The organism is Herminiimonas arsenitoxidans, assembly GCF_900130075.1.
GTDB classification, from domain to species: Bacteria; Pseudomonadota; Gammaproteobacteria; order Burkholderiales; family Burkholderiaceae_D; genus Oxalicibacterium; species Oxalicibacterium arsenitoxidans.
On record NZ_LT671418.1, the window covers coordinates 115,344 to 173,014 of the forward strand.

The 57,671-nt window shown below is 48.3% G+C and carries 53 protein-coding genes and 2 tRNA genes (2 of these 55 cut by a window edge); 44 read left to right on the forward strand and 11 right to left on the reverse strand.

Annotated features, from left to right (window positions below; all coding sequences use genetic code 11):
* The 22 genes from BQ6873_RS00535 to rfbD all read left to right on the forward strand — a co-directional run.
* On the forward strand, nt 1-597 hold the 3' portion of the coding sequence (locus tag BQ6873_RS00535) for a GDP-mannose 4,6-dehydratase (RefSeq protein WP_076590902.1). 381 nt of this gene lie to the left of the window's left edge; the window shows 597 of its 978 coding nt (coding positions 382-978); its start codon lies beyond the left edge, outside the window; the stop codon is at nt 595-597.
* Nucleotides 594-1,814: a glycosyltransferase family 4 protein gene (locus tag BQ6873_RS00540; RefSeq protein WP_076590903.1), complete on the forward strand. Its 1,221-nt coding sequence runs from the start codon at nt 594-596 to the stop codon at nt 1,812-1,814. The genes BQ6873_RS00535 and BQ6873_RS00540 overlap by 4 nt, the downstream gene beginning before the upstream one ends.
* Entirely contained in the window at nt 1,807-2,244 is a 438-nt protein-coding gene (locus tag BQ6873_RS18190; RefSeq protein ID WP_076590904.1) for a cupin domain-containing protein, read from the forward strand. The genes BQ6873_RS00540 and BQ6873_RS18190 overlap by 8 nt, the downstream gene beginning before the upstream one ends.
* On the forward strand, nt 2,245-3,354 hold the full coding sequence (locus BQ6873_RS00550) for a DegT/DnrJ/EryC1/StrS family aminotransferase (protein ID WP_076590905.1): 1,110 nt from the start codon (nt 2,245-2,247) through the stop codon (nt 3,352-3,354).
* A complete protein-coding gene (locus BQ6873_RS00555) occupies nt 3,351-4,121 on the forward strand; it encodes a class I SAM-dependent DNA methyltransferase (protein ID WP_076590906.1) in 771 nt (256 codons plus the stop codon). The genes BQ6873_RS00550 and BQ6873_RS00555 overlap by 4 nt, the downstream gene beginning before the upstream one ends.
* Nucleotide 4,122: 1 nt before the next feature.
* Nucleotides 4,123-5,313, forward strand: coding sequence for a glycosyltransferase family 4 protein (locus BQ6873_RS00560; protein WP_076590907.1), 1,191 nt, complete (start codon nt 4,123-4,125; stop codon nt 5,311-5,313).
* Nucleotides 5,314-5,576: 263 nt separating this feature from the next.
* Nucleotides 5,577-6,539: a glycosyltransferase family 2 protein gene (locus BQ6873_RS00565; protein WP_083664347.1), complete on the forward strand. Its 963-nt coding sequence runs from the start codon at nt 5,577-5,579 to the stop codon at nt 6,537-6,539.
* Nucleotides 6,540-6,591: 52 nt separating this feature from the next.
* The gene (locus BQ6873_RS00570; RefSeq protein ID WP_076590908.1) at nt 6,592-7,863 is read left to right on the forward strand and encodes a hypothetical protein; all 1,272 of its coding nucleotides are present in this window, start codon (nt 6,592-6,594) and stop codon (nt 7,861-7,863) included.
* Entirely contained in the window at nt 7,860-8,813 is a 954-nt protein-coding gene (locus BQ6873_RS00575; protein WP_076590909.1) for an NAD-dependent epimerase/dehydratase family protein, read from the forward strand. The genes BQ6873_RS00570 and BQ6873_RS00575 overlap by 4 nt, the downstream gene beginning before the upstream one ends.
* A 14-nt stretch (nt 8,814-8,827) precedes the next feature.
* Complete coding sequence (locus BQ6873_RS00580) at nt 8,828-9,967, forward strand: glycosyltransferase (RefSeq protein ID WP_076590910.1); 1,140 nt, start codon at nt 8,828-8,830, stop codon at nt 9,965-9,967.
* Nucleotides 9,964-11,190: a glycosyltransferase family 4 protein gene (locus BQ6873_RS00585; RefSeq protein WP_076590911.1), complete on the forward strand. Its 1,227-nt coding sequence runs from the start codon at nt 9,964-9,966 to the stop codon at nt 11,188-11,190. Before BQ6873_RS00580 ends, BQ6873_RS00585 begins: the two co-directional genes overlap by 4 nt.
* A gap of 2 nt (nt 11,191-11,192) precedes the next feature.
* Nucleotides 11,193-12,047 carry a dTDP-4-dehydrorhamnose reductase family protein gene (locus BQ6873_RS00590; protein WP_076590912.1) on the forward strand — a complete coding sequence of 285 codons (855 nt, stop codon included), beginning with the start codon at nt 11,193-11,195 and terminating at the stop codon, nt 12,045-12,047.
* A 47-nt stretch (nt 12,048-12,094) separates the two neighbouring features.
* Nucleotides 12,095-12,901 carry a 2OG-Fe(II) oxygenase gene (locus tag BQ6873_RS00595; RefSeq protein ID WP_083664348.1) on the forward strand — a complete coding sequence of 269 codons (807 nt, stop codon included), beginning with the start codon at nt 12,095-12,097 and terminating at the stop codon, nt 12,899-12,901.
* Nucleotides 12,902-12,996: 95 nt separating this feature from the next.
* The gene (locus BQ6873_RS00600; RefSeq protein ID WP_076590914.1) at nt 12,997-14,007 is read left to right on the forward strand and encodes a polysaccharide biosynthesis protein; all 1,011 of its coding nucleotides are present in this window, start codon (nt 12,997-12,999) and stop codon (nt 14,005-14,007) included.
* Nucleotides 14,000-15,124, forward strand: a complete 1,125-nt coding sequence (gene wecB, locus BQ6873_RS00605) for a non-hydrolyzing UDP-N-acetylglucosamine 2-epimerase (protein ID WP_076590915.1) — start codon at nt 14,000-14,002, stop codon at nt 15,122-15,124. The genes BQ6873_RS00600 and wecB overlap by 8 nt, the downstream gene beginning before the upstream one ends.
* Before the next feature lie 54 nt (nt 15,125-15,178).
* Complete coding sequence (locus BQ6873_RS00610) at nt 15,179-16,117, forward strand: UDP-glucose 4-epimerase family protein (RefSeq protein ID WP_076593873.1); 939 nt, start codon at nt 15,179-15,181, stop codon at nt 16,115-16,117.
* An 8-nt stretch (nt 16,118-16,125) separates the two neighbouring features.
* Nucleotides 16,126-16,686: a sugar transferase gene (locus BQ6873_RS00615; RefSeq protein ID WP_076590916.1), complete on the forward strand. Its 561-nt coding sequence runs from the start codon at nt 16,126-16,128 to the stop codon at nt 16,684-16,686.
* Nucleotides 16,687-16,692: 6 nt separating this feature from the next.
* A complete protein-coding gene (locus tag BQ6873_RS00620; RefSeq protein WP_076590917.1) occupies nt 16,693-18,666 on the forward strand; it encodes a polysaccharide biosynthesis protein in 1,974 nt (657 codons plus the stop codon).
* Nucleotides 18,667-18,728: 62 nt separating this feature from the next.
* Complete coding sequence (rfbB, locus tag BQ6873_RS00625; RefSeq protein WP_076590918.1) at nt 18,729-19,826, forward strand: dTDP-glucose 4,6-dehydratase; 1,098 nt, start codon at nt 18,729-18,731, stop codon at nt 19,824-19,826.
* Nucleotides 19,823-20,725 carry a glucose-1-phosphate thymidylyltransferase RfbA gene (gene rfbA / locus BQ6873_RS00630; protein ID WP_076590919.1) on the forward strand — a complete coding sequence of 301 codons (903 nt, stop codon included), beginning with the start codon at nt 19,823-19,825 and terminating at the stop codon, nt 20,723-20,725. The genes rfbB and rfbA overlap by 4 nt, the downstream gene beginning before the upstream one ends.
* Nucleotides 20,726-20,727: 2 nt before the next feature.
* Entirely contained in the window at nt 20,728-21,273 is a 546-nt protein-coding gene (gene rfbC, locus BQ6873_RS00635) for a dTDP-4-dehydrorhamnose 3,5-epimerase (RefSeq protein ID WP_076590920.1), read from the forward strand.
* The gene (gene rfbD, locus BQ6873_RS00640) at nt 21,270-22,166 is read left to right on the forward strand and encodes a dTDP-4-dehydrorhamnose reductase (protein WP_076590921.1); all 897 of its coding nucleotides are present in this window, start codon (nt 21,270-21,272) and stop codon (nt 22,164-22,166) included. Before rfbC ends, rfbD begins: the two co-directional genes overlap by 4 nt.
* 119 nt (nt 22,167-22,285) lie before the next feature.
* Here rfbD and BQ6873_RS00645 read toward each other — a convergent pair whose 3' ends face one another.
* Nucleotides 22,286-23,323 carry a Fe(3+) ABC transporter substrate-binding protein gene (locus BQ6873_RS00645; protein ID WP_083664349.1) on the reverse strand — a complete coding sequence of 346 codons (1,038 nt, stop codon included), beginning with the start codon at nt 23,321-23,323 and terminating at the stop codon, nt 22,286-22,288.
* A gap of 176 nt (nt 23,324-23,499) precedes the next feature.
* Here BQ6873_RS00645 and BQ6873_RS00650 point away from each other — a divergent pair, with 176 nt between their 5' ends.
* On the forward strand, nt 23,500-24,414 hold the full coding sequence (locus BQ6873_RS00650) for a patatin-like phospholipase family protein (RefSeq protein WP_076590923.1): 915 nt from the start codon (nt 23,500-23,502) through the stop codon (nt 24,412-24,414).
* A gap of 41 nt (nt 24,415-24,455) precedes the next feature.
* On the opposite strand, the gene BQ6873_RS00655 is transcribed toward BQ6873_RS00650, so the two are convergent.
* Complete coding sequence (locus BQ6873_RS00655; protein WP_076590924.1) at nt 24,456-25,001, reverse strand: C40 family peptidase; 546 nt, start codon at nt 24,999-25,001, stop codon at nt 24,456-24,458.
* 142 nt (nt 25,002-25,143) lie between these two features.
* Between BQ6873_RS00655 and BQ6873_RS00660 the strand changes: the two genes are divergently transcribed.
* The 6 genes from BQ6873_RS00660 to BQ6873_RS00685 all read left to right on the forward strand — a co-directional run bounded on the left by BQ6873_RS00660 (nt 25,144) and on the right by BQ6873_RS00685 (nt 32,476).
* Nucleotides 25,144-26,280, forward strand: a complete 1,137-nt coding sequence (locus BQ6873_RS00660) for a GGDEF domain-containing response regulator (RefSeq protein ID WP_231949175.1) — start codon at nt 25,144-25,146, stop codon at nt 26,278-26,280.
* Between the two features lie 106 nt (nt 26,281-26,386).
* Nucleotides 26,387-26,794 carry a GlcG/HbpS family heme-binding protein gene (locus BQ6873_RS00665; RefSeq protein ID WP_076590926.1) on the forward strand — a complete coding sequence of 136 codons (408 nt, stop codon included), beginning with the start codon at nt 26,387-26,389 and terminating at the stop codon, nt 26,792-26,794.
* A 274-nt stretch (nt 26,795-27,068) separates the two neighbouring features.
* Entirely contained in the window at nt 27,069-28,223 is a 1,155-nt protein-coding gene (gene carA / locus BQ6873_RS00670; protein ID WP_076590927.1) for a glutamine-hydrolyzing carbamoyl-phosphate synthase small subunit, read from the forward strand.
* Nucleotides 28,216-31,446: a carbamoyl-phosphate synthase large subunit gene (gene carB, locus BQ6873_RS00675; protein WP_076590928.1), complete on the forward strand. Its 3,231-nt coding sequence runs from the start codon at nt 28,216-28,218 to the stop codon at nt 31,444-31,446. The genes carA and carB overlap by 8 nt, the downstream gene beginning before the upstream one ends.
* A 102-nt stretch (nt 31,447-31,548) precedes the next feature.
* The gene (greA, locus tag BQ6873_RS00680; RefSeq protein ID WP_076590929.1) at nt 31,549-32,022 is read left to right on the forward strand and encodes a transcription elongation factor GreA; all 474 of its coding nucleotides are present in this window, start codon (nt 31,549-31,551) and stop codon (nt 32,020-32,022) included.
* 1 nt (nt 32,023) lies between these two features.
* Complete coding sequence (locus tag BQ6873_RS00685; RefSeq protein WP_076590930.1) at nt 32,024-32,476, forward strand: DUF4149 domain-containing protein; 453 nt, start codon at nt 32,024-32,026, stop codon at nt 32,474-32,476.
* Nucleotides 32,477-32,487: 11 nt separating this feature from the next.
* Here the strand turns inward: BQ6873_RS00685 and BQ6873_RS00690 are convergent, their stop codons facing one another.
* Entirely contained in the window at nt 32,488-32,958 is a 471-nt protein-coding gene (locus BQ6873_RS00690; protein WP_076590931.1) for a YhbY family RNA-binding protein, read from the reverse strand.
* 95 nt (nt 32,959-33,053) lie between these two features.
* Here BQ6873_RS00690 and BQ6873_RS00695 point away from each other — a divergent pair, with 95 nt between their 5' ends.
* The 9 genes from BQ6873_RS00695 to BQ6873_RS00740 all read left to right on the forward strand — a co-directional run bounded on the left by BQ6873_RS00695 (nt 33,054) and on the right by BQ6873_RS00740 (nt 40,909).
* Nucleotides 33,054-33,698, forward strand: a complete 645-nt coding sequence (locus BQ6873_RS00695) for an RlmE family RNA methyltransferase (RefSeq protein ID WP_076590932.1) — start codon at nt 33,054-33,056, stop codon at nt 33,696-33,698.
* A 124-nt stretch (nt 33,699-33,822) separates the two neighbouring features.
* Complete coding sequence (gene ftsH / locus BQ6873_RS00700) at nt 33,823-35,730, forward strand: ATP-dependent zinc metalloprotease FtsH (RefSeq protein WP_076590933.1); 1,908 nt, start codon at nt 33,823-33,825, stop codon at nt 35,728-35,730.
* An 84-nt stretch (nt 35,731-35,814) separates the two neighbouring features.
* Nucleotides 35,815-36,651, forward strand: a complete 837-nt coding sequence (gene folP / locus BQ6873_RS00705) for a dihydropteroate synthase (protein WP_076590934.1) — start codon at nt 35,815-35,817, stop codon at nt 36,649-36,651.
* 26 nt (nt 36,652-36,677) lie between these two features.
* Nucleotides 36,678-38,015, forward strand: a complete 1,338-nt coding sequence (gene glmM / locus BQ6873_RS00710) for a phosphoglucosamine mutase (protein ID WP_076590935.1) — start codon at nt 36,678-36,680, stop codon at nt 38,013-38,015.
* Between the two features lie 75 nt (nt 38,016-38,090).
* A tRNA-Pro gene (locus BQ6873_RS00715) sits at nt 38,091-38,167 on the forward strand.
* 521 nt (nt 38,168-38,688) lie between these two features.
* A complete protein-coding gene (locus BQ6873_RS00725) occupies nt 38,689-38,943 on the forward strand; it encodes a hypothetical protein (protein WP_076590936.1) in 255 nt (84 codons plus the stop codon).
* A gap of 201 nt (nt 38,944-39,144) precedes the next feature.
* Nucleotides 39,145-39,221 (forward strand) — tRNA-Arg (locus tag BQ6873_RS00730).
* 301 nt (nt 39,222-39,522) lie between these two features.
* Nucleotides 39,523-39,795 (forward strand): hypothetical protein, encoded by a 273-nt coding sequence (locus BQ6873_RS00735; protein WP_076590937.1) that lies wholly within the window; start codon nt 39,523-39,525, stop codon nt 39,793-39,795.
* Nucleotides 39,796-40,111: 316 nt separating this feature from the next.
* Complete coding sequence (locus BQ6873_RS00740) at nt 40,112-40,909, forward strand: fumarylacetoacetate hydrolase family protein (protein ID WP_076590938.1); 798 nt, start codon at nt 40,112-40,114, stop codon at nt 40,907-40,909.
* 262 nt (nt 40,910-41,171) lie between these two features.
* Here the strand turns inward: BQ6873_RS00740 and BQ6873_RS00745 are convergent, their stop codons facing one another.
* The 5 genes from BQ6873_RS00745 to wrbA form a co-directional block, all read right to left on the reverse strand.
* A complete protein-coding gene (locus BQ6873_RS00745) occupies nt 41,172-41,390 on the reverse strand; it encodes a hypothetical protein (RefSeq protein ID WP_076590939.1) in 219 nt (72 codons plus the stop codon).
* A 346-nt stretch (nt 41,391-41,736) separates the two neighbouring features.
* Complete coding sequence (locus BQ6873_RS00750; RefSeq protein WP_076590940.1) at nt 41,737-42,168, reverse strand: DUF4124 domain-containing protein; 432 nt, start codon at nt 42,166-42,168, stop codon at nt 41,737-41,739.
* Between the two features lie 34 nt (nt 42,169-42,202).
* Nucleotides 42,203-43,609: an FAD-binding oxidoreductase gene (locus BQ6873_RS00755; RefSeq protein WP_076590941.1), complete on the reverse strand. Its 1,407-nt coding sequence runs from the start codon at nt 43,607-43,609 to the stop codon at nt 42,203-42,205.
* Nucleotides 43,609-44,001: a DUF2069 domain-containing protein gene (locus BQ6873_RS00760; RefSeq protein WP_076590942.1), complete on the reverse strand. Its 393-nt coding sequence runs from the start codon at nt 43,999-44,001 to the stop codon at nt 43,609-43,611. The genes BQ6873_RS00755 and BQ6873_RS00760 overlap by 1 nt, the downstream gene beginning before the upstream one ends.
* Nucleotides 44,001-44,609 carry an NAD(P)H:quinone oxidoreductase gene (gene wrbA / locus BQ6873_RS00765; protein WP_076590943.1) on the reverse strand — a complete coding sequence of 203 codons (609 nt, stop codon included), beginning with the start codon at nt 44,607-44,609 and terminating at the stop codon, nt 44,001-44,003. Before wrbA ends, BQ6873_RS00760 begins: the two co-directional genes overlap by 1 nt.
* A gap of 107 nt (nt 44,610-44,716) precedes the next feature.
* On the opposite strand from wrbA, the gene BQ6873_RS00770 reads away from it, so the two are divergent.
* Complete coding sequence (locus BQ6873_RS00770; protein ID WP_076593875.1) at nt 44,717-45,982, forward strand: YihY family inner membrane protein; 1,266 nt, start codon at nt 44,717-44,719, stop codon at nt 45,980-45,982.
* Here the strand turns inward: BQ6873_RS00770 and BQ6873_RS00775 are convergent.
* Nucleotides 45,979-46,296, reverse strand: coding sequence for a DUF962 domain-containing protein (locus BQ6873_RS00775; protein WP_076590944.1), 318 nt, complete (start codon nt 46,294-46,296; stop codon nt 45,979-45,981). The two genes, BQ6873_RS00770 and BQ6873_RS00775, sit on opposite strands and share 4 nt — an antisense overlap.
* Nucleotides 46,297-46,541: 245 nt before the next feature.
* Between BQ6873_RS00775 and BQ6873_RS00780 the strand changes: the two genes are divergently transcribed.
* Both BQ6873_RS00780 and BQ6873_RS00785 read left to right on the forward strand, forming a co-directional pair.
* Nucleotides 46,542-46,997 carry a CBS domain-containing protein gene (locus tag BQ6873_RS00780; RefSeq protein ID WP_076590945.1) on the forward strand — a complete coding sequence of 152 codons (456 nt, stop codon included), beginning with the start codon at nt 46,542-46,544 and terminating at the stop codon, nt 46,995-46,997.
* A gap of 157 nt (nt 46,998-47,154) precedes the next feature.
* Nucleotides 47,155-49,041, forward strand: a complete 1,887-nt coding sequence (locus tag BQ6873_RS00785) for an MFS transporter (protein ID WP_076590946.1) — start codon at nt 47,155-47,157, stop codon at nt 49,039-49,041.
* 80 nt (nt 49,042-49,121) lie between these two features.
* Here the strand turns inward: BQ6873_RS00785 and BQ6873_RS00790 are convergent, their stop codons facing one another.
* Together BQ6873_RS00790 and BQ6873_RS00795 are read right to left on the reverse strand one after the other, a co-directional pair.
* The gene (locus BQ6873_RS00790) at nt 49,122-52,025 is read right to left on the reverse strand and encodes a PAS domain S-box protein (RefSeq protein ID WP_076590947.1); all 2,904 of its coding nucleotides are present in this window, start codon (nt 52,023-52,025) and stop codon (nt 49,122-49,124) included.
* 82 nt (nt 52,026-52,107) lie between these two features.
* Nucleotides 52,108-54,351 (reverse strand): GGDEF/EAL domain-containing response regulator, encoded by a 2,244-nt coding sequence (locus tag BQ6873_RS00795; RefSeq protein ID WP_076590948.1) that lies wholly within the window; start codon nt 54,349-54,351, stop codon nt 52,108-52,110.
* Between the two features lie 146 nt (nt 54,352-54,497).
* On the opposite strand from BQ6873_RS00795, the gene aroC reads away from it, so the two are divergent.
* The 3 genes from aroC to leuC all read left to right on the forward strand — a co-directional run.
* Nucleotides 54,498-55,595 carry a chorismate synthase gene (gene aroC, locus BQ6873_RS00800; protein ID WP_076590949.1) on the forward strand — a complete coding sequence of 366 codons (1,098 nt, stop codon included), beginning with the start codon at nt 54,498-54,500 and terminating at the stop codon, nt 55,593-55,595.
* A gap of 51 nt (nt 55,596-55,646) precedes the next feature.
* Entirely contained in the window at nt 55,647-56,474 is an 828-nt protein-coding gene (locus BQ6873_RS00805; RefSeq protein WP_076590950.1) for a M48 family metallopeptidase, read from the forward strand.
* A gap of 171 nt (nt 56,475-56,645) precedes the next feature.
* Nucleotides 56,646-57,671: the 5' portion of a 3-isopropylmalate dehydratase large subunit gene (gene leuC, locus BQ6873_RS00810; protein ID WP_076590951.1), read on the forward strand. 381 nt of this gene lie beyond the right edge of the window; only the first 1,026 of its 1,407 coding nucleotides appear in the window; it begins with the start codon at nt 56,646-56,648; its stop codon lies beyond the right edge, outside the window.

The window sequence follows — 57,671 nt, forward strand, 5'->3', positions numbered from 1 at the left end:
AGTGAAATGTTTGGGAACGCCAGATTTTCACCGCAAAATGAATCAACACCTTTTAATCCTAGATCCGTTTATGGTATTTCCAAATTAGCGGCTTTTCACTTGGCGCGTAACTACCGCGAGCACCATAAATTATTTGTCGCAGCAGGCATTCTTTATAATCACGAATCTCCGCGTCGAGGCTATCAGTTCGTTACTAGAAAAATCAGTACCACTGTAGCGAAGATACATTTAGGGTTGGCGGATCGTTTGGAGCTTGGGAATATCGATGCGCTTAGGGATTGGGGATATGCACCTGACTACGTGGTAGCTATGCACGCTATGCTTCAGCAGGAAAAACCTGAAGATTATGTAATTGCTACTGGAGTGTTGCATTCAGTTAGGGATTTTTTAAGTGAGGCATTTTCTGTGGTTGGCTTGGACTATGAAGCCTATATCCATACAAACCTTGACCATTTTCGACCTGGTGAGGTTGTTTCTTTATGCGGTGACTCAAGCAAAGCTCGACATACATTGGGTTGGCAGCCGACAAAGTCATTCAAGCAGATGGTAAAAGAAATGGTGCTTACAGATATTGAGCATCTCGAAAGAAATCAATGAAAGTATTATTTACTACGCCGATTCTTGAGCACCCTGCCGCAGGTGGGCCTCAATTAAGAATTGAAAATTCTATAAAGGCATTGTCAAGAGCTAGTGAGCTCGACATCATATATAGAACTAGCGAACCTGCTGAAACTGTTGAGGCAACGGGTAATTTTTTTCGCCAATATGCATCTGAATACCATACATTATTTAATGCAGCGCCAGAAGACTTCCTCTCTCGTTGCATCTCATTAATCGAGAAAATTTCGAATCGGCTTTTTAATACACGGATCGTGAAGCATGCCAAATATATTCTAGATCATGTTGATCGTCGGGAGATTGATGTTTTATGGTTTGGATATGGGAATATTTCATATCCATTGATTAAATACATCAAAGCCCAACGACCTAACCTGAAAGTTGTATGTGATACCGATAGTGTGTGGTCCCGTTTCGTACTTCGCGAATTGCCATATGTAAAAGGGACAAGGAAATTGGCAGTATGGCGTGCTGGCAGAAAAAAAGAGTTGGAAGAACGTGCTTGGGTTGAGCTGTGTGATGTTACAACCGCTGTATCAGAAGTCGATGCTGAGTATTACAGAAATATTGCTAAGGACCCGAGCCGGGTTCAAGTATTTTCCAATGTAATTGATATTGATAGTTATAGACGGCCACCTCTACCACCAGCAGGATTTCAGCGGCCGTCAATTTATTTGGCAGGGAGTTTTGGGCATTACCATAGTCCTATGGATACAGCTGCACGCTGGATGCTGGAAGAGGTTTTTCCGCATGTGCTTAAGACTCATCCGAATGTGCATTTTTATATTGTCGGGCGAAATTCTGAGTTAGGTTTTGGTCACTTGACTGGTCCCAATGTTACGGTTACAGGGCGTTTGGAAACCGTTTTACCTTATTTGTGCAACACGGATGTTGCGTTGGTCCCTTTGAAATTTGAGTCTGGCACTAGATTCAAGATTCTTGAGGCTGGGGCATGTAAAGTGCCGCTTGTTTCGACAACTCTAGGGGCTGAAGGCATTCCTGTCGTGGATGGTGAGCACATCTTGATCGCTGATGAACCTGAAAATTTTGCTATGGCGATAGTAAAGTTACTTGATGATAAAGAGCTCGCTGCTAATCTTGCAGTAAATTGTCACGATCTGGTTAATAAAAATTTTAGCGTTGAATCGCTGGCTGTCGAAGCAAAACAAATTCTGGAATATCTCAATCGTGATTGAACGCATCGTATATAAAGACATTGAACTCGCGCTTATCATCCGTCATTCTTTTAAAAAGGATGGTATCGAGTTTTTTACCCCGGGTACCTATTCTCAGCAAATTGGATATATGAACCGTCCTGCTGGATACATCATTCCACCTCACGTACATAATCCAGTAGTGCGTGAAGTCCAGTACACCAAGGAAGTGTTATTCATTAAGAGTGGTCAACTAAGGGTCGATTTTTACTCTGATGATCAGGATTATTTAGAGAGCACTATTTTGGAAACTGGAGATGTCATTATGCTTGCTTATGGTGGCCATGGCTTTGAGATGTTGGAGCCAACAGAGATCATCGAAGTCAAGCAGGGACCGTATGCGGGAGATCATGATAAGACTCGGTTTGATCCTATTAAGGCTAGTGATTTAAAAATGCGAGGAAAGAACTGAATGATTCCCGTTAATGAGCCATTGTTGGATGGCAATGAAAAAAAGTACTTGTTGGAATGTATAGAAACTGGATGGATTTCATCTGAAGGTCCATTCATAAAGCAATTTGAAGAGTTGTTTTCTGCATCGGTTGGACGTAAGCAGGGCGTTGCTGTAACTAATGGCACTGCCGCGCTCGATGCTGCAGTGGAGGCGCTGGGCATCGGTGCTGGCGATGAAGTTATCATGCCGACCTTCACCATCATTTCTTGTATCGGTCAAATCGTTCGTGCTGGGGCAAAGCCGGTATTGGTGGATAGTGACCCTGTTACTTGGAACATGGATGTAACCCAGATCGAGGCAAAAATTACCCCGCGTACCAAAGCCATAATGGTGGTGCATATCTATGGCTTACCTGTGGATATGGATCCTGTACTGGATATTGCTGCACGCCATGGTTTGAAAATTATTGAAGATGCTGCAGAGATGCATGGGCAGACTTACAAAGGCAAACCTTGTGGGAGTTTTGGGGATATCAGTACATTCAGTTTTTATCCCAACAAACATATCACGACTGGGGAAGGCGGCATGATCGTAGCCAACGATGATCAATTGATTGAAGATTGCCGTAGCTTGCGCAATCTCTGTTTTCAGCCCAAGAAGCGCTTTGTGCATGAGCGACTGGGCTGGAACTTGCGTATGACTAATTTGCAGGCTGCGTTGGGATTGGCGCAAATAGAGCGGTTGAGTGAGTTTGTGCAGCGCAAGCGCCACATGGGTAAACGTTATAGTCAACTTCTTGCGGATTTGCCAGGGGCACAGTTGCCACTAGTAAAGACTGACTATGCTGAGAATATTTATTGGGTATTTGGTTTGTTACTGAACGATGAGTTGGGTATCAATGCAGAGGAGGCCATGCGGCGGTTAGCTGGAAAAGGAGTTGGCACGCGTCCATTTTTTTGCCCTATGCACATGCAGCCGGTACTTCGACGCATGGGGTTGTTTGAAGGGGAGAGTTATCCGGTTGCTGAACGGTTATATCGTCAGGGTTTCTATATTCCTAGTGGCTTGGCAGTAACTGAGGCACAAATGGAGTCGGCTGCACAAGCAGTGTGGGAGGTGTTGGGATGAGCTCCGTGTTCGATACCTATGCACGTTACTATGATCTGTTGTATCGGGATAAAGATTACGCTGCCGAGGCCGAGTATGTGGCTTCACATATTCGTGCGAAGGCACCGCATGCATTGCGTATTTTGGAGTTAGGATGTGGCACAGGGGCACATGCAGAACATCTTGCTCGCATGGGCTACACCGTACATGGTGTCGATCTGAGTGAGTCTATGCTTATGCGTGCCGAGGCACGGAAAGCTACTTTACCACCTGATGTCGCTGCCAGAATGTCGTTTACTCTCGGTGATGCCCGTACTGTTCGTACGGGGGGGACTTATGATGTAGTGATTTCACTCTTTCATGTAATGAGTTATCAGGCGACAAACGTCGATTTGAATGACGCATTTGAAACTGCAGCAACTCATTTGTCTGCAGGAGGACTCTTCCTGTTTGATTATTGGTATGGCCCAGCAGTCCTCATGCAAAAACCTGATGTGCGAGTCAGGCGACTGGAGGATGATGAGATAAAAGTAGTTCGTATCGCGGAGCCTGTCATGTACGTAAACGATAATGTTGTGGATGTGAATTACACCGTATTTGTTGAGGTGAAGGTCACTGGTCAGGTAGAGCAGATTACGGAAAGACATCGCATGCGATATTTGTTTTTACCAGAATTGCAATGTTATGGTGTTGAGAAGTTTAAAGAATCAAGTAGCCACGCGTGGATGACAGATACGCCTCTTAATGCGAATACTTGGGGTGGATTCCATTTATTGGTGCGTGCTTGATATGAAAGTTGTTGCGATTCTTGAAAACTCCATTACTGCCGGTGGTGGATTTAATCAAGCCTTAAATGCAATTCTGCAAATGCAAAAGATTTGTAAAGGTCAATTCGAGTTTGAGGTTTTCACAAGCAGGTCAGAAAATATTATCTCGCTAGAAAAGTTAGGGGTAAATGCGGTTGTGTTTTCACTTTCATTTGTTGATAAGCTGCTTGCCAAGCTGAGTCTTAATGTGTGGTGGCAATCTATACAAAGTCGAATTAAATACTTGGGGCCATTTGAAAAAAAGTTAATGGCACGTGGTTGTAACTTGGTTTACTTCGTGACACCTTCCGTTATATCCCCAGCTTTACAGAAACTTAATTACATTGTGACGGTGTGGGATCTTTGTCACCGTGATAGACCTGAGTTTCCAGAAGTTCGAAATTTCAACCAATTCTATGCTCGAGATCATTATTATCAAAATCACTTATCGCCAGCAGTTGTGGTTCTGACGGACTCAGAGCAGTTGGCGGATAATATTTCGCATAGATATGGCGTTGATCGAGAGCGATTGTTGCCAATGCCATTTGCGCCAGCACCATTTCTAGAGCGTAGTGAGCTTCAAAATGATGGCGATGTGTTAAAGAAATACGGTTTAGAAAGAGGGTATTTCTTTTATCCAGCTCAGTTCTGGGCACATAAGAACCACATACGTATTCTTGAAGCATTAATTCTATTGAAAGAGCGTGGGATACAGTTCAATGTTGTTTTTGCGGGGGGGGATTTTGGTAATCGTGTACATATTGAACGCTTTGTAAACCAAAATAAGCTTAAAGACCAAGTTCATTTTTTAGGTTTTGTGGCAGCAGAGGATATGCGTGGATTGTATGAAAGTTGCAAAGCAGTAATAATGCCTACATACTTTGGTCCAACAAATTTACCGCCATTGGAAGCTTGGATGTTTGGTAAGCCTTTAATTTACTCATTGCCGTTTGGTGCCCAAGCTGGAAATGCCGCGCGATTAGTGAATCCAGATGACGCGCATGATTTAGCGTCTGCAATGAATGAGTGCTCCGATACGCTATTTTGTAATGCAATGATTCAAAAAGGGAGCATAAGGTTGCAAGAAATTAATGCGCAACGTAGGGTCGCTGAAGATGGGCTACTTTTAAGATTGATGCAATTTGAAAAAAGACAGCGTTGCATGGAAAACTGAAGCTCGCTTATAACTTTCAATGTCTTTTGCAAATAAGTTTGCAGATGTCACATTGATAATGATGACATAAGTATTGATGTCGTTAAGCCGAAAAGTGTACATTGGGGCGAGCTAGTTCCTAGAGTTAAGGTGTGAGTTTCAAGCAATATTGAAATGCATTTCAATATGTAATTTGCAATAAAGTTCTCGCATACCTGTGCGGGACTTCTTGGTAGCTCTTAGATTACAATGCAATGTTGTCAACATAATAATGAAAATTGCGAATGACTGATGTAATTTGTCTAAGCCCGAGCTATAGCACTACTCGTTGCGTCACGCGTAAAGCTCCAGGTCTACGTAAACTTCCTAGTAATAAGTTCGAACCGTTATTGTTTTTACCTTCGACTAACTCGCGCAGAGTTGAGGGAGGTAATCGCACTAAAGGTTATTTTAAGAAAGCAGACCTTGCTGGACAATCTGTATTTTTAGAAAAAGCAGAGGTGCATCTGCCATTAATCACTGTTATAACGGTTGTATTTAATGCTGAAAAAACACTTGAAAAGGCTATATTAAGCGTCATAAACCAATCCTATTCCAATATCGAATTCATCGTCATTGATGGTGGTTCAACAGATAACAGCATTGATATCATTAAAAAATATCAATACGCAATAGATTATTGGGTTAGTGAATCTGATACTGGTATTTATGATGCATGGAATAAAGGGGTTCGGCTTGCGAGTGGGGATTGGATTGCATTTCTAGGTGCCGATGATGCATATACTGATGGTGCGATAGAAGCTTATGCATCTTTTATAAGTAATTGCTCAGATGTTAAACTCGAATATGTTTCTTCGAGAGTAAATTTAGTAAATCATACGACCAAGTTGCGTGTAGTTGGTGCACCTTGGAGATGGGCAGTTTTCCGTAAGTACATGAATGTAGCGCACGTGGGGTCTTTGCATCGATGGACTTTATTTGAAGAATATGGCCTGTTCGATGATTCCTACAGGATTAGCGGAGATTATGAATTTTTGCTTCGAGCAGGCTCAACGTTGAATGCACATTTTTTGGATTTTGTTACCGTTGATATGCAGGTCGGTGGAGTAAGCGACGCAAATATTCAGGTTTTTAATGAAACCACTAGGGCAAAAAAAACTACAGGTCAGCGCAGCATTTTTATGTGCCAACTTGAAAAATATTACGCAATTTTCAAATGGAAGTTGCGTAGCCAATTACGAAATTAGACACTGCTGACCTTTATAGAAGGGTTGGAACGAACTGCGAATGTTGTAATTAATGAAGCTCTCTTTTTATCCTATATGTTATGCCGTTGCGTTGTTAATGACAGTGGTTTTACCTCCACTTGGATATATGATTGGGACTGCCTCATCTATGTCGAGTGGGGTATTTTTACTAGCTTGCCTATACATATTGGGGTACATTTTTTACACCATTAGAGCAAGAGGCCATGAGTTTCAACCGGTTTTAATTACGCGATCCCTTATTTATTTTGTCGGGATTTTAGCGATTACCCTTTTTGTTCATAGCGTTGTGAGTCTCAGTATTCGGAGCGATTTGAATAGTGCACGTTTGCTGAAATCATTACTCTTTTCTTTTGTTTTTTGCTTGGGCGTTTGGGCTTTTGTGAAGTTAAGCTTCCGTGTGCTTGATTCGCATTTCGATTTTGCCGTGAAGTTTGTGTTTTATTCACTCGTCATAGCAAGTTTATTTGCATTGTCAGGTTTCTCACCTTTTTCCCCAAAGGCGATTAAACCGGTTTTCTTTTTCTCGGAACCATCACATTTCGCATTGAGTTTTTTGCCATTTTTCTTGTATTTGGTAGTTACAGCAAATGCGACATACAAAATCATTCTTATTGCATTGGGCTACGCTATAGCTTTTTCTTTAGAAAATTTGGTACTTGTGGCTGGTGTTTCCATCGTTGCTGCCTTTGTGAGTTCATTTAAACAATGGCTTTACCTTATTCCTGTCGGACTTCTTGCATTGATGATTGCTCCGATTGATCATTATTATTATGTCGATCGTTTAATACTGTCCCCAGATAGTCAGAATCGATCGGCAATGGTTTTTTTATCTGGCTGGGAACGTGCGTATCTGAACTTATTGAACACCAATGGGCTGGGCGTCGGTTTTCAGCAGTTTGGAATCATCGGTGAGCGTGGGGAGCTAATGGAAGCAATAAAAAAATTAAACGGCGCGGATTTAAATTTGCTTGATGGGGGGGCAGTTGCGCCCAAATTGATTGGGGAATTTGGTGTGGTGGGTATCGCATTGATCTCGCTCTATATTGGCTATTCAATAAAATGCGCGAGAGTACTATTTGCTGTTTGCAAGAAAACGACGGCGAATTACAGTCCTAAAAAAATATTTCTTTTTGCATGTTTTTTAATGTATGGCATTGATCTCTTTCTTCGTGGAGTGGGTTATTTTTCATCATCCAGTTTTTTATTTTTCGCAGCCGTATTGCTAATACTGACCGAGACTCCCTGCGATGGGAAACAACTTGTTTCTTTGCTTAACCCAGAATCCAGATCAGTAGCCCAATGAATACAGTGGTAGTAGTCGGTGCATCGGGTTATATAGGTCGTCATCTTGTCGCTGAATTAACGAGCTTTGCAAATGTGCGGATCAAGATATTGACGAGATCCTTTCAAGAAGATGAAGCTAAAAAAAACTATTCCAACGATGTTGAATTGATAGAAGGGGATCTTTGTGATCCTGCTTCTTTAAATACACTTTTTGAGCCTGGTTGCACCGTTATTCATCTCGCATATTTGGGGGGGGCAGGGGAGAGCAAGAACCTGGCCGCAACCCTTAATTTGACGAATGCATGTAGAGCAGCAAACGTAAATCGTCTGATTCATCTGAGCACGGCAATGGTGAGTGGGCGTGCGGTTAAAAGCACAGTCTCTGAGGAGGACCTTTGCTTCCCGATTACTGACTATGCGGTCACCAAACTAAAAGTTGAGCAGATGATTATTGCTGCAGCACAGGGTAATTTTCAAACTGTGATACTACGTCCTACCGCCGTGTTCGGGCAAAATGGCGAGAATTTAAAGAAATTGACCAATGACCTATTGGCCGGGAGACGAGTGCGTAATTATCTTAAATCTTGCCTGTTCGGTAAGCGCAGGATGAATCTTGTGCACATTTCTAATGTGGTCGCCGCGATTGTTTTTCTCCAGAAAAGTAGTGATACCTTTGATGGCCAAGTGTTTATGGTATCGGATGCGGATGCGGCATTGAATAATTTTCGTGACGTTGAATGCATTTTAATGCGGGAACTGAATATCCCCGATTACCGTTTCCCACGCCTTCAGCTTCCCTTATTTATTTTGAGTGGGGTTCTGACACTTATGGGCAAGGATAATACTAATCCGCAATGTGACTATGTGTCACAAAAACTCGCCCGTCTCGGATATGAAAAAGCCATTGAATTTGAATCTGGTTTGATTGAGTATGCTGCAAGCTATCGCTTGCCCTCTGACTCGCATTGACTTGGACGAGCTAGATGCGGGTACTTAACGTCAATTCATCGCTGGACTCCAAAACAGGGGGAGGGACAGCAGAACGTACATTTCAGATGAGCCGTTTTTTGGCTAGGGCGAATACAAAATGTACCGTACTGACTATCGATATAGGACTTAAAGAGGCTAGGGTCGCGGCGCTTAAGCCAGCGGAGGTCGTGGCCATGCCATTGTTATGGCGGCGATTTTATGTCCCGAAAATAAACTGGAACACAATTCGAAAATTAGTGAACGATGCGGACATCATTCACTTAATGGGGCATTGGGGAGTGCTGAATGCATTGGTATATGTGGCAGTCCGTCGGGCGGGAAAACCGTATGTGGTTTGTCCAGCTGGGGCATTGCCTATATTCGGTCGCTCTGCAGTTCTCAAGCGCTTATACAATTTTTTGATTGGCAATGTGATCATCAGGAATGCGTCTGCTTGGATAGCTGTGACACCAATTGAGTTTGCCCAATTTGAAAAATATGGCATTCCTGCATCGAGCATTACTGTTATTCCAAATGGTGTCGCTGTTGAGGATTTTCCAGATATAGATGTGACAGCATTTCGTGAGGCGAAAGGCCTTCCCGATCGACCTTTGATATTGTTCATGGGGCGTTTGAACTTGATTAAAGGGCCTGACTTGCTGTTGCAGGCTTTTTTATTGATAAAAAACAGAATTTATGACTTCCATCTTGCGTTTGCAGGGCCAGATGAGGGAATGCAGGATGGGTTGCTTGAATTTGCGCGGCAGAATGGGATCGCCGATCGCGTACATTTCCTGGGTTTTGTGAGCGGACCCGACAAGGTTGCCGCTTATCGCTCAGCGACGCTGCTTGCTGTCCCCTCAAGACAGGAGGCGATGTCGATTGTGGCATTGGAGGCCGGAATTTGTGGCAAGCCGGTTTTGGTAACCGATCAATGCGGATTCGGAGAAATTAAGTCGATTTGCTCTGACCTTGAGACTACTGCCGACGCAGCTGGCATCGCAGCCGGGCTGGAGAGCGTGATTACGGAGCCGGGTATGCTGGAGCGTCTTGGGCCTCTTTTCCGTGATTTTGTTATGCAGCGCTATACATGGGGGTCAATCGTTGCAGAGTATCTGAAACTATATAAAAACATATTGACGGTAAAAAAATGAAGGTACTTATCGTCAGCCAGTATTTTTGGCCAGAGAGTTTTAGCATTAACGATATCGCTCGCTCATTGGCTGAGAAGGGCGTAGAAGTGGATGTGTTGACTGGTAAGCCCAATTATCCTGCAGGTCAAAAATTTGAAGGTTATCGCGGCTGGGGATGTATGCGCGAGATCTGGAATGGCGTTTCTTTGTTTCGCGTGCCGCTTGCTGCCAGAGGTGTGGGAGGAGGGCGCCGACTGGCCGTCAACTATCTTTCTTTTGTCGTTTCAGGACTGTTGTTTGGTGCTCTGATGCTACGCAAACGACGTTATGATGCCATTCTGGTTTATGCGCCTTCGCCCATTTTGCAGGCGATTCCTGCGATTTTCCTGGCTTGGCTAAAGCGCTGTGGTGCGATTGTCTGGGTTCAGGATTTATGGCCGGCAAGCCTTTCTGCTACTGGGCATGTCCGTAATAAAACTGCCCTGAAAATGGTTGAATCGCTGGTGCGCTTCATTTATCGTCGTGCCGACCTCTTGTTGGTACAATCCAGGGCATTTGTACCCTTGGTTCAAACATTGGCTTCGGGTACGCCGGTTGTGTATTATCCGAATTCGGTCGATCCGTCATTTGCACATCCTACAAGGCAAGACTTGCCAGAGGTAATAGGGCTGGGAAGTGATTTTTCTGTGCTGTTTGCCGGGAATATTGGAACTGTGCAGGCGGTTGAGACTATCGTTGAGGCAGCTGTTTTGCTCAAGCCATATCCGGATGTGCAGCTCGTGGTTATGGGGGATGGTAGTCGACGCGAGTGGATGCTGCAGGAGCAACGGGATCGCGAATTGAGCAATCTGCATCTTCCTGGTCGATTCCCGGTTGAAACCATGCCCGCCTTTATGCAAAAAGCATCAGTTTTATTGGTGACTCTGACGGATCAAGAGATATTCCAGGCAACAATACCGAATAAAATACAGGCTTATTTGGCCGCCGGCAGGCCAATTGCTGCTTCTCTTAATGGCGAGGGGGCAAATATAGTTCTGGAGGCGGGCGCTGGACTGGCCGCTGCGGCCGAGGATGGCAAAGCATTGGCAAATACGATTTTGCAGTTTTACCATATGAGTAAGCAGGAGCGAGAGGCAATGGGGGCTCGTGGACGCGCATATTATAAGAAGCATTTTGAGCATGATATGTTGATTACGCAGTTAATCGAACATTTACGGTCCGTGAGTGACCTCAAAGAGAAATAAGAATGAAAATATTGGTTCTGGGAGCCAGTGGCATGCTTGGCAATGCCATGATGCGGATATTGAGTGAGGAAGGTGATTGGGATGTCTACGGCACGATTCGTTCCGAAGGCTTAAAGAAGCTTTTTCATCAGGATATCGCTCGTAATTTGTTGCCAGGCGTCGATGTTGAACAGTATGACTCCTTGTTGCAGACCTTCTTGCAGGTTCGCCCCGATGTTGTGATTAATTGTATTGGCTTGATCAAGAAATTCATGAGTGAGGAAGATCGCTTACATGCAATTTCAATCAATGCCGCATTACCGCACAGACTTGCCAAATTATGTGGAGTATCCGGCGCACGCCTGATACATATGAGTACGGATTGTGTTTTTTCCGGGGAGGCGGGTAACTATTCGGAATCCGACATTTCCGACGCCAAGGATTTGTATGGAAGATCCAAATTCCTTGGTGAGGTTGACTATCCTCAGGCATTGACCTTGCGGACTTCAATTATTGGGCGTGAACTACAAAGTGCAAATGGACTGATAGGGTGGTTTTTGTCACAAGAGGGAAGTTGCTCGGGATTCAGGCGCGCTATTTTTTCTGGATTCCCTACTGTCGTCCTGGCGGAAATTATTCGCAAATTTATTATCCCGAATCCTGATTTACATGGGCTTTACCATGTGGCCGCACAGCCTATATCCAAGTACGAATTACTTCGATTGGTGGCGGATGTTTATGGTAAATCCATTGAAATCATTCCTGATGATTCCCTGGTGATAGATCGCTCTTTGAATGCTGAGCGTTTCGCACAGGCTACTGGTTACCATGCGCCTGGCTGGCATGATTTAATCGAGAGCATGCATAAATATAGTTAGTGCGCAGCCCAATTGTATTGAGTTAAATAACAAGATGGTCCTTTAAGATGAAAATTGACGAAATCGGGAAAGCGCGATTTTCCCAGGCGGATTTAAAAGAGATGGCGCTTTCTTGCGTCGAGAAAATTATCAATGCGCGATCAGGTGTGGAATATTTCGATGAGCCTTTCAGGCATTTGGTCATCGATAATTTTCTTGACGAGCGTATGGCAAACGCTTGTTATGCCAATTTTCCGGTGCCTGAGAGTGATCAATGGGAAAAGACCAGCGACGCCGACATTGAAATAAAAATGCGTACCAAATGGTCGTCCGAATTTGATGTGCCGGACGGCATTGTAGATACCATTCGTTTATTGAATTCGTCGCTCTTTCTCAATGCGATGGCTGAGCGTATTGGCATTCAAAAACTGATGCCGGATCCGTATTTCAGTGGGGGCGGTCTGAACGTAACCGTTCCTGGTGGTTTGCTGGATGTGCATGTGGATGGAAATTACCACGATGCTTCAGGATTGAATCGGCGGGTCAATGCCATTCTCTATCTAAATCCTGACTACAAACCGGAATGGGGCGGTCAATTCGGTATTTACGATGATAAAGGTGAAGAGTGCCTGAAAACGGTTGATCCTATCTTTAATCGTCTGGTGATTTTTGACACCCATGATTTCAGTTTCCATGGTCTGCCTAATCCTTTGCAGTTTCCAGAAGGCACATCGAGAAAGTCGATTATTCTGTATTACTACACAAAGGACGGGCGCCCATTCGAGCATTCGGCCGTACATGAGCCGCACAGTGCGCTTTGGGTAAAACGGAATTTATTGGATAAGCGTGGCAACAAGACACGCGATTTCCAATAGTTGGATTGTTATTAGAACGCAATCTGCGTCAGAGGGGCGCGCAGGTTTTCGTCAATCTGCAGATGCAGATATCAGAAGAAAAATAAGGAATTTGCATGTTTGACAATAAAGTGTTGATGATTACCGGCGGTACAGGTTCGTTCGGTAATACGGTCCTCAAGCGATTTCTGGATACGGCTGTCAGGGAAATACGTATCTTTAGTCGGGATGAAAAAAAACAGGAAGATATGCGAATCGCCTTGGGAAACGACAAGGTCAAGTTTTATATCGGCGATGTACGTGATTACGATAGCCTGGCCCAGGCGATGACGGGGGTTGACTTTGTATTTCATGCGGCGGCTCTCAAGCAAGTTCCATCCTGTGAGTTTTATCCAATGGAAGCAGTACGAACCAATGTGCTCGGTACAGAAAATGTCTTGAATGCGGCTATCTCTTCCAAAGTGAAGAGGGTGGTTGTATTGAGTACCGACAAAGCAGTCTATCCAATTAATGCAATGGGTATTTCCAAGGCCATGGCGGAGAAATTGGTGATTGCGAAGTCCCGTACTATCCCCGAAGGCGGCCCGGTCGTATGTTCCACACGCTATGGCAATGTGATGGCATCTCGTGGCTCAGTTATTCCGCTTTTTATTAATCAATTGAAATCCGGCCAGCCGATCACGGTAACCGATCCGAATATGACGCGATTCCTGATGTCTTTGGAGGATTCGGTTGATTTGGTATTGCATGCTTTTGAGCATGCAGAGCAGGGTGATTTATTCGTACAGAAAGCACCGGCTTCTACCGTAGCTGATCTGGCTCAAGCCTTAAGAGAATTGTTCAAGCTGGATAATGAAGTCAAGGTTATCGGTACCCGTCACGGTGAAAAACTTTATGAGTCGCTGATTTCCCGTGAAGAAATGGCGAAGGCAGACGATATGGGGCGTTACTACCGTATTCCCGCTGACAATCGTGATTTAAATTACAGCAAATATTTTGTTGAAGGCGAATCTCACATTTCAGAATTGGATGATTACACCTCGCACAATACTGAACGTTTGAATGTCGAGGCGATCAAGAAACTTTTATTGAATCTGATTGAAGTGCGTGAGGCCTTGAATGCGTAAAGTCATGACGATCGTCGGGACGCGTCCCGAATTGATCAAGATGAGTCGTGTCATTGCGGAGCTGGAGAAGCATACGCAACATATTCTGGTACACACAGGGCAGAATTACGATTATGAATTAAACCAGGTTTTTTTCGATGATCTGGAAATCCGCAAGCCAGATTACTTTCTCGATGCCGCCGGCACCAACGCCGCGCAAACAATTGCGCAAGTAATCATGAAGGCGGATGAAGTTTTTGAAATCGAAAAGCCTGATGCCTTGCTGCTTTACGGCGATACCAACTCCTGCCTTGCTATTATCCCCGCCAAGCGCAGGAAGATACCGGTCTTCCATATGGAAGCCGGCAATCGTTGCTTTGATCAGCGGGTACCGGAAGAGTTGAATCGTAAGGTGCTGGATCACCTGGCTGATATCAATATGGTGTTGACCGAGCACGCGCGACGCTATTTATTGGCAGAGGGCATCAAGCCCGAAACTATTATCAAGACCGGCTCGCATATGCGTGAGGTGCTTGACTTTTACCGGCCCAAGATAGACCGGTCGGATGTGGTTGATCGTCTGTCGCTGGAGAAACGTAAATATTTCCTGGTCAGTGCGCACCGCGAGGAGAACGTTGATTCCCCCGAAGCCTTGCGGGATTTGCTGGAAACGCTCGATGCTTTGGTGAAGCGTTATGGTTATCCGGTATTGGTTTCAACCCATCCTCGTACCTTCAAGCGTCTGGAAGCGTTAGGTCATGGGCCACTGGATGAGAGGATCATTCTCTCCAAACCGTTTGGCTTTATTGATTACATTAAATTGCAGATGGAGGCTTTTTGCGTATTGTCCGATAGCGGGACAATTACCGAAGAGACTTCCTTGCTGAATTTGTGCTCGATTACACTGCGTAATGCCCATGAACGTCCGGAAGGGATGGACGTTGGAACGCTGATCATGTCTGGCTTGAAGGCGGAACGGGTAATGGAAGCGATCGATATCGTGACTTCGCAATATACCTCCGATCCGGCGCCGGTCTTGGCCGTTGCCGACTATGAAAATCCTTATGTGTCGAAACAGGTGTTAAGAGTCGTTGCCAGTTATATCGATTACATCAATCGCGTGGTCTGGTCCAAGTAGTTGCGCCGGGCGCCAGCCTTGCATCTCACTCTTTTTCATTTGCGCGATAAAGCCATGAATCAAATCCTTGTTACAGGCGCCAATGGCTTTGTCGGTCGCAGTCTTTGTGCAGCATTGCGTGCGCGTGGTATTCCTTTTGTCCCGGCAGTACGGAAGAAAAGTCGTGACGATGAAGTCGCTATTGGTGATTTGAATGCTGATACCGACTGGGGAATGGCGTTGCACGGCTGCGGCGCAGTGATTCATTTAGCCGCGCGGGTGCATGTAATGAATGACACCTCAAGCGATCCGCTGACGTCATTTCGCGCAGTGAATGTTGAAGCAACGCTGAGCCTGGCGCAGCAGGCGATTGCGGCGGGTGTCAAACGCTTTGTATTCGTTAGCAGCGTCAAGGTAAACGGCGAACAAACCACAGACCATCCTTTTACCGCTTTTGATATGCCCGCGCCTATGGATCCCTATGGCCAGTCGAAGTGGGAAGCAGAAATCGCATTAAAGAAATTGGCTCAGGCTACAGGCCTGGAAGTGGTAATCGTACGTCCACCTTTAGTCTACGGCCCTGGCGTGCGTGCGAACTTCGAGCGTTTGATGCAACTGGTCAAAATCGGATTGCCATTGCCATTGGGGGCTATCAACAATCGCCGGAGCATGGTTGCGGTAGACAACTTGCATGACTTGCTGATCCTTTGTGTCCGGCATCCGGCAGCAACTGGTCAGACTTTCATGGTTTCGGATGATCATGATGTCAGTGTGTCGGAGTTGCTGCGTATGCTGGCGCAGGCCATGCGGAAAAGAAGCATGCTTCTTCCGGTATCGGCGGCATTGCTTGGTGGTATGGCTGCCCTAATGGGGAAGTCCGAAGTGGCGAATCGTCTGTTGGGTTCATTACAAGTTGATATAAAACATACGAAAACAACCTTACAATGGCATCCGCCCCTTAGTATGGATCTGGCACTCAAAAATACCGTTGCCGCCTATCTTGCGCACTCCTAGCCATTAGTATGAAAAGAATATTTGATTTGGTGCTGGCCTTGTTGGCAACTTGCATCTTGCTATTACCTATCATGCTGGTTACTTTTTTTGTTAAAATGACATCAAAAGGGCCTGCCGTATATTGGTCGGATAGGGTTGGGGTACATAATAAAATCTTTAAGATGCCCAAGTTCAGAACCATGCAGGTGGACACTCCGGCAGTGGCGACACATTTGTTGACTAATCCTCAACAGTTCTTGACGCCGATAGGATCATTCCTGCGCAAGTCCAGCCTAGATGAGCTCCCGCAGTTATGGAGTATCCTCAAAGGGGATATGAGTTTTGTTGGGCCACGTCCGGCCTTGTTTAACCAAGATGATTTGGTGGCTTTGCGTACTCGTTATGGGGTGGATAATATCAAGCCGGGATTGACTGGTTGGGCACAGATTAATGGTCGTGATGAATTGCCTATACCCGAAAAGGTTGCGCTTGATGCTGAATATCTGAAGCGCCAGTCATTTTGGTTTGATATGAAAATTCTAGTTCTAACATTCCAAAAAGTATTAAAAAAAGACGGTATTACTCACTGAACTCAGATGAAATCATTTCTTGAATTACCTCGGTTTCAGAAGCAGCTGATAGCAGCCACAGCTGACCTGATCCTATTGCCGCTGACTTTTTATCTGGCAGTCCTGTTGCGTTACGATAGCAGCACTCCACAATTGTTCGAGATGTATTTCTGGATGATTGTAGCCGCGCCGCTTATTTCCATTCCTATATTCTTGCGGCTTGGTTTGTATCGTGCAGTGATCCGATTTATCGATCAGAAAATCGTGTATGTCGTCGTATTGGGGGTATCTTTATCGGTTATCTGCATGGCTGCACTCGCAACCTTTTCCCATACAGTGCCCTTATCGCGCGGGGTATTCGGTATCTATTGGGTCAGCGCTATCCTGTATGTGGTGGCAAGTCGTTTCCTGGCGCGTGGTTATTTGCTTAGGGCCGATGACAGAGGTGGTGGCGCCGTACGCGTTGCTATTTATGGTGCGGGACATTCCGGTATGCAACTGGCCAGCGCATTGCGTGCAGGACATGAATATTTACCTGTTGCCTTAATCGACGATAAGAAGGAGTTACACGGCGCGACCATCGCGGGTGTCAAGGTGTGGCCTTCCAGTGAGTTGCCGCGTTTAGTAGCGGAAAAACAGATTAAGGAAGTATTGCTGGCGATGCCTTCTTTGCGCAAGGTGCAGCAGAAGCTGATTTTGGAGCAACTGGAGCCTCTCAAGGTCAAAATCAAGGTAACTCCTCCCATTGCGAGTCTGGTCAATGGTGAGCTGCGCGTTCAAGATATACGCGATATTGAAATTGAAGATTTGCTTGGACGAGATGCGGTAGAGCCAGATTCACGTTTGATTTCAAGCTGTATTACAGGGAAAACCGTGATGGTGACGGGGGCGGGCGGATCAATCGGTTCCGAGTTGTGCCGACAGATTATTCGCTTGGCACCGAAACGCTTGTTGTTATTGGATATGTCAGAATTTGCGCTTTATTCAATTGAGCAAGAGCTGCAGGAAATAAAAAAAACACAGGACGCAGACGTGAATGTATTACCTTTTCTCGGCTCAGTACTAGAGTCGGAAAAGTGTGAGCGCATTCTCCGGACTTTTTCTGTAGATACTATCTATCATGCAGCTGCCTACAAGCACGTCCCTTTGGTTGAGCACAATCCGATCCAGGGGATACGTAATAATGCGCTGGGAACCTTGTGTTTGGCACGAGCGGCAATCGCTGCAGAGGTCAGTTGTTTTGTATTAATTTCTACCGACAAGGCAGTGCGTCCAACCAATGTCATGGGCGCGACCAAGCGACTGGCAGAATTAATTCTGCAGGCATTCTCGCGCAAACAAAACGGAACACGGTTTTGCATGGTGCGCTTTGGTAATGTCCTTGGTTCTTCTGGCTCAGTGGTACCACTCTTCCGCAAACAGATCATGGCGGGTGGGCCGATTACCCTGACGCATCCTGAAATTACACGTTACTTCATGACCATTCCTGAAGCAGCGCAACTGGTGTTGCAGGCAGGTGCGATGGGCGAAGGTGGGGACGTTTTCGTGCTGGACATGGGAGAGCCGGTCAAGATATTGGATTTGGCAACGCGCATGGTTCACTTAAGCGGGCTTGAAGTTCAGGGTGATAGTGACTCGAACGATGCCATCGAGATTCAGCATGTAGGGTTGCGTCCTGGTGAAAAACTGTACGAAGAATTGCTAATCGGTTCGAATGTCGAGGGTACTCAGCATCCTTTGATCATGCGCGCGCAGGAGGCAGAAATTCCTTGGGCGGATTTGCAAGAATTGTTGCTGGCACTGGAGAGTGCATGCGAGCAATTTGAGTACGAAAAAGTCCGCGCCTTGTTGCTGCAGGTTGTTAGTGAATATGCGCCGCAGTGTGGAATAGAAGATTTTCTTTGGCGAGAAAAAGGAAGGGCCAGTATCTCTATTAATTTATCTGCGGCTAGCACTGATGGAAAATCAGCGAAGCCTGATTTAAAGCAGGTCATTAAATAGTTTTCTCAACTTCAGAGATGATCAGCATTCTTTCCTAGTATTTACTGCACATGGGTAATTGAATGATTTTAGTAACAGGTGGTGCTGGTTTTATCGGTTCCAATTTTGTATTGGACTGGTTAGCTCATGGCGACGAACCAACTATTAATGTCGATAAGCTGACATACGCTGGTAATTTGAATAATTTGATGTCATTACGTAATGACGATCGCCATATTTTTGTGTACACGGACATTTGCGATACTGAGCAGATGCTATCTTTGTTGATGGCACACAAGCCATCTGCCATAGTCCATTTTGCAGCGGAGAGTCATGTGGATCGCTCTATCCACGGCCCTGCTGAATTTGTGCGGACGAACATTAATGGCACGTTCAGTTTACTTGAGGCCGCACGTAGCTATTGGTCGAATTTGATTGGTGCAGACAAAGAAAATTTTCGTTTCTTGCATGTTTCCACTGATGAGGTATATGGCTCACTTGGTCCGAACGATGCGCCGTTTTCTGAAGTAACTTCGTACGCACCGAATAGTCCGTATTCGGCTTCGAAGGCAGCATCGGATCATTTAGTACGCTCGTATCATCACACTTACGGTTTGCCAACCCTGACGACCAATTGTTCGAACAATTATGGTCCTTATCATTTTCCCGAAAAATTGATTCCACTGGTCATTGCCAATGCGCTTGCAGGCAAAGCCTTGCCTATTTACGGCGATGGGCAGCAAATACGTGACTGGTTGTATGTCGGTGATCATTGCGCTGCGATTCGTCGCGTGTTGGCAGATGGCCGACCAGGAGAGACGTACAACATTGGGGGCTGGAATGAAAAAGCTAATCTTGATGTGGTTCATACACTGTGCGATATATTGGATGAACTGAGGCCGCTTGCTGCTGGTAACAGTTATCGACAGCAGATTACATATGTGACGGATCGTCCTGGACATGATCGTCGTTATGCAATCGACGCACGTAAAATTGAACGTGAGCTAGGTTGGAAACCGGCTGAAACATTTAATACCGGCATTAAAAAAACTGTCCAATGGTATCTGGATAATCAGGAGTGGGTGCGTGATGTACAGTCTGGTGATTACACTAAATGGCTGGAAAAGAATTACAGTCAGCGAGAAATGTCGGCAGACAAAAAACACCAGGGAGTAGCATGACTGCACTTCTGAATCCAACAAACCGCAAAGGCATTATCCTCGCTGGAGGATCTGGCACGCGTTTGTATCCGGTCACGATTTCAGTCTCCAAGCAATTGCTGCCAGTGTACGATAAACCGATGATTTATTACCCGCTGACGACGTTAATGTTGGCGGGGATACGCGATATTTTGTTGATTTCCACACCACAGGATACGCCGCGCTTTCAAGAGTTGTTGGGCGATGGTAGTCAATGGGGTATCAATTTAACTTATGCAGTACAGCCCACGCCGGATGGTTTGGCACAAGCTTTCATCATTGGTCGCCAGTTTGTAGGTAATGGTTCATCGGCGTTGATTTTGGGCGATAACATTTACTATGGTCATGCTTTCGATCAACAGTTAACACAGGCGTCAGATCGTACAAGTGGTTCGACGGTCTTTGCTTATCATGTTCAGGATCCGGAGCGATATGGCGTTGTAGAGTTTGATGCGTCACGTCGTGCAGTCAGTATTGAAGAAAAGCCACTTGTGCCGAAATCAAACTATGCCGTAACGGGTTTGTATTTTTACGATAATCAAGTGTGCGATATTGCGGCATCAATCAAGCCATCGAAGCGTGGTGAGCTTGAGATTACCGATGTGAATAAATATTACCTGGAACGAAATGAACTCAATGTCGAGTTGATGGGGCGTGGTATGGCGTGGCTAGATACGGGGACGCACGAGTCGTTGCTGGAGGCGGGGCAATTCATTGCCACAATTGAAAATCGTCAGGGCTTGAAGGTTGCCTGCCCTGAAGAAATCGCTTTCCGTAAAGGCTATATCGATGCTGCCCAGTTGGAGAAACTGGCAGAGCCATTAAAGAAAAACGGTTACGGTCGCTACCTGTTGCGCATTCTCGACGATAAAGTGTTTTGAGTATGAAAATTCAAAATACTAAGATTCCAGATGTTGTGTTGATTGAACCGACAGTATTTGGTGATGACCGAGGTTTTTTCTTCGAGAGTTTCAACGAACATCGTTTTGCAGAAGCCATTGGCAAAACAGTCCAGTTTGTACAAGACAATCATTCCAAATCAGCGCGTGGTGTATTGCGTGGCTTGCATTACCAGATACAGCAAGCTCAGGGAAAACTGGTTCGCGTGGTGTCGGGTGAAGTATTCGATGTTGCTGTCGATATTCGTAAAAGCTCTCCAACTTTCGGCCAGTGGGTTGGTGCGGTCTTGTCAGCAGAAAATAAACGACAGATGTGGGTCCCCGAAGGATTTGCACACGGTTTTGTTGTGATCAGTGAGTCAGCAGAATTTTTGTACAAAACGACGGATTACTGGGCACCGGAATACGAGCGTTGTATTGCATGGAATGATCCCGCTATCGGTATTCAATGGCCAATAGATGTGCCGCCGGTTTTGTCGGGTAAAGATCAAAAAGGACTGCAACTGGTTGAAGCTGAGGTGTTCGCTTGAAGATATTGCTTACCGGTGGGACGGGGCAGGTCGGCTATGAACTGGAACGTACGCTGCAGGGATTGGGCGAGATTGTTACGCTTGATCGTAGTCAAATGGATTTGAGTAATCTGGATCAGGTACGTGATGTCATCCGTACGATCAAGCCGCAATTGATCGTCAATCCTGCAGCGTATACGGCGGTAGATTTGGCCGAGCGCGAAACAGATCTTGCGATGCGCATCAATGCAGAAGCGCCAGAAGTAATGGCAATCGAAGCGAAGAAATTGGGTGCGGCAATGATTCATTATTCGACCGATTATGTCTTCGATGGCGACAAAGTGGAAAGCTATACGGAAGAAGATACACCGAATCCGCAAAGCGTTTATGGTCGTAGCAAGTTGGCTGGTGAATTGGCGATTCAGGCTTCAGGTATTCCTCATTTGATTTTGCGTACCAGTTGGGTCTACGGCGCCAGAGGTAAGAATTTTCTGTTAACAGTGCGTCGTCTGGCGCAAGAGCGAGATGAGCTACGTATTGTTGCGGATCAGTTGGGTGCGCCGACATGGTGTCGAACAATAGCGGAGGCAACTGCGCATGCCTTGATACAAATGCAGAGATATTCCGGTACGCAGAAAGATGCAGATTTGGATCAGGATGTTTGGTTAAGTCGTGGGGGACTCTATCACTTAACGGCACAAGGAAGCACAAGCTGGCATGGTTTTACGCAGGCGATTGTTGCACACGCGTCCATGCTCAAGAAGCCGCTAGTCACACCAATTACAACGCAAGATTATCCGTTGCCAGCCAAACGCCCGCATAACTCCTTATTGTCTTGCGAACGCTTTATGCAAACATTTTGCGGTTTGCCGACGTGGGATGATGCGCTAAAACTTTGCCAGGACGGGATGTAGTTCCCAGATGAAAATTTGATGTCGCATAAAAAAAGCTGCCCGGTAGTCGCTAATAATGGCGATTCCCGGGCAGCTTTTTTTGATCGCAAGAGATACAGAAGCGATCAACTCATTTGTATTTATTTATAGCCAACGCGATCCAGAATTCTTTGCGCAGCAATTTGATTTTTGCCTATGGATGCGACAGATACATTCTCCATCTTGAATTTACCTAACGATTCCAGCGCTTCATTTTTCACGTGTACTTTGGCGACTGCCGGCCATTCATTATTACCATCTGCAAAGTAAGCTTGTGCTTCATCACTGGCTAAATATTCCAAAAATTTCACAGCGGCTTCACGATGCGGTGCATTCTTTGCGACGCCGCCACCAGCGATATTGAAGTGAGTGCCACTTGTTTTTGCATTCGGCCAGACGAAACCTACGTTTTTCATGGCCGCGACATCTTCAGGCTTGGTTGAGCGCAGCATGCGAACGTAGTAGTAGGAATTTGCAATCGCGACGCCGCATTCACCGGAAGCAACGCCCTTGATCTGATCGGTATCGCCGCCGCGTGGTGGGCGTGCGAAGTTGGCAACCATGCCTTTGGCCCATTGTTCCGTCGCTTTCTCGCCATCGCGTTCAATCATGGAGCCGATCAGGGATAGATTGTAAGGATGCGAGCCTGAGCGTGTGCATACCTTGCCTTTGTTTTTAGGATCCGCCAAGGATTCATATGTGGCGACATCGGCAGGATTAACTGTTGCCTTGTTGTAGACGATCAAACGTGCGCGGGTAGAAAAACCAAACCATTCAGGTCCTTGGCCATCGTCCTTGCCGCGTAGATTGGCTGGAATGCGGGCGGTCAGGACGGCGGATTTAACTGGTTGGAAGAAACCTTCAATCTCGGCGCGCCAGATGCGCGCGGCATCGACCATGACGATCACGTCAGCAGGGCTATTCTTGCCTTCATTCTTCAGGCGCTCGAACAGGGCATTGTCATCTGCTTCGATGCGATTGATCTTGATGCCGGTCTGTTTGGTGAAATTGGAGTACAGAACTTCATCTGTCTGATAATGGCGTGCCGAGTACAGGTTCAACACTTTTTCCTGTGCTTGTGTGACTGAAACGGTGGCCATCAGGGAAATTGCGGCGAGTAGGGTACTTGCTAGTCTCATATGCATCCTTGTTTGTCAGTAGTTGGGATTTTCGTTGCAAGAAGTATAGTAGGATTTCGTTAAGAATGAAAACGATTCTCAATTGCTGGTTTGTGGTTTTTCCTTGTTTACTTTGCGTAACAACTAGGCAGGCGGAAAAAGAGTAATCTTCGTTCTTTGTAAAAAAATGGTCCAAGATGTTGAAAAGCTATTCCAGTAAATTTCTGTTGGCTGGCCTGCTAGTACTGCAGGCGGCATGTACATTCCTGCCTACCAAATCCGAGCCGGTGACACCGGTAGTGGTGACGCCTAAATCCGCGACACCAGTCAAAATTGCGCTCGTGCTCGGTGGTGGTGCTGCGCGCGGGTTTGCGCATATTGGTGTGATCAAGGCTTTGGAATCGCAAGGCATAGTGCCGGATATGGTCGTGGGTACCAGTGCCGGTAGTTTGGTCGGTGCCTTGTATGCTGCCGGTAATAATGGTTTTGCTTTGCAGCAAATGGCTTTGGCTATGGATGAGGCGGCGATTTCAGATTGGTCGGTGCCATTCTTTGCCAAATCGAGTGGTGTGTTGAAGGGCGATGCATTGCAAAATTACGTCAATAAATCAGTGCACAATTTGCCCATCGAGAAGATGAAAATCCCATTTGCCGCAGTGGCAACGGATTTGAATAGCGGCCTTCCGATTCTGTTTCAACGTGGGAATACAGGGCTTGCGGTACGTGCTTCATCCGCTGTTCCTGGCCTTTTTCAACCTGTGAAAATTGGTGGCAAGATGTATGTCGATGGCGGTTTGGTTGCGCCCGTGCCTGTGCACTTTGCCAAAGAGATGGGCGCAGACTTTATTATTGCAGTGAATATTTCTGTGCAGCCTGAGGCGCAACTGGCATCGAGTTCACTCGATGTACTGCTGCAGACTTTTGCGATCATGGGGCAGAGCATCAACCGCTATGAACTGAAGGATGCAGATATCGTGATTCGTCCTGAGTTGGGGACGATGAAGGGGAATGATTTCAATGGTCGTAATCGTGCCGTGTTGGCCGGTGAGCAAGCTGCGATGGCAGCCATGCCGGAAATTAAACGAAAACTCGCCAACAAACGGGAGCAATAGACGAAAAAAAACCGCACTGATATGTGCGGTTTTTTTTTGAATTATTGTGGTGTATCTATTTCTGGTTCACTGATGCGGCGACCGCCATTGAAGCGTTTTTTCCAGTAACCGATATCCATGCTCTCTATGCGTACTTCACCGCCGGCTGATGGTGAATGGATAAATTTGCGGTCACCTAGGTAAATGCCAACGTGAGAGAAACCTCTTCTCAGCGTATTGAAGAAAACCAGATCGCCGGGTTGCAACTTGTCTTTATCGATATGCTGGCCGACCTTGCTGATTTCTTTCGAGGTACGAGGAAGAATCAGTCCCCAGGTTTCCTTGAAAATAAGGCGGACTAAACCGCTGCAATCAAGGCCGCTTTCCGGGGTGTCGCCACCGTATTTATATTGGATGCCGAGCATGCCCATCGCTTCCATCGCCAAATCCGATGCGCGATGCGATAAGGTTTGCAACTTACTCATAGGCGCATTGGGTTCTGGTGGCGGCGTATCTGCGCTCCACGCAGAAGTCGCCAGCAGGCTGAACGCTAATACGGCTGAGCGTGCCAGTTGGCCAGTGCGAAAGTGAGGTTGCAAAAATGTCATCGGATGCGATTTCCTTCAATGTAACTGACGGAATGTATGTCAATCTGTAAGTGCTGTCAAAATTTATTCGCTGGCGTTATGCTGTTACCAACATTGAAAAGGTTTGATTTGCATGTTGACTGATACACCTGACGCGCTCTCCTTGAAACCCCGCATTTTGATCGCAGATGACTCACGCATCGTGCGTGCGACCTTGATCAAGCACATCGAAGGCATGTTTGAGTTCCGCGAAGCGCTCGATGGCGAGCAGGCGTGGGAAGCTTTGCTGATCGATCCCAGCATACGCGTCGTGATTTCTGATTTGACGATGCCCAAGCTGGATGGCTACGGCTTGTTGCAGCGCATACGCTCCTCAAAAATCAGCCGTATCCGCAATATGCCGGTGGTGGTGGTGTCGGGCAGCGATGAGCAAGCCGAACGTGATCGTGCCAAGGCTGCAGGCGCGACCGATTTGATTACCAAGGGTATAGCTACAGGGCAATTATTGTCGCGGCTGGATATTCTTTCAAAACTGGTCAGTACGCAAAACGAATTCGAACGCGGCCTGGAAGCATTAGTGCATCGAGGCGATGTAGACGATCAGGTTGAATTGTTATCGCAGGAAGAGTGGGAAGCGCGTGCAGAAGGGATGCGCATCAGCGCGGTGCGCCAGAATAGAAATTTTGTCGTCTTGAACGCATGTATAGGACTCAAGCATATTGCGCTTGAGGGTTATCCTGCATCGCCGCCAGCGAGTGTGATTAATGCGATCGGCCAACTTCTACATCGTACGGTACGTCAAACCGATTGTGTCGCGCGCACCGGCGAGATCGAATTCACGATTGCGACCGGTAGTATCCATTTCGATTCCGCACGTAACTTTGCCGAACGTGTCTGCCGTGCCATTGCGAATGCCAATTTGGTCAAAGACGGTCAGATGGTGTTGATTGCTAGCTGCGGCGTAGTGTCCGTTACGGAGTGTGATGAGGCTGGTGTCAATGCCTTGGATGACATGCGTAAAGTAGCAAGAAGTCGTGCTTTGCTCGGTTTGCAAAACGGAATCACAGGTGTGATCGGCGCGGAAGAAGCGACGCTATTGCAGCAGGGCGAGAGTTTGCCTGGCATAGCTGTCAGTGGTGCGGTAGTGCAGGAAAAGACGAGCGACTTATCGATTGATCTGGCTACGTTGCTGCGCTGGATTAAAGAAGGCAAGGAAGATCAAGTGCTTGCGCACATAGGTAAGTTGTCGATAGAGCTGCAACCTTTGGTTGATTTGCTCTTGAAACAGCAAAGAGCATAAACGCGGAACAGAATAGCAGGGCAATTTAAACAGAATAAGAAGCTTGCATTGATTTCAACACGACTGTGATGTCGTACAATTCATTCTTCTTTTGACAGGAGGCACCATGCAAACAAAACAAGTACTGACGCTGGAAGATGTAAAAAAAATCGCTGCAGCGGCTGAAACCGAAGCAATTCTGAACAAGTGGTGCGTCACGATCGCGATCGTGGATGATGGTGGTCATTTGCTGTGGTTGCAGCGTCTGGATGGTGCTGCGCCGATTTCGTCACACATTGCGCCAGCGAAAGCTAAAACCGCTGCGCTCGGCCGTCGCGAATCCAAAGTCTATGAAGACATCATCAACAATGGTCGCTTCTCGTTCATCACAGCGCCGACGCTGGAAGGCATGCTGGAAGGTGGCGTACCTATCGTCATCAACGGTCAATGCTTGGGCGCGGTAGGCGTGTCCGGCGTGAAATCGACGGAAGATGTACAAATTGCTAAGGCTGGCATCACCGCCATCGGTGGTTAAGCTGCGCTGCATCAATTTAACAGACTGACATCTATTAAACACCTTCGACGCACCGGATTCGGTTGCCAGTCGGGGGTGCTTTGCGCTATAATTCGGCGGTTTAGCTAATTTTACTCCGCCGTAGCGCATACCCATTTTCCCATCGTCTAAATAAGACCTGTACGACGCCTTGTTCGAGCGAGAACTCCAACAAGAAGCGCGCAAAGTTGCGCGCGGGTTTCGACGGTCATTCTGGCGCAGCGCAGCGGCGGTAACACACATCAGGAGTTACCCCTTGCCGCCATTCTTTTCTGGCCCTACAGTTCCGGCCATCCTAGCGCTAGCGGACGGGTCGATTTTCAAAGGTTTTTCGATTGGTGCACCGGGTCAGACGATCGGTGAAGTTGTATTCAACACCTCGATGACCGGTTATCAGGAAATCCTCACCGACCCAAGCTATAGCAATCAAATTGTTACGCTGACCTATCCACATATCGGCAATACCGGCGTCAATGCCGAAGATGTCGAGTCGACCAAGATTCATGCGGCCGGCTTGATCATCAAAGATTTGCCGATCATGGTCTCCAACTTCCGCTCGACGCAAACGCTGTCCGACTACCTGAAGTCCGAGAATGTTGTCGGCATCGCGGGTATCGACACACGCAAACTGACACGCATACTGCGTGAAAAAGGCGCACAAAGCGGTGCGATTCTGGCTGGTGAAGATGCAACAGCTGAAAAAGCGCTGGAACTGGCGAAGTCTTTCGGCGGTTTAGCTGGATTGGATCTGGCGAAAGTCGTATCGACCAAGCAATCGTATCCATGGACAGAAACCGAATGGAAGCTGGGCGAAGGTTACGGTGAGCAGACTGCACCGCAATACCATGTTGTTGCTTTCGATTACGGCGTCAAATTCAATATCCTGCGCATGCTCGCACAACGCGGTTGCAAAGTGACCGTGTTGCCAGCGCAAGCTTCCGCTGCTGAAGCACTGGCGTTGAATCCTGATGGTATTTTCCTGTCGAATGGTCCTGGCGATCCGGAACCTTGCGATTATGCAATTGCTGCATCCAAAGAATTGATCGACCGTGGCATCCCGACTTTCGGTATCTGCCTGGGTCACCAAATCATGGCACTGGCTTCCGGCGCAAAAACACTCAAGATGAAATTCGGCCATCACGGCGCTAACCATCCGGTACAAGATCTGGACAGCAAAAAAGTGCTGATCACATCGCAGAACCATGGTTTCGCAGTTGATGCAGCAACCTTGCCGGCTAACTGCCGCGTGACGCACGTTTCACTGTTCGACGGTTCGCTGCAAGGTTTTGAGCGTACTGACAAGCCGGCATTTTGCTTCCAGGGTCACCCGGAAGCATCGCCAGGCCCGCATGACATCGCCCCCTTGTTTGATCGCTTTGTGGCGATGATGGAGAAGAATAAAAATGCCTAAACGCAGCGACATTAAAAGCATCTTGATTATTGGTGCTGGTCCGATCGTCATTGGTCAGGCCTGTGAATTCGACTATTCCGGTGCACAAGCCTGTAAAGCTTTGCGCGAAGAAGGTTACCGCGTCATTCTGGTCAACAGCAATCCTGCGACCATCATGACTGATCCGGAAATGGCCGATGTGACTTACATCGAGCCGATTACTTGGCAAGCTGTCGAACGTATTATCGACAAAGAGCGTCCAGATGCAATCTTGCCGACGATGGGTGGCCAGACCGCGCTGAACTGCGCGCTGGATTTGCATCATCACGGCATTCTCACCAAATACAAGTGCGAACTGATTGGTGCATCGCCGGAAGCAATCGATAAGGCTGAAGATCGCTCGAAGTTCAAAGATGCGATGACCAAAATTGGTCTCGGTTCAGCGCGTTCGGGTGTATCGCACACACTGGAAGAGTCGTGGGCTGTACAGAAAGAACTCGGCTTCCCAGTCATCATCCGCCCATCGTTCACGATGGGTGGCAGTGGTGGTGGTATCGCCTACAACGCAGAAGAATTCGAAGCAATCTGCAAGCGCGGCCTGGAAGCATCGCCAACCAGCGAATTGCTGATTGAAGAATCGCTGATTGGTTGGAAAGAATTCGAGATGGAAGTCGTGCGCGATAAAGCCGACAACTGCATCATCGTCTGCTCGATCGAAAATCTGGATCCTATGGGCGTGCATACCGGTGACTCGATCACCGTGGCACCAGCACAAACGCTGACCGACAAGGAATACCAGATCATGCGTAATGCATCGATCGCGGTTCTGCGTGAAATCGGTGTTGATACCGGTGGTTCTAACGTTCAATTCTCGATCAATCCAGAAGATGGCCGCATGATCGTCATCGAGATGAATCCACGCGTATCGCGTTCATCCGCATTGGCTTCAAAAGCAACTGGTTTCCCGATCGCGAAGATCGCTGCCAAGCTGGCAGTCGGCTTCACACTCGACGAACTGCGTAACGAAATTACCGGTGGTGCAACTCCGGCATCGTTCGAGCCTTCTATCGATTACGTCGTTACCAAGATTCCACGTTTTGCGTTCGAAAAATTCCCACAGGCCGACAGCCATCTGACAACTCAGATGAAATCGGTCGGTGAAGTGATGGCCATCGGCCGTACCTTCCAGGAATCCTTCCAGAAAGCCCTGCGCGGTCTGGAGGTTGGCGTCGATGGCATGAATGAAAAAACCACCGACCGCGAAACGATTGAAGAAGAACTCGGTGAACCAGGCCCAGAACGTATCTGGTACGTCGGCGATGCTTTCGCACAAGGTTTCTCGCTGGAAGAAGTGCATGGCCTGACACACATCGATCCATGGTTCCTTGCGCAAATCAAGGAAATCGTTGATATCGAACTGTGGCTCGAAACGCAATCATTGACCGCCATCGATAAAGACACGCTGTTCAAACTGAAGCAAAAAGGTTTTGCGGATCGTCGTTTGGCCAAGTTGTTGAAAACCACCGACAAGGCAGTGCGCGAACAACGCCATGCGATGAACATTCGTCCGGTCTACAAACGCGTCGATACTTGCGCTGGTGAATTCGCAACCAACACTGCATACATGTATTCCACGTATGAAGAAGAGTGCGAATCGAAGCCGACCAACAAGAAAAAAATCATGGTGCTCGGCGGCGGTCCTAACCGTATCGGCCAAGGTATCGAATTCGATTATTGCTGTGTGCATGCTGCACTGGCCATGCGCGAAGACGGTTACGAAACCATCATGGTCAACTGTAATCCGGAAACTGTTTCCACCGATTACGACACATCAGATCGTTTGTACTTCGAACCGCTGACGCTGGAAGACGTGCTGGAAATCGTCGCACTGGAAAAACCATACGGCGTGATCGTGCAGTACGGCGGTCAAACACCTTTGAAATTGGCGCTCGATCTGGAAGCCAACGGCGTACCTATCGTCGGCACTTCACCAGACATGATTGATGCAGCAGAAGACCGCGAACGTTTCCAAAAAATGTTGCACGACTTGAAATTGCGTCAGCCGCCTAATCGTACTGCGCGTACTGAAGAAGATGCATTGCGCCTAGCGCAGGAAATCGGTTATCCGCTGGTGGTTCGCCCATCGTATGTACTCGGTGGCCGCGCGATGGAAATCGTGCACGAGCAACGTGACCTCGAACGCTATATGCGTGAAGCGGTCAAGGTATCGCACGATTCCCCAGTCTTGCTCGATCGCTTCCTGAACGATGCGATTGAAGTCGACGTGGATTGCTTGTCGGACGGCGAACGCACTTTTATCGGTGGCGTGATGGAGCATATCGAACAAGCAGGTGTGCACTCCGGTGACTCCGCATGTTCATTGCCGCCATATTCCTTGTCGCAAGAAACGATCGATGAATTGAAGCGCCAAACTTCGCTGATGGCGAAGGGCTTGAACGTGGTCGGTTTGATGAACGTGCAGTTTGCGATTCAGCAACAAGAAATCGATGGCAAATTGCAAGACGTCGTCTTCGTACTGGAAGTCAATCCGCGTGCATCACGTACCGTGCCGTATGTTTCCAAGGCAACTGGTTTGCAACTTGCAAAAATTGCAGCGCGTTGCATGGTCGGCCAAACACTCGACAGCCAAGGTATCTTCCACGAAGTCGTGCCTGAATATTTCAGCGTGAAGGAAGCAGTTTTCCCATTCGTTAAATTCCCTGGCGTCGATACGATACTCGGACCGGAAATGAAATCGACTGGTGAAGTGATGGGCGTGGGCAAAACCTTTGGTGAAGCCTTCGTCAAGTCGCAACTCGGTGCCAGCATCAAATTGCCACGTTCGGGCAAGGTTTTCCTGAGCGTAAAAGCCAGCGATAAACCGCGCGCTGTTCAAGTGGCAAAAGATCTGGTCGAGATCGGTTTTTCGGTAGTGGCAACCAAAGGCACAGCTGCGGCAATCAGCGCAGCCGGTATCGAAGTTCAATCAGTCAACAAAGTGGCCGAAGGTCGTCCGCACATCGTTGACATGATCAAGAACAACGAGATCGCACTGGTCATCAATACCGTGGAAGAGAAACGCAGCGCTATCGTTGATTCCCGTACGATCCGTACGTCGGCCTTGGCTGCACGTGTTACGACGTACACAACGATTGCTGGTGCGGAAGCTGCAGTGGAAGGTATGGCTCATCTGGACGAGTTACACGTCTATGATTTACAAGGTCTGCATAAAACTTTACACTAAGCCCACACAGAGTTAAAAATTTAACCACAGAGGTCACAGGCGGTGCCGGATTCCGGTGCCATTTGCGGCCTCTGTGGTTTTCCACTTTTACAGATAGAAGCTATGACTACACCAATTACCCCACATGGCGCAAACCTCATGAAAGAGGAATTGCATCGCCTGAAAACAAAAGATCGCCCATGGGTTATTAATGCCATTGCTGAAGCACGCGCACAAGGCGATCTGTCCGAGAATGCAGATTATGATGCTGCCAAGGAAAGACAGAGTTTTATCGAAGGCCGTATTGCCGATCTGGAAGGCAAGCTAGGCACATCGCAAATCATCGATCCAACAACCGTGGACGCTGATGGCCGTATTGTTTTCGCTGCTACCGTTGATCTGGAAGATCTGGAATCAGGCGAAAAAGTGACCTATCAAATCGTCGGTATTGACGAAGCGGATTTGAAAGAAAAGAAAGTATCGATCACTTCGCCGATTGCACGCGCGATGATAGGTAAGTCGGAAGGCGATGTGGTTGCAGTAGAAGCGCCAGCCGGCATCCGTGAATACGAAGTCTTGCAAGTGCGTTACATCTAATATGCTGACGCGCGCACGATTGCTGATTGCAACTTTCTGGGTAGGGACTTTATGGGCGGTGGGCTTTGTTGTCGCACCGACTTTATTCTCGACTTTGAGTGATCGTGCGCTGGCAGGAACAATTGCCGGCAGCTTGTTCAATATCGTTGCGTGGTTATCGATTTTCTGTGCCGCAGCTTTGCTCGCCTTGCTGTTTCAGGCAGGGCGTAGTGAGCAGAGCAAACCGTCAAAAGCGAACTATTACCTGATAGCAGGTATGGTGGTGTGTACGGTCTTAGGTTATTTTGTTTTGCAGCCGTATATGGCCGAGTTGCGTCTTGCTTTGCACAGCGTGGCCGACACAGCAGCAATGGCCGACGTGCGTAAGCAGTTCGGCATCTTGCATGCTGTTTCAACTGGATTTTATGTCGTGCAGAGCCTGCTAGGCGCTGCACTGATACTCAAGCTGCGTTGAGCGGGAAGGACTTATCGTCCGAGTGACGATTTCTTCTTGCTGGTTTGACGCGGTTTGGCACGTTTGATCGAGCCGCCTTGAGTAACGCGCTCATTTCCCTTGACCATCACTTTAGTTACCGACGGACGCTTGGTGCCGCTTGGACTTGGTTTGACGATAGTGACTTCGCGCATGCCGCGGCCGCGTGTTTCACTTGGTGCTTTGACCGCTTCTTTTTTCTCGCGGTAAACGACGAGTAATTTGCCGATGTGCTGAATCGGTGCGGCATCGAGTTTTTCGCAGATAGTGTCGTAAATAGTAACGCGTGCTTCGCGGTCGTCGCCGAAGACACGTACTTTGATCAAGCCATGGGAATCGAGGCTGGCGTCGATTTCCTTGAGTACGCCCGGCGTCAAGCCGGCTTCCCCGATAATGACGACAGGGCTGAGAGCATGCGCTTCAGCGCGTAAGGAGCTGCGCTCGGCCGGTGTAAGTTTCAACATAAATTGTGATGGTATTGGAGGCAATATTGCTTCGGTGCGCAGCGCGAACCTGACAAACTTTGTCCCACAGTATTTAAAACTAGTATTCTACGCGAATGGCAAAGAACAAATTAAACAAAAACTGGCTGCATGATCATATTAACGACCCGTATGTGAAACTGGCGCAGAAAGAAGGCTATCGCGCACGTGCGGTCTACAAGTTGAAAGAAATCGACGAAACCGAAAAATTGATCAAACCTGGTCAGGTTATTGTCGATTTGGGCGCGACGCCGGGGAGCTGGTCGCAGTACGTACGCAATAAGTTGTCAGGAAGTATAGGCGGCGGGATTAACGGCACTATCATCGGACTGGATATGCTGCCGATGGAGCCGATTGCCGACGTGCATTTTATACAAGGCGATTTCCGTGAGCAGGAAGTGCTGGATCAATTGGAGCAGGTAGTGGGCGGACGGAAAGTTGATCTTGTGTTATCGGATATGGCACCCAATTTGTCCGGTATTGCGGTGGCAGATGCTGCGCGCATGATGGATATTATTGATTTGGCTATCGATTTCTCCAAGCATCACCTGAAGCCTAGCGGCTCCTTGCTGGTAAAGTGCTTTAACGGGACTGGTTTCAATGAAATTGTTCAAAAATTCAGACTGGAATTCAAAACAGTGACGCAAAAGAAGCCCAAAGCTAGCCGCGACAAATCATCTGAAATATTTTTGCTTGGAAAAGGTCTGAAAAATCCACTTTAAATGCAGATTTACCCTTGTTTATACCTGTATTAACCCGATATCAGATACTGCAAGCCTTGATGATTACGAGTAGAATCGATCTACATTTTAGAAAAAAGGCGCTTTACGCGTCCAAGGAGTCTTAGTGAACAATATGTTTTCCAAGGCCGCCATATGGGTGGTCATCGGGATGGTTCTTTTCACCGTGTTCAAACAGTTCGATGGACGTACGACGTCCGGTTCGGCTACGGCGATTGCCTATTCAGATTTCCTGGATGAAGTAAGAAGCAAACGCATTAAAGAAGCGACGATCGAAGATCGCACCATTGTTGCGACGACGACGGACGGCAAAAAAATCAAATCCGCGATTACCTATCTGGATCGCGGTCTGGTTGGCGATCTGGTTAATAACGGCGTGAAATTCGACGTTAAACAGCCAGAAGAGCAATCTTTCCTTTCCCAAGTATTCATTTCCTGGTTTCCGATGCTGTTGTTGATCGGTGTCTGGATATTCTTCATGCGTCAAATGCAAGGCGGCGGCAAGGGCGGGGCATTCTCGTTCGGCAAGTCCAAGGCGCGCATGCTGGATGACACTACCAATCCAATTACTTTTGCTGATGTCGCAGGTTGCGATGAAGCAAAAGAAGAAGTGACTGAACTGGTTGAATTCCTGCGCGATCCGACTCGCTTCCAGAAACTGGGCGGCCGTATTCCACGTGGCGTCTTGATGGTTGGTCCTCCAGGTACAGGTAAAACCTTGCTGGCGCGTGCGATTGCAGGCGAGGCGAAGGTACCGTTCTTTACTATTTCAGGTTCTGATTTCGTTGAAATGTTTGTCGGCGTTGGTGCGTCCCGCGTACGTGACATGTTTGAGAACGCGAAAAAACACGCTCCTTGTATCATCTTTATCGATGAAATTGATGCGGTTGGTCGTCATCGCGGTGCCGGTATGGGCGGCGGTAATGATGAGCGCGAACAAACCTTGAATCAGATGCTGGTTGAGATGGATGGCTTTGAGCCTAACGCCGGTGTGATCGTTATCGCCGCAACCAACCGTGCTGACGTATTGGATAAAGCGTTGCTGCGTCCAGGTCGTTTTGACCGTCAAGTGATTGTTGGCTTGCCAGACATTCGTGGTCGCGAGCAAATCTTGCTGGTGCACATGCGCAAGGTACCTATCAGCAGCGATGTTAAAGCCGATATCCTGGCACGTGGTACGCCTGGTTTCTCTGGTGCTGATCTGGCCAATCTGGTTAATGAAGCTGCATTGTTCGCTGCACGCCGTAACAAGCGTCTGGTGGAAATGCAGGATTTCGAAGATGCAAAAGACAAGATCGTCATGGGTCCGGAGCGCAAATCGGCTGTTATGCGCGAAGAAGAACGTCGCAATACTGCTTACCATGAGTCCGGTCATGCAGTAGTTGCCAAGCTCTTGCCTAAAGCAGATCCAGTGCACAAGGTCACCATCATGCCGCGTGGTTTTGCACTCGGCTTGACGTGGCAGTTGCCTGAGCATGATCGCGTCAATATGTACAAAGACAAGATGCTGGAAGAAATTTCGATCTTGTTCGGTGGTCGTATTGCAGAAGAAATTTTCATGCACCAAATGTCGACCGGCGCATCGAATGACTTTGAACGTGCTACCAAACTGGCACGTGCCATGGTGACGCGTTACGGTATGTCGGAAAGCTTGGGTACGATGGTGTACGAAGATACCGAGCAAGATGCTTACTTCGGACGTTCATCGGCGAAGACAGTGTCTGAAGCGACACAGCAAAAAGTCGATAATGAAATTCGTACGATTTTGGATACGCAATATGCGTTGTCGCGCAAATTGCTGGAAGAGAATCGTGACAAGGTTGAGCTGATGGCGCAAACCTTGCTCGAATGGGAAACCATTGATTCCGATCAAATCAACGACATCATGGAAGGGCGTGAGCCACGTCAGCCGAAATATGGCATTCCAGTGAAACGCGCAACGTCGGATACTCCTTCGAGTGGTGTTCCGCCAACTGCAACTGCACCGGATGCGCCAGCAGCACCAGCACAATAAATATTCGGCGTATTTGCTTGAAGTCGTAATGGTCTAATGTAGGGTGAGGAGCAATCCTCACCCTTTTTATTTTCAGTGAAATTTATGCAGACTCATTTGCAATGCGGTCGTTACCGCCTCTCCGTAGATCCCGCATCGCGTCCCTTGGTTATGGGAGTGTTGAACATCACGCCTGACTCTTTTTCGGACGGTGGCAAATACCATATGCTCGATACAGCGCTGTCGCATGCGGAAGAGATGATTGCTGCTGGTGTCGATATTATCGATATAGGTGGCGAGTCCAGTCGCCCAGGCTCGCTAGCGGTGTCCTTGAAAGATGAGCTAGATCGCGTGATGCCACTGGTGTATGCCTTGCGTGATTGCGGCAAGCCGCTTTCTATCGATACTTACAAACCGGAAGTGATGCGTGAAACGATAGCTGCCGGTGCCGACATGATCAATGACATCAATGGTTTTCGTGCAGCAGGTGCACTGCAGGCGGTAGCAGGCTCGGATTGCGGATTGTGTGTCATGCACATGCAAAACGATCCGCAAAGCATGCAGCTGCAACCGGAATATGATGATGTCGTTGCCGAAGTACGGGAATTTTTACGTGAACGTATCAGTCTGATGGAGCAGGCGGGTATTGCTCGTGATCGTATATGCGTAGACCCAGGTTTGGGTTTCGGAAAAAACCTTGCGCACAATATTGCCTTATTGAAAAATACGAATCAATTGCAAACGGCGCTGAATTCGCCCATGTTAATTGGTTTGTCGCGTAAGACGATGATAGGTGCATTGACAGACAAGCCGGTGGAGCAACGTATGGCCGGCAGTCTTGCGGGCGCACTGGCAGCTGTGGCACATGGCGCGCGTATTGTTCGGGTGCATGATGTTGCGGAAACGGTGGACGCGTTACGGGTTTGGCAGGCAGTATCCTGATTACAAAACAAAAACTTAAAATAAAAATGACACGTAAATATTTTGGCACTGATGGTGTGCGCGGCAAGGTCGGCACCTCTCCAATTACACCTGATTTTGTGATGCGACTTGGTTATGCAGCCGGTACTGTGCTGACCAAATCAAAATCGTCGAGCAGTAGACCGGTGGTGTTGATTGGTAAGGACACGCGTATTTCCGGCTATATGTTGGAAGCTGCGCTTGAAGCAGGTTTCTCCGCAGCAGGCGTGGATGTGATGTTGGCGGGGCCAATGCCAACGCCAGCGATTGCTTACCTGACGCGTGCATTGCGTCTTTCTGCAGGCGTGGTTATTTCTGCTTCGCATAATCCGTACGACGATAACGGCATCAAGTTTTTTTCAGCGTCAGGTAATAAATTACCTGACGTGATTGAGTTGGAAATTGAAGCCGCGCTGGATGAACCGATGACATGTGTTTCATCGGAAAAACTGGGTCGAGCAAAACGTCTGGACGATGCGCGTGGACGCTATATTGAATTTTGCAAAAGCACCTTCCCGAACGAGCTTGATTTGCATGGCATGAAACTGGTCGTCGATTGTGCGCACGGTGCGGCTTACCATATCGCGCCGGATGTTTTCCATGAGTTGGGTGCAGAGGTGATTGCAATCGGTAATCAGCCGAATGGTTTTAATATCAATGACAAGGTTGGTGCGACGGCACCAGCCGCATTGGTCGATGCGGTACGCGCAAATAAAGCTGATTTAGGTATTGCGCTGGATGGTGATGCGGATCGCTTGATCGTAGTCGATGCTTCCGGGCGTATTTATAACGGCGATGAGCTGTTGTACATCATGGTCAAGGATCGCATGAGCATTCGTCCTATCGATGGCGCTGTCGGCACCTTGATGACGAATATGGCGCTGGAAGTCGCGTTCAAGGAAATGGGTATCGGTTTTGCGCGCGCGAATGTGGGCGATCGCTATGTGCTTGAGGCCTTGAAGGAACGCGGCTGGATTGTTGGCGGAGAAGGTTCTGGCCACATGTTGTGTCTGGATAAACATACGACAGGCGATGGCATTGTTTCCGCTTTACAAATTTTGTCCGCATTAAAACGCAGTGGTAAAACCTTGGCGCAATTGATGGAAGATATTGCGATGTTTCCACAAACATTGATTAATGTGAAAGTCGCGCCGGGTTTTGATTGGACAAAAAATAAAGATTTGCTGGCCGAAAAAGATAAGGTGGAAGCCGAGCTTGGCGATGCCGGCCGCGTCTTGATTCGTGCATCAGGTACTGAGCCTTTAGTTCGCGTAATGGTCGAGGCGAGTAGTGCAGAAACTGCTGATAAAATGGCTAAACGGATCGCAGCAAAATTGACTGCTTAAATTTATAGAAATTATTACAGTTAGTGTGTTTTACCTATTGACCGATGTTTGAATTAACAGTATTATCTTTGTCTTCGGAGTGTAGCGCAGCCCGGTAGCGCACCTGGTTTGGGACCAGGGGGTCCAAGGTTCGAATCCTTGTACTCCGACCAGAATTTAAAGGACTAGCCTAATCGCTAGTCCTTTTTTTCGTCTATTATCTTTTCACTGTTCAGTGAAATTGTCTCTCTGCTTTTTCTTCAATAACTTCATTGGTTTGCTTCAATTCTAGCGTTGCAACTTTGCTCTTTTAAGCTAGTCTCTTAGAGTGTTCTGACAAACGGATGCAATTATTCGATTGTTCTTCTTGTATGCGATTCAAGAATGGGGTCGCATCGGTTTGGATTTTCTGGAGCAGAAATCATGCATGGAATGACCTTATCCGTTATCGCTATACAAAAATGCTCACGATTGTTTTTAACGCGAGAACAGTCTTCGTTTGTTCATGCGCATAAAGCGCCAGTACCAGAACCCACGGAAGACCCTTTGCCAGGAGAGCATCCTGTTCCGCAAGATGAGCCGGTTCCATCTCCCAATCCTGAAGTGGACGATTTCAAGCCATCGAACAGACTGCTTGCTGTCTCGATCCGATAATAGGCTCTGTGTCTAAATGAAAAGTGCTGGAAGGTCTTCAATGGATAAACAGCAGAACTGGAGTACTGAGCTGTATCACGGCATGGAAGTGCACGTTACTGCTTTGCGAAAAGACGATGCAAAGCACCAATGGGACTATACGGTGCGAGTATGTGAGCCAGGCGTTGATGCAACTGCAGAGAGCGAACTGGCAGCGGAGTCGGGTGATGATGCTGATTATGTCTCGCAAAGTGAAGCCTTGGCCGCAGGATTTGCGAAAGGGTACGCCATGGTGGACCAAATCAGGCAGCAATAAACCCCTACTAGTAAGCGTTAATTTCTGCCATTCGAGAGCATTGCTTTCAGCCCGCCTCAACATTACGGACTACGTGCAGTGTTATTCGTGGCGCTGACATTGAAAGAGCACCGTAAAAAAGGCATAATGCAGCACCTTTGCGACACACATCAAAGCGATTTACATGTGTGATCCCGCACTACGGTTTAATCCCGCCATATTCTGCCCATAGCTCAGTTGGATAGAGCATCAGCCTTCTAAGCTGAGGGTCGCAGGTTCGATTCCTGCTGGGCAGACCATCTTATGTACGTTCTCTCAATTCAAAAATCTTATTGGTGTTATTTAACACCTACGAAAATTATTGTTTTTGAGTAAGTCGGTTTCATTCGGCTGCATATCCCCATGTAATTACATCGATTGAACGACTTGCGACAAGGAGATTTGAAGCGAGGGAATCTATTTGCAAGTTGGGCATCTAACAACCGTGGATTATGCTTTCTAATAGAGGTGGCATATGGGCTGCTAAGTGCGATAACGCACAGAAGCCACTTGTTTAAAATAATATCTTATTGATAACTCTAGACTGTTAGGAGTTACATCATGAATCGTATCGATCAGGCAATCAGTGAGTTGGCTAGCGCGTTTTGTTTGCTTAAGCAGCATGATGAGCAGCTGTATATCAAGGCTTTACAGTCCTTGGTTGCGTTGGCACTTTCGGAAGAGAGAGTGGATCGAGCGACTAGCATCGAGAAGGATATGCAATACGTTGGGCAGATTCTTTCCAACACGCGCAGAGTGCGGTCGGAAGGTGGTAGTAGCGTATTGGAGTTCCCTTGTCGTAGAAAGAGCGATCGGCGCATCGCCTCGCGATAATTACTTCAGTACACACTGATAGATGCATGACGTTGTTGAAGATATTCCAAGCCTCGCATTCGCAAGAAGTCGGGGCTTTTTATTTGGATGTGCCACAACTATTGAACCGCGAATGAAGAGCAATCGCTAAAGTGAAGCCAATTCTCACGGTCTTATTAGACTTCTGCCATGAGGAAGAATATTTTTGCACTGTCCGGATATCTTTCAGGTAGTAACTTGTATATATTTGATATATGGAGAGCTAGGATGATTGGCTTTGCTGGTCATCTATTACTTGCCATATCGCGATATAACCCGAGTAGATTGAGGAGACAGCATGACTAAAATAAATAGACGTGGAATGCTTCAAGCAGCAGGTTTGATGACGATCGGTGCAGTGACCGGTTGTGCAGCACCAGGTAATACCAGTAGTAAAGCAGGTAGCACCACTTTTACCGTTGCGCAGCCGACGATTCCTATTGTGGGTAGCAGCGAACAGTTTCCAGTGCGCCGTATTTATTGCATAGGACGTAATTACGCTGCGCATGCGCGTGAAATGGGCTCAGACCCAACACGTGAGCCGCCATTCTTTTTTCAAAAGCCTAGCGATGCGATTCAGTACGTTGCACCGGGCCAAGTGGTAGATCATCCGTATCCATCACTGACGAAAAATTATCACTACGAAATCGAGCTGGTTGCAGCAATCAATAAGGGTGGTAAGAACATCTCGGTTGAAAATGCGCTGCAACACGTCTTCGGTTATGCAATCGGACTGGATATGACGCGTCGCGATTTACAAGCTGCGATGAAGAAAGAAGAGAAGCCTTGGGAAATCGGTAAGAGCTTTGACAAATCCGCACCGATTGGACCTCTGCATCCAGTTGCGAGCATAGGTAACTTCACCGAAGGAAAAATATGGCTGAAGGTCAATGGACAGGTGAAGCAGAGTGCAGATCTGAAGCAAATGATTTGGTCAGTTGCGGAACAGATCAGCAATTTGTCGAAAGCGTTTGAATTGATGCCGGGCGATATTATTTACTCTGGTACGCCGGAGAATGTCGGGCCGGTTGTGCGGGGCGACATCATGGAAGGTCATATCGATCGCTTGCCGAATATCACGCTGAAAGTCGTCTAAGCTATAGCTTTGCACGTATAGCGTTTCACAGAATGCCGGGCAACAAGCACGTTGCCCGGCAAATCAATTAAAGGTCGAGCGCCTTTGCCACGCCGGCACCATCCGTTGGATCACACTTCATACAATTCTCAACGCCCCTTTTCTTGCAGGCATGAAGCATGGATACAGATATCAACAGGAATGTTGATCAAGGTTTGCCAAGTGTGATGAAGGCGACCTTATAGGTAACGTATAGACGTGATCAAGGTCGCAGGATCATTATTTAGACGCGACTATAGATGTCGTTAGTGCCGCTTAATTTGAATGTGCCGTCCTTTTGTGGCTCGGCAGTTTTATCGGTATATTTGACGCGATACCCTACAAAGTCATGCGGTAACTTTGTGCGGCCGTAATCCAGGTAAGTAGTGCCTTTGACGATATTTTGCAGAATGAGGACATTGCCTGATTTGCTTTTGACGTTGAACTCTTCAATGCTTTTCATGAAACCTCCTGATAAGGTGGGTTGAGTAGCGATTCAATGACAGCCTGTATTCATCGGCTAACTGAAGAAGTGTTACGTGATCTTTATACCACGTGTTTTGTCGCCATGCATTCTTGCTGCGTCGCAAAAACAAGGACTGGCATAATGAAAAAGCCTGCAAATATGCAGGCTTTTGAGATTGGTGCTGGTATATTTCCCGACCGCCAGCGCCGGTAGTAGCGACCATCAATGATAGCCCTAAGGTTTGCTCACTTACTGAACAAGACCGTATCGTAGCAAGGGTATGTGACCGGAGTTTGACATGGATCAAATTCGGAGCGATGGCTGCCGCAATGATGGCAATCGTTTAGTGACCACACTCTAAATGCTGCTTTTCTGCGGCGCGCAGTGCTTTGCGTTTTGCACGTGCTTCCTTCTTTATCGGAGCATGGGCAGCATCTTCTTTTGCCCATTTGCTGCGTAGAGCCAGATTTTCGCATTTTTTCTTCTTGGCTTCGTGCGCCTTGAATCTGCTTTGCCGTTCTCTTTCTGTCGCTGCTTCTTCCTTGTGACGACGGGCTTCCAGTCGTTGCAATTCCTTCTTGTCCTGTGCCAGTTTTTGTTGCGCGGCTTTGGTATCGGAAGAGGGCGTGGTAACGGCGATCTCCTTCATGTTGCTGCTGGCGTTGTGGCAAGGCGTATCGCTGTAGGTGGTTTTTCCACCGGATTCGCACTTGTAAATCGCTAATGCAGGAGCAGAGAAGGAGAGAAGGATAAGAAGCAACAGCGTAGATGGCATGGCAATCTCGTAGTTGAATAGGAATATTTTTGTTTTAAATAACTTTGCCCGGATTCATCAAGTTGAGCGGATCCAGTGCTTGCTTGATGGTGCGCATCAGATTCATTTCAACGTCTGATTTGTAGCGCAAAATTTCTGTTCGTTTCAATGCACCTAAACCATGTTCGGCAGAAATGGAGCCTCCATGTTGATGCACGCTATCGTGTACGACGCGATTGACTGCGGATTGTTTTTCCAGAAAAGTCGTGTCGGATTCTTGTTCGGGATGTGCAACGTTGTAATGCAGGTTACCGTCACCCAGATGACCAAACGTCACCATGCGTGCACCGGGAAATGCTTGCTGTAGCAGCTGATCCGTTGTGCTGATGAAGTCACCTATGCGCGAGATCGGTAGCGATACATCGTGCTTGATGTTTTTACCTTCTATCGCTTGTGCCAATGGGATGTGTTCGCGGAAATCCCAAATGGATTTGGACTGCGCAATGGATCTGGCGACGATGGCATCCTGAATCACGTCTTGTTGCAAAGCAGCGCCGATCACATGTTCCAGCATGGCTTGCACGTGTTCTTCCGATTCATTGTCAGATAATTCCAGCAATGCATATTGCGTATGCGGCTCTGCAAACGGCAGACGCATGGTCGGAAAATGTTTGGTGACTAGAGAGATGCAAAAACCGGACATCAGTTCGAATCCAGTCAATGCCGATCCACAGTGCGCTTGTGTCAGCGTGAGCAGGTGCAAGGCATCGTTAGGTGTACGCAGTGCAGCGAGCGCGGTGAGTTGTGCTTTGGGTTGCGGATATAGCTTGAGTACGGCAGCGGTGATGATGCCCAGCGTACCTTCCGCACCGATATATAGATCGCGTAAATCGTAACCGGTATTGTCCTTACGCAAACCGCGCAGGCCATTCCAGATTTCGCCTTGTGGCGTTACAACTTCCAGACCTAAGCACAATTCACGGGTATTGCCATAACGTAAAACAGCCGTGCCGCCGGCATTGGACGACAGATTGCCACCTATGGTGCAACTACCTTCGGCTGCCAGCGAAAGCGGGAACAGCCGCCCAGCATCGCTAGCTGCATGTTGAATATGTTTTAGTATGCAGCCGGCTTCTACCGTCATCGTATTGTTGATGGTATCGACCTCACGGATTTGATTGAGGCGTGTGAGCGATAGGACGATGGCTGAGCCGCTGTCATCAGGAATGCTGCCGAGTACCAAGCCTGTATTGCCGCCTTGCGGGACTACAGGTACTTTGTACTCATTGCAGAGCTTGACGATGGCTGCGACTTCTTGCGTGGAGCCTGGCTTGAGTACGGCGAAAGCTTTGCCGGTAAAGCGGCGACGCCAGTCGGTCAGATAGGGGGCAGTATCCTGTGCATCGGTCAATACATGCTGTGCACCAATGGCACGGCGGCAGGTATCGAGGAAGGCGTCCATTATTTGGCTGCTTTCTGCAGCGCCTGTTTCGTCAATGCTTTTGCTGCTTTCTTGTAAGGGCGCAGATACATGATGGCGCACGTGAAGAAGACCAATACCAATCCAACTTCTATCCATCCCAGAATGGCAGACAAGCCAGTGTCACTCATGCCGCGTACGATGCCTTCGGCGAAGTAGAGCAGGATCAACATCGACGACCATTGCATCGTGTAGAGGTTACGTTTCCAGACGCCATGCAAAGGGATGAGCAAGGGAATGACTTTCAATACCAGCCATGAACCGTTCGGGCGTATAGGTGCGAGTACCATTTCCCATGCAATGCAGAGAATGATCAGCGCAATCAAGCTGCTGACTGTACCGATATGCAGGATTTTTTGTTCTTGCGTTTGCATCAGGCGCCTCGCAGTTTGATGGCGGTTTGCGCCAGTCGCTGGCCTAATGCAATTGCCAGTGCGCGCGTATCGGCGGAGATCGCTTGATTGCCACTGACGCCTGACCAGTGCGATGCACCGTAAGGCGTGCCGCCGGTGCTGGTGGCCATCAATTCAGGCTGTGTGTAAGGCACGCCGAGCAGCAGCATGCCATGATGTAGCAAGGGCAGCATCATGGATAGCAACGTTGATTCCTGGCCACCATGCAAACTGCCGGTGGACGTGAAGACGCAAGCCGGTTTGCTTGTCAGTGCGCCAGATAACCATTGTGAGGTTGTGCCATCCCAAAAATACTTCATAGGGGCAGCCATATTGCCGAAACGGGTAGGCGAGCCCAAGGCCAAGCCTGCGCATTCTTCCAGATCCAGTAATTCGACGTAAGGTGCGCCTTCGTTCGGTACTTCCGGCTCGGTTGCTTCCGTAACGGTAGAGACGGCAGGGACGGTGCGCAGGCGGGCCTCGCAACCGGCAACACTGTCTATGCCTTGGCCGATGAGTTCGGCTAATTTGCGTGTCGAGCCGTGGCGCGAGTAGTACAAAACGAGAATAGGGAGCTTGGCTGAGTTCATGCTTGGTATTATAGGATGCTTTATAAGCATCTAAATGCTTGATAGTGCCCGTCTTGCGCAAATCTGCGTATGCCTATCCAGCAGATGAATACACCTACACACGTTGCATGAAGCTACCTACCTTTCCTTTTTTTCGCGAATTATCCTGGCCGCAAGTGCGGAATCTGTTCCATTTTGCTGCGCGTCGTCTGAACGAAGAACGTTTGCCGCAAGTTGCCGGTAGCCTGACATTTACCACCGTGTTGGCGCTGGTGCCGATCTTGACGATAGCGCTGGCGATCTTTACGACTTTTCCTTTGTTCAACACCTTCCGTACTTCGCTGGAAGCGTATTTTGTGCATAACCTGATGCCCAAAGGCATCGCGAATACCATCCTTGGTTATCTGACGCAGTTCTCCAGCAAGGCGACTCGTTTGTCTGCTTTTGGCGCGGTGGCATTGATAGTGACCGCGGTGGCGATGATGCTGATGATAGATCGCGTGTTCAATCAGATCTGGCGCGTCAAAACCAAGCGTCCCATCATGCAGCGCATTTTGGTGTATTGGGCGATTGTCACCTTGGGACCACTGCTGATAGGCGCATCGATGTCGCTGACATCGTATTTGTTTACTGCGACGGATGGGGTGGTGAAAGGTGTTCCATTTGTGGGCGCCATGTTTTATACATCGATATCCATCTTGCTGAGTATGGTGGCATTTACCTCGCTGTATATCGTCGTGCCTAATCGTCTGGTCGAGTGGCGTGATGCGGCGTGTGGTGGCTTACTGGCGGCGATTGCATTTGAGATCGTAAAACGCTTGTTTGCCGCTTTCGTGGTGAAAGCGCCTACTTATACCGTGGTGTATGGCGCGGTAGCGGCTTTCCCGATTTTTCTGGTGTGGATCTATCTGGGATGGATGATTACGCTGGCTGGAGCGGTTGTCACAGCGGCGTTGCCTATCGTTAAATACGAACGCTGGTGGCATATCCCGCAACCGGGTAGTGCTTTTGTCGATGCGATGGCCTTGTTGGCGGTGTTATATGACGCGCGGGCATCGGCCGATTCTTCTGTCGTCGATACCAAGTTGTTGCGTGACAAGACGCTGCTGGGATTTGATGAGTCCGAAGCGCTGTTGGAAAAAATGCTGGATGCCGGCTGGGTCGCGCGGCTCAAGTCGGAAGGGCCAAAGCGCATGCAATGGGGCAAGCGCATTACCGATGGCCTGGATCGCTGGGTCTTGCTGGCGAATCCGGAGTATCTGACCTTGGCCGACGTGTATCGATTATTCGTATTCGACGCCTCAGGCAACGAGACTTTGGCGAAAAAAGTCGAATGTGCAGTCGAACAAGGTCTGGATCAGTCACTTGCCGCTTATTTTAAATCATCGGACTAGAACGAAATCTGTCCGGTCAGCATTTGCCAGTACATCAGCCATGAACCGATGAAAGAGTAAAACGGTTGCTTGAATGATCGAGGGCGGTTTTGCTCAAACTTGAAGTGGCCTATCCAAGCCAAGCCGTAAAACGACACAATGGCTGCAAGTAACCACCATGCATTGCCTGTGAGGACAAGAATGGTCAGGAAAATGAGGGCAAGTGACGAGCCGAGAAAATGTAACTGGCGGGACGTGCGGTCAGAATGCTCCGTCAGATAAGCAGCATAAAACTCGGAAAACGATTGATACGTCTTTTGTGCAATCACACTCATGACGGCCTCCGCTGGTTGTTTTTGCTACTTCAGATTAGTCCTCGTTGGGCGGGGATGCAAGTTCTATTGGCAGGGAGCATGAAACAAGGGCGCGCCTGAATACGGTAGTTACAACGGGCGTCGTAGGGTATTGTGGTGGTTTCATCTATTTATTCAGGCTTGCGAAGCGATAGTGGATTTTTCGCCGCGCTTGCGCTACATTGAAAGTGTCCGAAGCATAACCACAACTTCTTGAGGACGGTCCCATGAAAGTATCCGAAATACTCAAAGTAAAAGGAAACATTCTCTTCACGGTGACACCAGATAGTCCGATGCTGGATGCAGTCAATGTAATGGCGGAAAAAGACATCGGTTCTCTGGTAGTGATGGAGGCGGGCAATCTGATTGGCATGTTGACCTTCCGCGAGGTAATGGCAACCATACATGCGAATGGCGGTGCAGTAGGTAGTGATACTGTACGTCGTCACATGAACAACAAGCCGATCACGATCACATCCGATACAGAGGTCAATGATATCCGTCGTTTGATGCTGGAAAAACATGCACGTTATGTTCCGGTTCTCGATGGAAAAATTCTGGTCGGTGTTATCTCTTTCTACGACGTTGCGAAAGCAGTGCTCGAAGCGCAAAGCTTTGAAAACAAAATGCTGAAGTCGTATATTCAGGATTGGCCGGCGGTCGCCAACGAGCAAGACAGTTAAACCGTATAGAAGAAAATCAAAAGCCGTTCGCGTATTCATTAAATACGCGAACGGCTTTTTGTCATCTTGATACCTTACAATCCCTTGATCTGTAATCTGTTGCGTCTGATGCGTAGTATCAATGCGCACGGATTTTTTGAACCTACTCTTTCCTCTCATGCGCAAACCTAGTCAGTTCAGCTTGCTCGCACAACGTCGCTTTGCTCCTTTTTTCTGGACGCAATTTCTGGGCGCATTTAATGACAATGTTTTTAAAACGGCCTTGTTGACGATACTGACTTTCGAAGCCTTGAATTGGACCACGATAGACAGGGGATTGTTGAATAACCTGATTCCGGGTTTGTTCATTTTGCCGTTTGTCTTGTTTTCTGCGATTGCCGGGCAATTGGCTGACAAGTTTGAAAAATCAGGCCTGGTGCGTTACATCAAGCTGCTGGAAGTCGCCATCATGCTCGCCGCAGCAATCGGCTGGATGCGGCACGATCTGTGGTTGTTGATTGCAGCGGTGGCGGGCATGGGTTTGCATTCAACGTTGTTCGGTCCGGTTAAATACTCTTACTTACCGCAAAAACTCGCACCTGGTGAGCTGGTCGGGGGCAATGGTTTGGTGGAGATGGGGACATTCGTCGGCATCTTGCTGGGCGAAGTATTGGGTGCCGTGCTGGTATTGCACAAACCGTGGGGAATTGAACTTGTCGCTGGTGGCACAATTGTGATTGCCTTGCTGGGCTGGTTGTCGAGCCGCGCGATTCCGCTGTCGCCAGCGCCAGAGCCTGAGTTGAAAATTAACTGGAATATTGCAACGGAAACAGTGCGCAATATCCGTTTCTCCCGACAGAATCGTCCAGTATTTTTATCCATGCTGGCCAACTCGTGGTTCTGGTTTTATGGCGCGATTTTGTTGGCGCAATTTCCCTTATATGCAAAAGATTATTTGCATGGCGATCACAGTATTTTTGTCCTGTTGCTGACGATATTCTCACTGGGCATCGGTGCCGGCTCCTTGTTATGCGAGCGTCTGTCTGGTCACAAGGTGGAAATCGGTCTGGTGCCGTTTGGTGCAATCGGTTTATCGGTATTTGGTTTCGATTTGTTCCTGTCCAGCATCGCGTACACCAATACATCGCTGGTCGATATTGGCGGCTTCCTGCAGCAGCAAGGCAGTCTGCGCATATTGTTCGATTGCTTGATGATAGGCATGTTCGGCGGTTTGTATATCGTTCCCTTGTTTGCCTTGATTCAGACGCGCTGCGATCCCGCACACATGTCGCGCACGATTGCTGGCATGAATATCTTGAATGCGCTGTTCATGGTTGTGGCTGCATTGGTCGCTATGGTTTTGCTGAATCTGGGTTTGAGTATTCCGCAACTGTTTCTCGTCACTGCGATTTTGAATGCGCTGGTTGCTGCATACATTTTTACCGTGGTGCCAGAGTTCCTGCTTCGCTTCCTCGCATGGTTGATGCTGCACACCACGCATCGCGTGCGGGCCATCAATGCCGAACGTATTCCACAGGATGGTGCGGCAATTCTGGTTTGTAACCATGTCAGTTATATGGATGCGATTGTTATCTTGGCTACGAGTCCACGTCCCTTGCGTTTTGTGATGGATCATCGCATTTTTAAAATTCCTTTGTTATCCGCATTGTTCAAGGCTATAAGAGCGATTCCTATTGCTCCTGCCAGTGAAGATACAGAGGTGATGGAAGCTGCTTATGAAACGATTGCGCATGCATTACAACGCGGGGAGTTGGTCTGTATTTTCCCTGAAGGGAAGTTGACGAATAATGGTGAGTTGAATGAATTCAAGGGCGGCATCATGAAGATCCTGGAACGTACGCCAGTGCCAGTTATTCCGATGGCGCTGCGTGGTTTGTGGGGCAGTTTGTTGACACGCAGTGCTGACAATCCTTTCCAACGCTCCTTCCGCAGCGGACCGTTTTCCAGGTTGGAGTTGGTAGTAGGTTTGCCGATGTCGGCGGCAGAAGTCACGCCGGAAATTCTACGTGCTCAGGTGCAGAATCTGCGCGGCGAGATGAAGTGATATGTGTAGCTTAATGCGAGCAGTTTAAATCGCGGGTATTGCTGCGATTGAGTGGGGATGTATTGCAGGCGAAAGAGGTATTACGTTTGCGGATGCAATGCATCGTCATCATTGTTTCTTTGCGGCGCAATGAGCGGTAGAGTCAAGGTGAAGGTCGTACCGATACCAATTGCACTTTGCACACGAACACGACCACCCAGCACGCCGCTGACAATGTTGTGAACAATATTCAAGCCTAGGCCTGATCCGCCAGCCCCCAGTTTGGTGGTGAAGAAGGGATCGAAAATTCGATTCAAATTCTGCGCAGGAATGCCGATGCCATCATCCTTGATGCTGAGTTCTACCCAGCCATCGATAGTGTTGCGGGCGGAAATCACCACGACACCTTGTGCTTTTCCATCGAAGCCGTGCAACAGCGCGTTATTGATCAAATTGGTCAATACTTGACCCAAGGGACCAGGATAGCTGTCGAAACTAATATCATCCGGAATATCCTGCTCGACCACGATGCCATTCTTGCGTATCACCGGCCATAGCGTCAGAAGGATTTCGCTGGTGACTTCAGCCAGAGAAAATGGGCGTCTTTGCGAGCTGGTTTGATCGATTGCAACTTGTTTGAAGCTGTTGACCATATCTGCGGCACGATGCAAATTCCTCACCAGAATATCGCCGGCCTTGCCAACGTCAGTGATGTAACTCTCCAGCGTTGAACGTTTGATCCCGTGGTTGTCACGATAATTTTCTGTGAGTGCAGAAGTCTGATCACTGAGAGTGCTGGCGACCATCAGACTGTTACCGATAGGCGTATTCAATTCATGTGAAATACCAGCGACCAGCGCGCCTAGCGCTGCCAATTTTTCGTTATTTACCAATTCTTCATGGGCGAGATTTAGCGCATCCAGTGTGGTTTCCAATTCCTGGTTTGCCTGCTGTAACTCTTCCGTACGTTCGATGACGCGATCTTCCAGCGTAGTGTTGAGATCAAGAATTTCGTTCTCAATCAAACGTTTTTCCGTCACATCCTGACAGGCGAGAATGCCAAACTGCTCGCCCTCAAGCAAGAAAATATGTCCGGAAAGTTGAATCAATACTTTGGTGCCGTCACCTCTATACATCCATATTTCGCCATGTGATCCCGTCTCTCCGCTGGTTCTTAATTTCTCTAAAAGAACGTCTCGATCGACAGGGTCGCAGTACATCGCAAGATCTTGCGTATTTCTTCCAATGACAGATGAGCGTGATCGCAGGAACAATCGTTCGAACGCACTGTTGATGTCTTTGATCACATTATTATTTTTGACTTGTGTAACGAACATCGGCACTGGTGTCGAATGAAAAATCGTGGCAAAGCGTTGCTCGCTTAGACGCAATTCTTCTTCCGTATGTTTGCGCTCCAGCTCGGCAGAGGCGCGTTCGCTGAATACTTGTAGCAATGAGCGGGTCAGGTCGGGATTGCGTAGCGCGCTAGAGTGCATGACGGCCAATACGCCTATCGTATGCCCGTTTACATCATGCAGAGGCGCGCCTGCATAACTATCCCAGCCTTGTGCATTCAAGACCTTGTATTGCGGGAATATGGATTGAACATCGATAGCCAAGACGCAGATCTGGCCTCTTAATGTTCGCTCACAAGGCGTTCCGGAAATCGTGTATTCGAAGTTGTCGACAGTATTGCCATGCAAGTACGCCGACAGTGTGTGTATGCGCGTTGGATGATCTGGCTTTTGCAGCAAGCCTATGAAGGCGCAATCGGCGCGCAATGCGGATGCCAGATCATGGACGAGCGATTCAAAGAAGGATTTCCCTGTTATGCCATGCGTACCTTGTGCCAGTCGCAAGAGTGCATGATCGGCTTCCGCTTTTTGTTCTTCCAGCAATTGCTGCACACTTGATGCCTTGCGTTTTTCTGTGATGTTTTCTGCCAATGTCAACAATCGTCCCTTGTTGCCGTCGCTTTCATCTATTGTTGTGTAACGCCATGCGCAAGTAATCGTACGGCCATCTGCAGTTAGATGGTCGTAGATGCTGTGTGCATTTTTGGTATCGGGTTGTTGGATGAATGTATCGATGAAATTGGGTTGTGTGTAAGGAGCCAGAAAGCGTCCATTTCGTCCGAGTACTTCTTCACGGCGATAACCGAATATCTGTTCCGCGGCTTTATTCCATTCAATGATCTGGCCATTCTTGCTCCATTCAATGATGGCGAGAGGACTTTGTTCCAGCAATAAGCGCAAGCGTGTTTCGCGCTCGTGCAGTGTTTTTTCTATACGAATACGCTTCTCGATATCGTCCAGCAGCTCTTGATTCTTTTGGTCCAGATCGGAAAACAGAGTGCGCAGATGGATACGCGTATTTTCAAGTCCTTGCGCAAGCGCACCGATTTCATCTTGATGCTTCCATGTGAATGGTTCGTCCAGTTTGCGTTCAGCCAATTGCTTGGCGCTCGTCTTCAAACGCAGCAAGGGACGCACCAAGCGTCGTTCCAACAAGATCAGAATGAGCAGGATAGACAAGCCGGTTTGTACAGCCAAGAGCAGAGCTTGATACGCAAGGCCTTCTGTCATGACTTGCTGTAAATGCAGGCTGTTGACCTCGACGCTTAGCGATCCTGCGGCTTGACCACGATGATAGACATTGATATTAGAGCTGGCGGTAAAGCCTACGCGCCTATCGTGATGAGCAGCGATGGCAAAAGGTGTGTGTTTGTTGTCGCGTGCTTCAATGCGGACGATATTATTATTTTTAGACAGCGCAGTATCGATGGCTGTGCTGACGTCCTGATAATCGAGATTCCACAAGGCTGCGCTGATGCTGTCGGCGATCATGGCCGCATTTTCTTCAGCGAGCTTGATGGTTTTATTTTTTATTTCTGAATCGTAGAGCTTGAACCAGCTATAGCCATTGATCAGAATTGCCGGCACGAGCAAACCGATTATCACGGTCAATACGATTGAACGACGCAACGTGAGTACGCTTTTTTTCATATCGTCCGGCGGAGAGTTGGGCTGGTCGGCGATGACAGAAAGCAGCCGGCCTTGTGCGCGAGATGGAGTGTTTTTGTGCGTTCTAGATTTGTTTGTGATTACCCAACCAACTGTGCAGTGCGTCGGAAGTCATGGGTTTTGCGAATAGATAACCTTGGCCCATAGGACAGCCGAGCGCAGTCAGAATCTCTGCCTGTCTTTCATCTTCTACGCCTTCAGCAATGATATCCAGTTCCAGATTGCGACCTAACTGAATAATCATTTCGGCTATGCTGCTGCCGCGTGACGAATCAGTAATTTCTGTAACGAAGGCGCGATCAATCTTGAGACGATCTACGCTTAGTTTTTGTAAGTGGCTGAGCGAGGAGAAGCCAGTGCCGAAATCATCAATCGCGATGCTGACGCCGGTTGCCGTAATTTGATCCAGCAATTTGATCAAGGCATCGGGTTCTTCCATCGCCATCGATTCGGTGATTTCCAGCTCGATGCAATGCGGCGGAGCATTGGTGTCGTGTAATGCATTGCGCAGCATGCTGAGGAAGTGCGGATGACGGAACTGCACCTGGGATACGTTGACCGAGACCATGAAGTCGGTAAAGCCCAGGCGTTGAACGCGTACAAGTTCCTGGCAAGCTTGGCGCAGTACCCATTCACCCAGTTCGATGATCAAGCCTGAATATTCGGCAATCGGAATAAAGCGGCTAGGCGGAATCGAAGAGCCATCTTCAGTCGTCCAGCGCAATAGCGCTTCCGCACCGACTGGCATGCGCGTGGCCATGTCGACTTGCGGTTGATAGACGACGGACAAATGTCGCTCTTCAAACGCGGCGCGTAAAGCGTGCATCATGTTGACGCGTTCACGGATGTCGATACCCATGTTGCGGGAGAAATACAGATGTCCGGTGCGTTGCTGATGCTTGGCACGCTTGAGCGCGATATGCGCATTTTTCAACGCTTCTACACCACGACCTTTATGTTCGGACAAACGAACCAGGCCGACGGTTGCAGAGAGTTGTACATCTTGTCCGTCGATGCTGAATGGACGTTCAAACTGAGCAAGCACAGCGGCAGGGTTGACTTGAATGTCGTCGCCCAATACGCCAAAGGTGTCGCCACCGACGCGCGCCACAATCAATCTATCGCCCAGACGTGATTGCAAGCGTGTTGCTACGGCAAGCAATAGCAGATCGCCGAATTGATGGCCGAGCGTGTCATTGGTTTCTGCGAAATGATCAATGTCGATCAGTGCCAGCGTGGTTGGCTGGTTTTTGGTCGAGATTAAATTCTCGTCGATGATTTCTTTGAGGCGTGTGCGATTCGGCAGTTTGGTCAGCGAATCGTAGAAAGCGGAATTGTGTAGACGTGTAACGAGCGAAATGTTGGCAAGACCAACTGAAATATTGCTACAGAAAACCTCCAGCAAGCGTAGTTCGATATCGTTTAACGGTCGCTCGGTTCTGAAGAAGGCTGCAAAATTTCTAAATGCATTGCCGGTGAAGTGCAGGGCGGTAAATTCACGGCCATAGATATTGCGTTTTTCGTGCAGGGCGCGGGTTAAGGTCTTGTCGATACTCGCATCTTCGATGGAGGACAGCGGATGATTGATCAAGTCGCTGTATTTTCCTGCGGCGGCGACGATGAATAAGGCATTTTCCTGGTTATGGAGCTGCTCCTGTATGCAAAACAAACCGTCAGGCGGCAGGCTAAGCAGGCGAGCAATTTGGGTTATTACGCCAGTGGTGAATTCTTCAAACGTTTGTAACGCCATCAGCTCTGTACTGGCGCGCAGGATCATATCCAGGCCGCTGCTGCTTGAGTTGATGGTGCAGATTTGTTCGTAGGAGCGAATTGCGGCTGTGACAACGGTGTACAGCTTGATGCGGGTCAGTTCAGATTTGGTTTTGTAATCGTTGATATCGAACTGTTGAATCGCGTCGATTTCAGGAGCGTAACCAGGTTGGCCGGTGCGGAGGATAATGCGGACTTCTGCGCGGTGTAATACATCGCGTATGTAATGCACCAATTGCAGGCCTTCATCCTGCTGCTCCATGACGACATCAAGCAAAATAACCGCAATATGCGGCTCTTTTGCCAGAATTTCTCTGGCTTGCTCTGCAGAATAGGCATGCAAAAACGCCAGAGGTCGATTTTGTATTTCAACGTTGCTGAGTGCAAAAGTGGTCGCCGAATGGACGTCAGCATCATCGTCGATGATCATGACCTGCCATACGTCGCTGCTTGCACCTAACTTACCGTCACCGGACACGCGCACCGTTTCGTCCAGAAATACAAGGTCATCCTCGCTATGGCTGACCAACTTGCCCATATGGTGCCTTCTCCGAGATTGGTTATTCTGATTTGGAATCCGTATATTGCACATCGATTTGTCATCAGGCAATGATTTTTCTTGAACTATTTGTTTTCTGTGCACTGGTAGAATGACTACTTTATTTAGCTTATAACCATCAAATCATGTCCGGTAATACTTTTGGAACACTCTTTACTGTCACCACTTTTGGGGAATCCCATGGCCCGGCAATCGGCTGCGTGATCGACGGTTGCCCACCCGGCATGGTGTTGTCAGAAGCCGACATTCAGCCTGAATTGGACCGCCGCAAACCGGGTACTTCGCGCCATGTAACCCAGCGTCAGGAATCCGATACGGTAGAAATCCTGTCCGGCGTGTACCAAGGCAAGACCACAGGTACGCCGATTGCCCTGCTGATCCGCAATGAAGACCAGCGCAGCAAGGACTACGGCAATATCACTGAAACCTTCCGTCCTGGCCATGCTGACTACACCTATTGGCATAAATACGGCATCCGCGATCCACGTGGCGGCGGTCGTTCTTCCGCGCGCTTGACCGCGCCTGTGGTCGGTGCCGGTGCGATCGCCAAGAAATGGTTGTTTGAAAAATACGGCACAACCTTTAAAGGTTGCATGAGCCAGTTGGGCGATATCGAAATTCCATTTGAAGACTGGCGTCATGTGGCTGAGAATCCATTCTTTTCTGCTAACGCGAGCATCCTGCCGCAGCTGGAAGCGTATATGGATGACTTGCGTAAAAACGGGGATTCCTGCGGCGCGCGTATCGATGTCGTGGCTGAAAACGTCCCGATTGGTTTGGGCGAGCCGATTTACGACAAGCTGGATGCAGAAATTGCATTTGCCCTGATGGGTATTAATGCAGTGAAGGGCGTAGAGATAGGCGCTGGCTTCAAATCGGTAGCGCAAAAGGGCACTGAACATGGTGACGAACTGACGCCGGAAGGCTTTGCTACCAATCATTCAGGCGGGATTCTGGGTGGGATTTCCACTGGTCAGAACATCACTGCATCGATTGCGATCAAGCCGACTTCGAGTATCCGTACCGCACGTCATTCGATCGACAAGGCTGGCAATCCGGTCATGGTGGAAACCTTGGGTCGACACGACCCTTGCGTTGGCATACGTGCAACCCCGATTGCCGAGTCCATGCTGGCACTGGTGCTGATGGATCATGCTCTGCGTAATCGCGCGCAATGTGGCGATGTGTCGGTTACACCGCCGCCGATTCCTGCAAGTCGTTAATCTGCCATCGCTGCATGCTCTGTGCAGCGATCATTTTTTGATGGAGAAAAAATGAAGCCAGTTCGCCGGTATCCTATTTTGTCGTCGGTAGCACTCATGTCGACCATGTTTCTGCTATCAGCGTGTGAGACTGTGCAAACCACGCAAAGCGGGGTCGTGGGCATCGACAGGCAGCAAAGAATGATGATTTCAGCCCAAGAGCTGGATCAGTCTGCAAGCAAGCAATATGGCACCTTGATTGCAGAGCAAAAACAAAAAAACACTCTGAATCGCAATCCAGCGCAGGTGGCACGGGTGCGTAGCATTTCCAATCGATTGATTGCACAAACATCGGTTTTTCGTCCAGACGCACAGCGTTGGCAGTGGGAAGTCAATGTACTGACCTCGCCGGAAGTGAATGCCTGGTGCATGCCCGGCGGAAAAATTGCCGTCTATACCGGTTTGATTGAAAAGCTGGATGTCACTGACGACGAGCTGGCTGCCGTATTGGGGCATGAGATTGCCCACGCATTGCGGGAACACGCTCGCGAGCGTGCATCGGAGCAAAGAGTAGCCGGTAGCGTGATTTCGATCGGTTCAATTTTGTTGGGAATGGGCGATCTGGGGCAGCAGAGTGCGCAATACGCTTATATGGGTCTTGTGGGCTTGCCTAATTCGCGCAGTCACGAAACGGAAGCGGACAGGATGGGCGTTGAGTTGGCTGCACGTGCCGGTTATGACCCGCGTGCCGCTGTCACCCTATGGCAAAAAATGGGCAAGGTTTCTGCCAGTTCAACGCCTACCTTCCTGTCTACTCATCCATCCAGTTCCGATCGCAGCCGCGATTTGACGGCATATTCCGAACGTGTCATGCCGCTTTACCTGCAGGCAAAGAAATAAGTGACAAGACGGCAAGATGTTGTATTCAAGGCCGTCGTCCTCATCTTTTTAGATAGATAGCCAGCTTTCTGGAGGTCATCCAATGCCGCTTCGTGCAATGAAACGGCACAAATATGGCATAATCGAGAGCTACCTCATCAGTCTTTACTGACTTACTTTTACACACGAAACATGGCCCAAACGCTCTACGATAAACTTTGGCAATCGCACGTCGTCGAAACCGGCGACGATGGCACCACTGTGCTCTACATCGATCGTCATTTGCTGCATGAAGTGACCAGTCCTCAAGCATTTGAAGGCTTGAAGCTGGCTGGTCGTCGCCCATGGCGCGTTTCTGCCAACCTGATGGTGGCGGATCACAATGTGCCAACCACTGACCGTTCGCAAGGCATCGCAGATCCTACATCGCGCCTGCAAGTGGAAACGCTGGATGGCAATGCGCATGAATACGGTTTGACCTATTTCAGCATGCGTGACAAGCGCCAAGGCATCGTGCACGTCATCGGCCCTGAACAAGGTGCAACTTTGCCGGGGATGACGGTTGTGTGCGGTGATTCTCATACGTCTACGCATGGTGCGTTTGGCGCATTGGCACATGGCATCGGTACCTCGGAAGTCGAGCACGTATTGGCGACGCAAACTCTGTTGGCACAAAAATCAAAAGCAATGCTGGTACAAGTCGACGGCGTATTGCCGGATGGCGTAACAGCAAAAGATATCGTATTGGCGATTATCGGTAAGATCGGTACCGCTGGCGGTACTGGTTATGCAATCGAATTCGCGGGTTCTGCTATACGTTCCCTGTCGATGGAAGGTCGCATGACGGTCTGTAATATGGCGATTGAAGCAGGCGCGCGTGCGGGTATGGTTGCGGTTGATGATGTCACTATCAATTACGTCAAAGGTCGTCCTTTGTCGCCGGTCGGCCCACACTGGGATCGCGCAGTCGAGTACTGGCGTACCTTGCATTCCGATGTCGGTGCCAAGTTCGATATGGTCGTGACATTGAATGCTGCCGAAATCAAGCCGCAAGTCAGCTGGGGCACTTCGCCTGAAATGGTTGTGGCGGTAGATGGTCGCGTACCTGATCCAGACAAAGAAAAAGATCCAACCAAACGTGATGGTATGGAAAAAGCATTGGTGTACATGGCACTCAAGCCAAATACGCTGATCACAGATATCCGTATCGATAAAGTC

Coding starts and splice junctions, on each gene's coding strand:
- BQ6873_RS00540 (WP_076590903.1), top strand. CDS start 594: ATGAAAGTATTATTTACTACGCCGATTCTTGAGCACCCTGCCGCAGGT.
- BQ6873_RS00550 (WP_076590905.1), top strand. CDS start 2,245: ATGATTCCCGTTAATGAGCCATTGTTGGATGGCAATGAAAAAAAGTAC.
- BQ6873_RS00555 (WP_076590906.1), top strand. CDS start 3,351: ATGAGCTCCGTGTTCGATACCTATGCACGTTACTATGATCTGTTGTAT.
- BQ6873_RS00560 (WP_076590907.1), top strand. CDS start 4,123: ATGAAAGTTGTTGCGATTCTTGAAAACTCCATTACTGCCGGTGGTGGA.
- BQ6873_RS00565 (WP_083664347.1), top strand. CDS start 5,577: ATGACTGATGTAATTTGTCTAAGCCCGAGCTATAGCACTACTCGTTGC.
- BQ6873_RS00570 (WP_076590908.1), top strand. CDS start 6,592: ATGAAGCTCTCTTTTTATCCTATATGTTATGCCGTTGCGTTGTTAATG.
- BQ6873_RS00575 (WP_076590909.1), top strand. CDS start 7,860: ATGAATACAGTGGTAGTAGTCGGTGCATCGGGTTATATAGGTCGTCAT.
- BQ6873_RS00580 (WP_076590910.1), top strand. CDS start 8,828: ATGCGGGTACTTAACGTCAATTCATCGCTGGACTCCAAAACAGGGGGA.
- BQ6873_RS00585 (WP_076590911.1), top strand. CDS start 9,964: ATGAAGGTACTTATCGTCAGCCAGTATTTTTGGCCAGAGAGTTTTAGC.
- BQ6873_RS00590 (WP_076590912.1), top strand. CDS start 11,193: ATGAAAATATTGGTTCTGGGAGCCAGTGGCATGCTTGGCAATGCCATG.
- BQ6873_RS00595 (WP_083664348.1), top strand. CDS start 12,095: ATGAAAATTGACGAAATCGGGAAAGCGCGATTTTCCCAGGCGGATTTA.
- BQ6873_RS00600 (WP_076590914.1), top strand. CDS start 12,997: ATGTTTGACAATAAAGTGTTGATGATTACCGGCGGTACAGGTTCGTTC.
- wecB (WP_076590915.1), top strand. CDS start 14,000: ATGCGTAAAGTCATGACGATCGTCGGGACGCGTCCCGAATTGATCAAG.
- BQ6873_RS00610 (WP_076593873.1), top strand. CDS start 15,179: ATGAATCAAATCCTTGTTACAGGCGCCAATGGCTTTGTCGGTCGCAGT.
- BQ6873_RS00615 (WP_076590916.1), top strand. CDS start 16,126: ATGAAAAGAATATTTGATTTGGTGCTGGCCTTGTTGGCAACTTGCATC.
- BQ6873_RS00620 (WP_076590917.1), top strand. CDS start 16,693: ATGAAATCATTTCTTGAATTACCTCGGTTTCAGAAGCAGCTGATAGCA.
- rfbB (WP_076590918.1), top strand. CDS start 18,729: ATGATTTTAGTAACAGGTGGTGCTGGTTTTATCGGTTCCAATTTTGTA.
- rfbA (WP_076590919.1), top strand. CDS start 19,823: ATGACTGCACTTCTGAATCCAACAAACCGCAAAGGCATTATCCTCGCT.
- rfbC (WP_076590920.1), top strand. CDS start 20,728: ATGAAAATTCAAAATACTAAGATTCCAGATGTTGTGTTGATTGAACCG.
- BQ6873_RS00645 (WP_083664349.1), bottom strand. CDS start 23,323: ATGAGACTAGCAAGTACCCTACTCGCCGCAATTTCCCTGATGGCCACC.
- BQ6873_RS00650 (WP_076590923.1), top strand. CDS start 23,500: ATGTTGAAAAGCTATTCCAGTAAATTTCTGTTGGCTGGCCTGCTAGTA.
- BQ6873_RS00655 (WP_076590924.1), bottom strand. CDS start 25,001: ATGACATTTTTGCAACCTCACTTTCGCACTGGCCAACTGGCACGCTCA.
- BQ6873_RS00665 (WP_076590926.1), top strand. CDS start 26,387: ATGCAAACAAAACAAGTACTGACGCTGGAAGATGTAAAAAAAATCGCT.
- carB (WP_076590928.1), top strand. CDS start 28,216: ATGCCTAAACGCAGCGACATTAAAAGCATCTTGATTATTGGTGCTGGT.
- greA (WP_076590929.1), top strand. CDS start 31,549: ATGACTACACCAATTACCCCACATGGCGCAAACCTCATGAAAGAGGAA.
- BQ6873_RS00685 (WP_076590930.1), top strand. CDS start 32,024: ATGCTGACGCGCGCACGATTGCTGATTGCAACTTTCTGGGTAGGGACT.
- BQ6873_RS00690 (WP_076590931.1), bottom strand. CDS start 32,958: ATGTTGAAACTTACACCGGCCGAGCGCAGCTCCTTACGCGCTGAAGCG.
- BQ6873_RS00695 (WP_076590932.1), top strand. CDS start 33,054: ATGGCAAAGAACAAATTAAACAAAAACTGGCTGCATGATCATATTAAC.
- folP (WP_076590934.1), top strand. CDS start 35,815: ATGCAGACTCATTTGCAATGCGGTCGTTACCGCCTCTCCGTAGATCCC.
- glmM (WP_076590935.1), top strand. CDS start 36,678: ATGACACGTAAATATTTTGGCACTGATGGTGTGCGCGGCAAGGTCGGC.
- BQ6873_RS00725 (WP_076590936.1), top strand. CDS start 38,689: ATGGATAAACAGCAGAACTGGAGTACTGAGCTGTATCACGGCATGGAA.
- BQ6873_RS00735 (WP_076590937.1), top strand. CDS start 39,523: ATGAATCGTATCGATCAGGCAATCAGTGAGTTGGCTAGCGCGTTTTGT.
- BQ6873_RS00740 (WP_076590938.1), top strand. CDS start 40,112: ATGACTAAAATAAATAGACGTGGAATGCTTCAAGCAGCAGGTTTGATG.
- BQ6873_RS00745 (WP_076590939.1), bottom strand. CDS start 41,390: ATGAAAAGCATTGAAGAGTTCAACGTCAAAAGCAAATCAGGCAATGTC.
- BQ6873_RS00750 (WP_076590940.1), bottom strand. CDS start 42,168: ATGCCATCTACGCTGTTGCTTCTTATCCTTCTCTCCTTCTCTGCTCCT.
- BQ6873_RS00755 (WP_076590941.1), bottom strand. CDS start 43,609: ATGGACGCCTTCCTCGATACCTGCCGCCGTGCCATTGGTGCACAGCAT.
- BQ6873_RS00760 (WP_076590942.1), bottom strand. CDS start 44,001: ATGCAAACGCAAGAACAAAAAATCCTGCATATCGGTACAGTCAGCAGC.
- wrbA (WP_076590943.1), bottom strand. CDS start 44,609: ATGAACTCAGCCAAGCTCCCTATTCTCGTTTTGTACTACTCGCGCCAC.
- BQ6873_RS00770 (WP_076593875.1), top strand. CDS start 44,717: ATGAAGCTACCTACCTTTCCTTTTTTTCGCGAATTATCCTGGCCGCAA.
- BQ6873_RS00775 (WP_076590944.1), bottom strand. CDS start 46,296: ATGAGTGTGATTGCACAAAAGACGTATCAATCGTTTTCCGAGTTTTAT.
- BQ6873_RS00780 (WP_076590945.1), top strand. CDS start 46,542: ATGAAAGTATCCGAAATACTCAAAGTAAAAGGAAACATTCTCTTCACG.
- BQ6873_RS00785 (WP_076590946.1), top strand. CDS start 47,155: ATGCGCAAACCTAGTCAGTTCAGCTTGCTCGCACAACGTCGCTTTGCT.
- BQ6873_RS00790 (WP_076590947.1), bottom strand. CDS start 52,025: ATGAAAAAAAGCGTACTCACGTTGCGTCGTTCAATCGTATTGACCGTG.
- BQ6873_RS00795 (WP_076590948.1), bottom strand. CDS start 54,351: ATGGGCAAGTTGGTCAGCCATAGCGAGGATGACCTTGTATTTCTGGAC.
- aroC (WP_076590949.1), top strand. CDS start 54,498: ATGTCCGGTAATACTTTTGGAACACTCTTTACTGTCACCACTTTTGGG.
- BQ6873_RS00805 (WP_076590950.1), top strand. CDS start 55,647: ATGAAGCCAGTTCGCCGGTATCCTATTTTGTCGTCGGTAGCACTCATG.